A 57,671-nucleotide genomic window follows, 5' to 3' on the forward strand; every position below is an offset into this window, starting at 1 on the left:
TCCGTCATCCGTCATCCGTCATCCGTCATCCGTTTTTCGTCCCCATTTAAGCAATGCGTCAAATGACGTAGTTCGCGGGCTATTTGTCGTATTGCCGATTTTGCTCCCGAATTCGATACTGAGCCCACATTCGCAGTCAGCCGCAATCGCGTCCTTACTGCATTATTGCTGAGCTATTCAGGAGCCTAAGTCATGACAGAAACGATCGTCAAAATCGATTTATCCAAGTCGGCCTATGAGAACGACATGATTCACAACCGTTGGCATCCGGACATTCCGATGGTGGCAACGGTTAAGCCCGGCGACGATTTTATTATGGAGTGCTACGACTGGACCGGTGGCCAGATCGAGAACAACGATAACGCCGACGACGTGCGCGATGTCGACCTTACTCAGGTGCACTTCCTGTCCGGGCCGGTCGGTGTTGAAGGTGCGGAGCCGGGCGACTTGCTGGTGGTTGATATTCTTGATATTGGTGCATTTCAAGAGAGCCAGTGGGGGTTTAACGGTTTCTTCTCTAAGCAAAACGGCGGTGGCTTTTTAACCGAGCACTTCCCCGATGCGCAGAAGTCGATCTGGGATTTTAACGGTATGTTTACCAAGTCTCGCCACATTCCGGGCGTTGAGTTTGCGGGCCTGATTCACCCGGGGTTAATTGGCTGCTTGCCATCCAAAGACCTTTTGGACACCTGGAATGAGCGTGAGAAAGAGCTCTATGATACCAACCCGGATCGGGTGCCCACGTTGGCAAACTTGCCGTACGCCGATACCGCCCATATGGGGCGTATGAAGCCTGATGAAGCAAAAGTAGCGGCGGCTGAAGGGGCCCGTACCGTACCGCCACGTGAGCACGGCGGTAACTGCGATATTAAAGATCTGTCGCGCGGCTCTAAGGTGTACTTCCCTGTTTACGTAAAAGGCGGTGGCTTGAGCGTGGGTGATTTGCACTTTAGCCAGGGCGACGGTGAGATCACCTTCTGTGGTGCGATCGAAATGGCCGGCTGGATTCATATGCGGGTTAACCTGGTTAAAAACGGTATGGAGATGTACGGTGTTAAAAACCCAATCTTCAAGCCGAGCCCGATCAAGCCGGTATACGATGATTACGTGATTTTTGAAGGTATCTCGGTCGATGAAGATGGCGGTCAGCACTTCTTGGATGTGAATGTCGCCTACCGTCAGGCTTGTTTAAACGCCATCGAGTTTTTGACTAAGTTTGGGTATAGCAAGGCGCAGGGCTACGCGCTCTTGGGTTGTGCGCCGGTACAAGGCCATATCAGTGGGGTGGTGGATGTGCCAAATGCCTGCGCTACTTTGTGGCTGCCAACCGAGATCTTTGATTTTGATATTAATCCGACGGCAGAAGGGCCAAAGAAAATGGTCGATGGCACCATCGATATTCCACTGTCGAAAGATAAGGAGTAATTCATGCCTGTCTACGATTACCGTTGCACTGAACACGGTGTGTTTAACCAGCTAGCCACTATCGCTCAAAGTGCTGAGCCGGCTCCGTGCCCCCAGTGCGGCACAATGGCCGGTCGGGTGATTATGGTGTCGCCAACGATGTTGGATATGGCGCCCGGTAATCGTGACGCCCACGCGCGCAATGAAAAAGCGCGCGAGGCGCCACGCTTCTCTAACCCTGAGTCCCGTCTTGAGGACAAAGCGCGGCGCGAGCACAAACATGGTAAAGGGTGTGGTTGCAGCGATCGATCGGTGCGTAAGTCGCAAGTGCTTTACACGCCTGATGGCAGTAAGATCTTTCCGTCGGCTCGGCCGTGGATGATCAGCCATTGATTCCGAAAGGGTAAGATTTCTTGTTTGAGGTTTGGGGAGCTTTGCTCCCCTTTTTTTTTGCGTGTTAGGTGCACGACGCCCGTGCAGGCGAAAACTCCGCCGCTCTGGTAGCCCTCGGGTTTAAAGTGTAAAGCTAATCCATGAACTCTGTTATGCTGTGAGTTGTCGGCTTCGTCGAGCGCACGCGCACGGCGCTGTCGTTATTAACCAAGCCGTGGAGACCTACATGGGACAATTCGTATTGTCGCACGAGGCAATCGTTAGAGGCGTTATATTTGCGTCGGTGCTGATGACAATGGCTGTGTGGGAGGCGATCCGGGGGTTGCGGCCGCAACGCGTAGGTCGTGCTCAACGCTGGCCTCATAACCTGTTGCTTGTTGTTGTCAGCACGGCACTGTTGCGAGTGCTATTCCCGCTGGCGGCCGTTGGTGCGGCTTATCTGGCGGTGGAGCGTAGTTGGGGGGTGTTTAACAACCTTGCAGTGCCTCTCTGGATGGCCATCGTCGGTTCTTTTATTCTTCTCGATTTACTCATCTATTGGCAGCACCGTCTGTTTCATAAAGTCCCTTGGCTATGGCGTTTGCATAGAGTACATCACACTGACCTGGAGTTTGATGTGACCACAGGGTTGCGCTTTCACCCGGTGGAAATCCTCCTGTCGATGGCTCTTAAGGTGGTTGTGGTTATCGCCTCAGGTGCGCCGCCGCTTGCGGTTTTGTGGTTTGAGGTGGTGTTAAGTTCCACTGCGATTTTTAATCATGCCAACGTGGCTCTGCCGGCAACAGTGGAGCGATGGGCCAGGTGGCTGGTGGTAACGCCCAGTATGCACCGCGTGCATCACTCGGTTATTAGCAAGGAGACGGACAGCAACTTTGGCTTTAACCTCCCTTGGTGGGATCGTTTGTTTTCCTCTTACCGTGCACAGCCGAAAGCAGGTCAGCTGGGCATGACTATTGGCCTTGAGGTGTTCCGCCAACCCCAAGACTCACGCTTGGATAGGCTGTTGCTTCAGCCCTTTGTTCGATCTTCTTCCCCCCAAGGTTACGCCCCCAATGAGCAACCCTGAGCGCTGATTTGTCACTACTAATCGGGTGGCAGAGGAACTTTTTCCAGGGTTTGCTGTTTCTTAGAAAGAATTTTTCTGCACGCTAAGGGCATGTACAACACACGCTAATACCGCCACTTTTAAATCATTTGCTTGTATTTGAGTGATTGCTCAGTTATTTTAGTCTCGACGTTGAATACGTATTTTCCAGGTGCTTTAGCTTACTTGGGCGGTGCGTTTAAAGCATTATTACATCCCATTGAAAGGAGTTTACCTGTGCCATCACACGCGCGTCTTACCTGGTCCCTGCTGTTGCTGCGTCTGGGCGTTTTTATCGTTATGTTCATGTGGACCTTAGACAAGTTCGTTAACCCTGATCACGCTCTACGTATCTTCGAAAAATTCTACGGTCTGGAAGGATTTGCTACGGCGGCCGTGTACATCATTGCACTCGTTGAAATGGTGTTGATACTCGCATTTGTTGCTGGCATGTGGAAGCGCTTTACCTATGGTTTTATTTTGATCTTGCATGGGCTTTCCACGTTCTCCTCGTATAGCCAGTATTTAGATCCTTTTAATCACCTGCTGTTTTTTGCCGCATGGCCCATGTTAGCGGCCTGTGTCGCGCTGTATCTTTTGCGTGATTCTGATACCCGCTGGACGGTTCGGCGCAAGTACGCGAGCGCGAGCGAACGGTGACACCAGCATGGGCGTGATCTACTCATGCGCCATATCTACCGAGACAGCCTTAAAGCCCTAGCCCTAGCTCTGACGATTAGCCCTGGGCTTTAAGGCGCATAAATATAACGCGCTGGCACGGCGGTGACGGTTACGCCTACCTCTAACCCCCATTTCCTGTTGCATTTTCCCGCCCTGAGCACACTTGGACGATTGTTCGATGGGATTAGGGTAATAATAATTTGTAACAAAATGCCATCTCGTGCGACTACTCTATAACGATCACAGAATAACGTGAGCCTCTAAATGATAAATTGGAATCTTGTATGAAACGCCTGCTTATCGTCGTAGTCATCGCTGCATTGGTGGCGGCTTTTTTTGCTTTGGGCTTTAATGACTACTTGACGCTAGACCGCCTCAAAGGCAGTCAGGCACAGTTTGAGCAATGGCTAACGCAATACCCCCTGTTGGTACCTTTGGCGTTTTTTGCTTTGTATGTGCTGGTGACGGCCCTGTCGCTGCCTGGAGCGGCGATCATGACCCTGGCCGGAGGTGCCTTGTTTGGTCTCGGACAAGGGTTGCTGCTGGTCTCCTTTGCCTCCAGCGTCGGTGCAACACTGGCGTTTCTAGCCGCACGTTTTGTATTGCGCGGCTCGGTAGAGAAGCGCTTTTCTGATCGGTTACAAGCCATCAACCGTGGCGTTGATCGAGAGGGGGCCTTTTATCTGTTTACCTTGCGCTTAGTGCCGGTGTTTCCCTTTTTTATTATTAATCTGGTGATGGGGTTAACCCGATTAAAAACCTGGACATTTTACTGGGTGAGTCAGCTAGGGATGCTGGCCGGTACCGTCGTTTATGTCAATGCCGGTACGCAACTGGCTGAAATTGACAGTTTGGGTGGGATTTTTTCACCTGGGTTGATTCTATCGTTCGTGCTGCTGGGTATCTTTCCGTGGGTGGCTAAGGCCATTGTGCGCTGGGTACAGCGCAAGCGTGTCTATAAACGCTGGCAAAAACCGCAACATTTTGATCGCAATCTAGTGGTCATTGGTGGTGGTGCTGGCGGTTTGGTCTCGGCCTACATTGGCGCTACTGTGCGAGCCAAAGTGAGCTTGGTAGAAGCGCATAAAATGGGTGGCGATTGTCTCAATTATGGTTGCGTGCCCAGTAAAGCGCTGATTAAAAGCGCCAAAGTTGCGCACCAGATGCGTCACGCTGACGAGTATGGCCTCGCGGCTGCACAGCCGGCGTTTAGTTTTCGGGCGGTAATGGCACGGGTACATCGGGTTATTAAAGACATAGAGCCACACGATAGCGCCGAACGCTACACGGGGTTAGGGGTTGATGTGGTGCAGGGCTATGCCACTATTATCGACCCGTGGACGGTGGAAATTGCCCGAGCTGATGGCGAAACACAACGCTTGACGACCCGCAGTATTATCATCGCCGCCGGAGCACAGCCACTGGTACCCGATCTGCCCGGGCTAGAAGACAGTGATTATGTGACCAGCGACACGTTATGGGAGCGCTTCGCTGAGTTGGATAGCCCCCCGCCGCGGCTTATTGTTCTTGGCGGAGGGCCAATTGGCTCGGAGTTATCGCACGCGTTTGCACGGTTGGGCTCACACGTCAGTCAGGTTGAGAAAGGCCCGCGTATTTTGGCAAAAGAAGATGAGGAGGTCTCAGAGCTAGCGCGTCAATGCATGGCAGCCGATGGTGTTGCGGTATTGACGGAGCACGAGGCGCTTCGCTGTGAGCGCAATGGCGATAAGAAAGTGTTAGTGGTTAAACACCAGGGGGCGGAAAAACGCCTGGAGTATGACCAGCTGTTGGTGGCGGTAGGGCGTACAGCCCGCCTGACAGGGTATGGGCTGGAGGAGCTTGGTATTTCGGCCGAGCGAACCATTGATACAAACGAGTACCTGGAAACACTGTACCCCAACATTTACGCAGCGGGAGATGTCGCAGGCCCGTATCAGTTTACCCATACAGCGTCGCACATGGCATGGTACGCTGCTGTGAATGCGCTGTTTGGTCAGTTTAAGCGCTTTAAAGTGGATTACCGGGTTATCCCTTGGTCGACGTTTATTGACCCTGAGGTTGCCCGTGTTGGTATCAGCGAAGCCGAAGCTATCGAACAGGGCATCGAATTTGAAGTTGCTCGCTTTGAGTTGCATGAGCTGGACCGGGCCATTGCCGACAGTGCCACGACCGGGTTTATCAAGGTATTGACCCCGAAGGGCAAAGATAAAATATTGGGTGTCGTGATTGTCGGTAGCGAAGCCAGTAACTTAATGACTGAGTTTGTACTCGCTATGCGTCACGGTCTGGGTCTCAATAAAATTCTGGGGACCATTCACACCTATCCAACCTTGTCGGAGGCAAATAAATACACAGCCGGCGAATGGAAAAAGGCACACAAGCCTGAAACAATATTAAACTGGCTTGAGAAGTATCACACCTGGAGGCGGGGCGCTTAATGCTATGAAAGTTGTTTTTCTGAGCCTCGCACTGTGGTTGTGTGCTATGCCGTTGTCAGCGACGGAGTTTGATCACCAGCATTCGATATACGCTAAGGTGCTTGCTAACCATGTTCATTGGGAGCAAGACGGTGTTGCTAGCCGTGTTGCTTACGCCGATTTAAAAGCTAACCCCTCCCGGTTAACGCAGTATATTGGCTTGCTTGAAGAGGTGACCCAAAAAGACTTCGAACGCTGGAGTAAGCCGCAGCAACTGGCTTTTTTAATTAATGCGTATAACGCACACACGTTACAGCTGGTAATCACTCATTATCCCGTAGAGTCTATAAAAGATATTGGTCGCTTCTGGCAAAGCCCCTGGAAAAATCGCTTCTTTACCCTGTTGGGTGAGAGCATGAGCTTAGACGATTTAGAGCACGATATTATCCGTAAGCCTGGCCGCTACAATGAGCCGAGAATTCACTTTGCGGTTAACTGCGCGTCAGTGGGTTGCCCGGCACTGCGAACCGAGCCATTTATCGCCCAGCGACTAGACGCGCAGCTGGAGGATAGTAGTGTCCGTTTTTTGCGCGACGCTAGCCGCAACCGTTATCGCGACGGAGAGTTGCAAGTCTCTGCTATCTTTAAGTGGTATCGACAGGATTTTGAGCGAGGCTGGCTGGGTGTTAATACCTTAGCGTCCTTCTTTTTACGCTATGCGGATGCGTTATCGCTGACGCAAGAACAACGGCTTCAGCTCGAAACTGGCACAGTCCACTACGAGTTTTTGCCCTACGATTGGAGTTTGAATCGTTCACGCGCAACCACAAAATAATAGTTGCAGCCGAGCGTGCCCTGGTAAGGAGTGTCACATTGCGTCAACCCCATTGCTTATACCGTTGCCTCGCCAGAGTGAAGGCTCAGGCCGCGTGTAGTGCCGCGCTATTGGCCCTGAGTCTTCCCGGTTTTGCACAAGTGGATCGTATCGAAAGCGTCTTGGTCGTGGGAGAGGCGCTAAGCGGTATGGGCAACCTTCGCCAAGAGGATATCGATGGCGCTTTTGGTGGTGAACAAAATATTGTGGATATTGGCCGTTCTATTACGCCGATTACCGAGGCTTTGCTGCACGAGGCGGCGATCGACGATTTACAACAATTGCAGCGTGTTGCGCCCAATACATTTCAGGCGAAAGGTTTTGGTGCCCCCAGTCTTCCTACGTTGCGCGGCCAGCTGGGGGAGCTGTTCTCGTCCGGTATGCGCCGGCAGGCCGGCAATAATGGCCTTGGTATCCCGCTATCGTTTAATTCGGTTGGGCAAATTGATATCGTCAGAGGAACGCCCTCTGTGATTCTAGGCACAACACAGCGCACCGGCGGTTTTGTGAACATTACGCCCAAGCGAGCGAATTTAACGCAAGCGGAGGGGCGCCTTAACCTTAGCGCCGGCGAATGGGAGCAATACGGTGGCCAACTAGATTATGCATGGGTGATTGATCCCCAGCGCCAGGGCGCGCGCATTAGCGTGGAGCACAAAGACGAAGGCAGCTTTTATGATTACGCAGGGCTGAACAGTACCAATGTGTTTGCCTCTTACCGTTTGATGCCGAATGAGCAGCTCGAATGGAATGTTTCATTGGAGTATTACGATGTCGAGTGGACCGATAACGCCGGTATCAACCGCCCCACTCAAGCGTTAATTGATCAAGGCTGGTATATACAAGGGCAGGGGGTACAGCCCAATGGCTCGACGGTACCAGGTGCGCTCGCGGTGGTAAGCCCGACCGGCCAGGTAAAAATCCCCCGCAGCCGTGTGCTTACCCACCCCGACGATATTAACGGCGCTGAGACAGTTTTGTTGCATTCGGTACTGACCGTCGATTTAGGTAGCTCTGTGCGATTGGTTAATCGAACCTACGTTGAGCACCTGGAGCGCGAGGAGATCGCCCAGAACAGTTTTGTAGAGATTATCGACGGTGCCGACACCTTTGAAAACCGTATCGAGCTGCAGTTTCCGCGCACCATTGTTGGGGCTGCTATCCGCTATAACGATGTTTTAGGCTACAGTCAGTTTTCCACCGAGGCCGATTTGCCTATCGACTTGACCGGATCGCTCAGCCAGCGAGAGATTCCTCTCAGTGCAGAGCAACAAGCGCGATTGGTGCCGTTGCGCCCGGGCCTGTATGTCTCCCCTGGTGCTCAGTACGACCGTGATGGCGACGGCAGCGGCGATTACAATTTATCCGACACCACCGATTCTACGAGCCTTCAGACCGGCTTGTTTTTACAGCATAAGCAACCGCTGGGTTCCAATCTACAATTAACGCTAGGCGTTCGCGGTGACTGGTATGACGTAACAGCACGCGACCCAATCGCGCCCGTTGGGGTGACGCCCGCCCGGGATTCGCACCATGATTTTTTAAAGGCCGGCGAGGCAACCTTGCACTATCGTCCTGGCGAGTCGGTGACGTTGTACGCCACCGGTAGCTATAGCGAGTCTACCTCGAACAGTATGGCCGGTGGCACGGTGTTGGGCTCTAACAATCAAATCGATCCGCTCAACTTTGCGACAGAAAATACGCTGTACGAACTGGGCGTAAAATACGCGCCGGTAGGCTCTGGATGGTACGCCGATATGGCCGTCTTCGATCAGACGCGCAGCTTGCGCAATCGCGATGGCAGCAATAGCGGTATCGTCACCCAGGGCGTCGAGGCGCAGGCGTTTTATCGCAGCGACAACGCTTGGGTGAGTGTCGGCGGTAGTTGGTTGAAGGCTAAGTTTGATCATTCGGCCGCGTTTCAGGTGGCCGAACAAGTGGCGGATGCGTTTGATAACTCCCGGCCTGACCTGATTGCGGGTACCGGGGCCGGCGCCCCCAATTTTGCGGCGTTTGCACCCTCGACTCAGCGCTTACAAGGGTTGCCCGAGTGGACCGCCTCGGCTGCAGGCGGTTATCAATTGAGTGAATACTGGTCTGTGGGTGGCTCGGCCGTGGTTACCGGTGCTTATCCGCTGGATTATTTGCAAACAGTGGTGATCTCAGAACAGTTTACGCTAAACGCCAATGTGGCTTACGAGTTTAATCAAGGCAGCAGTCGTTTACGTTTGGACGTGTTTAACCTGACCGATGAGAAAAATTGGACACCGGTGTTTGAGGGTGGCTATTTTGGTTCATCATTAGTTTTTCCGGAGTTGTCTCGGCATGCGCAAGTTCAATTTACGCAGTATTTTTAATCGTCTCATACTGGGCGTGATGTTGTTGTCGGGGCCTTCGTTTGCGAACACAGATTGGTCTGATGTGTTGGCCGAGGCCCGCGGCGATACCGTGTATTTTTACGCCTGGGGCGGGTCCGATGAGGTGAATCGTTATTTGCGCTGGGCGGATAGTGAGTTGCATCGCCGCTATGATATTCGACTTAAGCATGTAAAAGTTGCCGACATTGCTGAGGCGGTTAAACGATTGCAAGTGGAGGCGCAGGCAGGACGCAAAAAAGGCGGCGCTATCGACTTGCTATGGATAAATGGCGAGAATTTCCACACCTTAAAGCGCGAACAACTGTTGCTGCCAGAGGTCCTAACGGCTGTGCCGAACAGCGCCTTGCTACTGAATAATACGTTGCCGTTAATGCGCGACTTTGGCGTGGACGTCGACAACCTGGAAGTACCCTGGGGTATTGGCCAATTTAACCTAATTGCCCGTGACAAGAGTTTTCCGACGGAACAACTGAGCGCCGAGCAACTGCTCGCCTTTGCCCAGAAAAACCCCGGGCAGTTAAGTTACCCGAAACCACCGGATTTTATTGGCACGACGTTTTTAAAATCTTTGCTGGTGGATTTAACCGAAAAAGACCCACGGTTGTACCAGGCCGTGTCGGATCAATCGGCCGCGCAATTGTTACCTCGGCTCTGGCAGTACTTAGATCGGTTGCATCCGCTCATGCTGGGCCAGGCGCAGAGCTTTGCGCAAAGCTCTGCGCAACAGTTACAGTGGCTGGCCGACGGCCGCGTGTCGGTCGCGTTTAGTTTTAACCCGCAGGAATTAACGGCCAAAATTAAAGCGCGGCGGTTACCACAAAACTTGCAGCAACATGTCTTCGCCGATGGCGCTATTACCAATAGTCACTATTTGGCGGTGCCGCGCAACGCGTCGCACCCAGCCGCCGCGCAAGTCGCCATTAACTTTTTCATCTCGCCTGAGGCACAAGAGCGCAAAGCAGACCCGGCGCACTGGGGCGACCCGGCTGTGGTTGCGCTGGAAGATGCCGGTGCATTGCTACCGTCGGCAGAGGAGCTGCATGCCAGCTGGCAAAGCGCAATTGAGCAGGGTTGGTTGGAGCGCTATCAGCTGTGACGAGTACGGCGCGCCTGTATACCCCAGCGGCGGTTATCAGCGTGCTGGGCCTTATTGCGCTACCGGTGGGGTTGGTGCTTGTCGCCTTCGCCCAAGAGCTGAGCCAACTGACGGCCACGCAGCTGCGTAATTTTGCCGCGGCGCCAGGGTTGTCGCAGGCAACTCTTTATTCACTGTTACTGGCGGCGCTAGCACCGTTGTTCGCCTGTTATCTGGCGCTCGCGGTTAGCGCCGGAGCCGTACAACGAACGCCCGTGTGGTTGTCACCGCTGCTGTCGATGCCTCACCTGGCTTTTGCGGTAGGTCTGGTTTTTTTATTCAGCCCCGGTGGTTGGCTGGTGCGCGCAATGCACGGTGTGAGTGGCGCATTCGCGATACCGCCTGACTGGGCGTTTTTGCCCGAGCGTTCACTCCCCACCTTGTTTACCGTTTTGCTGTTAAAAGAAGTACCTTTTTTGGTGTTGATGATACACAGCGCGTGTTCTCAGTTGCCTGTTGAGCGCTATCGCCAAGTGGGGCAGTCACTGGGATATTCCCGCACAACAGTTTGGTGGCAAGTGGTGGTGCCAGAGCTGTTGCGCAGGCTCACTCTACCAATGGCGGCGGTGATTGTTTATAGCGTTTCAGTGGTTGATATACCGTTATTGGTGGGCCCCAATGTGCCGGGGATTTTGGCTCAAGAGGTGTTTTCTTGGCAGCAGGATTTTGCTCCCGACGCGGCCACCCATGCCTTGCTGGGTTCTGTATTACTACTATCGTTGACGCTTTGCCTGCTGGGTTTAAACCGCTTGCATCATCCTTTCTACCGCTGGGCACTTGTGCGGGTTTGGCGCCGCGGGTTAACGGCTCCCGGTATCTTGCGCCAGCTAGGGCGCGGCGGTATGGGCGTCGCTAGGCTTTGGCTGCCGTTGATGGTTGCTATGACACTGGCAATGTTAACCGCGTTGGTGCTTTGGTCGATGGCGTCGGGTTGGTTCTACCCGCAATGGTTGCCCGATTCTTTGAGTGTGGCATTGTGGCGCCGGGAATGGGGCTACATCTGGCCGATCGTCTGGACCACATTATTGATTGCTATACCCTGCGCCTGTGTCGCTTTGGTGGCGGCGCTGGTGTGTTTGGAAGTGCAGAACAAGCAGCGCTGGCCCCAGTGGCTTGTTTTGCTGGCGCTATTGGTGCCGCAGCTACCTTTGGTGGTGGGCTGGCAGTACAGCGCGAGCGCTTATCATCTGACACCCCATGTTGGATGGGTGTTTTGGGCCCATTGCGTGTTTGCGTTTCCCTACGCTTATTTGGTTGTGGCGGGGGATTATCAGCGCTATGACCGGCATTGGCTGTTGGTCGGGCAGTCGTTGGGTTACTCGCCGCTTAAGTGCTGGTTTACCTTAATGTTGCCCATGTTACGTCGGCCCGTTCTTTACGGCTGGGTGATTGCTTTTTCGGTTAGCGTTGCCCAATACTTGCCCACGCAGATGTTGGGCGCGGGGCGAGTCGTCACCGTAACCACCGAGGCGGTCAGTGTCAGCAGCGGCGGCGACCGGCAGTTGTTAAGCTTTTATGCGTTATGGCAGTTTATTTTGCCGCTGATCGCCCTGTTACTGGTGGCGGCTTATTTGGCGCTGGTATCCAGGAGGCGAAATGCTTGAGTTACAGCACGTTGCGATAGTCCGCGCGGGGCAAACTTTGCTTGAGGTGCCAGAGCTGAGTGTGGCCGCGGGTAAAGTGGGAATGATTATGGGGCCGAGCGGCAGTGGTAAGTCGACCTTGCTGCTGTGGCTACTCGGCCAAGCCCCCGAGGCTTTTGATATTACCGGAAGCCTCAGACTGAACGGTGAGCCAATGACGCACCAGTCGGTTAGCGAGCGCCGTATCGGCATGATGTTTCAGTCGGCATTGCTGTTCCCGCATATGACGGTGGAGCAAAATTTGTTCTTTGCACTGCCAAAGCAATCCGCTTACCGAACCAAAGCCGCGCGCACCGAGCGCGTCGGGAGCCTATTGGCGGCGGTCGAGCTAAGCGATAAAGCCAAAACGATGCCGGGAACCTTGAGTGGTGGTGAGCGTGCTCGTATCGCCCTGTTGCGAGCGTTGATCAACGAGCCCAAAGCGTTGCTACTGGATGAGCCGTTTGCGGCGCTCGATTTGCACCGACGAGAGGAGGTGCGCCAATGGACATTCGCGCAAATCGCGCAGTGGCAAATACCGGCGCTGTTAGTGAGCCATGACTTGGATGATCGCCCCGCTCATACGCAACAGTGTGGGCCTTTACTGACCATTGCCAACGGAGTCGCACAATGTTCGACACACGCTTAGTCCCGCTGACCCGTGCCCCCTTGCACTGGGTGGCGGGTTATCTAAACCGCTGGGGTGTGCACCCCGATACCGTCACGCTCGTCGGTTTTGCGATTGGTTTACTGGCCGTTCCCGCTCTGGCCTTTGGTTGGTACAGCATTGCCTTAGTGGCGATTATTGGCAACCGCGTGGCCGATGGTGTGGATGGCGCTCTCGCGCGAATACGCGGTATTAGCGATGCCGGTGGCTTTTTGGATATTGTGCTGGACTTTATTTTTTACAGCGCCGTGTGTTTTGGTTTTTTATTGGCCGATGTGGAGCGCAATGCGGTGTGGGCAGGTTTGCTGTTGGTCTCCTTTATGGGGACGGGGGCGACTTTTTTGGCGTTCTCCTCAGTGGCGGCACGGCATAATCTAGACAACCCACAATACCCGCAGAAGTCTCTTTATTATTTGGGGGGCGCCGCCGAGGGTTCAGAGACCATCGCATTCTTTATTTTATTTTGTCTGTTTCCGCATTACTTTCCCGCGCTGGCGGGTGCGTTTGCCGTGCTTTGTTGGGTGACGACTGTCTCGAGAACGTTTTCGGGGTACATCACCTTAAAGCATCTACCCCCAAGCCATAATCCTGCCAAGCGCTAGCGCCTGCTAACGCATCCGCGTTTTGGTGGTAGTGCGGAGTTTATTGGCCCTGTTTACATAAATTTACGTTGAGCGGTGATCTTTTATTCACTTTGGCGCGTAAAATTGCCAATCCTTCCCTCTGATCACCTTCTCGGTAGCATAATATGACAGGTAGTTACAATCTCGCTCTGGTGTTTGCCTCGTACTGTGTGGCTGTAATCGCCGCTTATACCGCCATCTACTTTGGCACTCGAATATTTACCATGCACGACGGTGCCGGCCGCAAGTTTTGGTTGGCTATGGGCGCTGTTTGCCTCGGCTCGGGCATCTGGTCCATGCATTTTGTGGGCATGAGCGCCTATACCATGCCTGCGGGCATGACCATGAGCTTTAGCGCACCCTTGACGGTTTTATCATGGATCCCGGCCGTACTCGCCTCGGCGCTGGCACTGTATGTGATTACACGCCCTCAGATAAGGGCGTTGAGCATTGCCGCCAGCGCGGTAATTATGGGGGCGGGCATTTGTGCTATGCACTACGGCGGCATGTACGCCATGCGCATGGATCCGCAAATTCAGTACGATACGCTAATCGTTGCTATCTCGGCGTTGATTGCGGTGGTGGCCTCGGGGGCGGCATTGGTTATCTGCCGCCAGGTACGTGTGGTGCCGGCTAAATATGTGGTGGTTGTAAAGATTGTGGCAGCGTTGGTGATGGGCGCCGCTATTTGCGGTATGCACTACACCGGGATGGCGGCCGCGACTTACCCAATGGGCTCTATGGCTGCACACGACAATACGCTGCAGGGGCAGTGGATGGGCATCCCCACGGCGATTGTCGCCAGCGTGGTGCTGCTGCTGGCCTTGATAGTTGCCTACCGCGACTTTAAACAAGCTGAGAGCGAGCGCCGCAGCGCGGCTCAGGCACACGACAAAGTGATCGAAAATGCCTTTGTGGATCAGGTGACCGGATTGGCAAATCGCACCCGCTTTGAACAGCTGTTGATTCAAAAAATGTCACAAACTGGCAGCCGTTTCAGCGTGCTGTATATCGACATGAGCGGTTACCGCGAATTGAGCGGCGCCGTCGGTGACGCGGCAGGGCAACAAATGGCCCAAGGGTTTGCCGCGGCCATTACCGATGTGGTGGGCCGCGAGGCTCAAGTGGCGCGCTACAGTAGTGCAGGCTTTATTGCGATTATGCCGCTGCTTAACAAGAGCGACTTGGCGAGTATCTGTACCCGTCTGGAGCGAGCTCTGGCGACAGTGAGCCACGCCGAAACCTACGGTCAGTGGCTGCTGGGTATAAGCCATTACCCCGACACGGCCAGTAATAGTCGGCTGCTGGTGCGCGAGGCACAAAAACTGCGCTATCGCTCGAAGGCCGCCAGCGCCGCCTAGTGTGGTTTGTGGCAGCCACGTGCGTTCTTTTTAGTGCGCGCGTTGTGAGTTACTTGCTATCGGCGGCGGCCATTATGTCAATTGCGCGCCGCATTAAGCGGTGGATGGTTGCAAATTGAGCCTCGGTGCCGGCGAGCTGCTCGGGTGTTTGTACGTATCGGCTGCCGTCGAGTTCGTCGGCGCAATGTGTTAGTAGCGCCCGGGCCGAATCGGCCGTCGTCTCCAGGTGAAACTGCAGCGCCAGTACCCGCCGGCCAATGGCAAACCCTTGTTGCTCGCAGGCTTCGCTGCGGGCTAACTGAACCGCCTCCTGGGGCAAGGTAAAGGTGTCTCCGTGCCAGTGAAAAACGGTGGGGTTATCATTAAACAGTGCTGCATACACCGAGTTACTGCTAATCCCCTGTAGTGGATGCCAGCCAATCTCTCTGTGTTCTCCCGGCACTACGCGGGCACCTAGCGCGCTGGCAATCAGTTGCGCTCCCAAACAAATCCCCAGTACTCGTTTGTTGCCAGCTATGGCAGCGGCAATGAGCTGTTGCTCGGGGGCAAGCCAGGGGAATTCAGTGATGTCACCGACATTCATGGGACCGCCCATCACCACGAGCCAGTCAAAGTCATCTGTTGTTGGCAGCGAGTCGCCACGAAACAGGTGGTGAGTGGTGACCTGATAGCGGCGCGCGCTAAACTCTTTGGCCATGCTGCCGGTGTCTTCAAACGGGACATGTTGTAGAACGCTGATACGCATAAACGAGCTCCTTGCCATAGGAGGCCAATCATAATCGCCCAGGCGCGAGATGAACACTCATATAAAGGCGTTTGAGGTGAGAGCCCCGGGTGCGTTAGCGGCACGAAAAGGGCTAATAGCCGCATAATCGTGTATACTCCGCCCACATTTTAATCAACAGGTGTTTTATTTTGATCGCAAAGCTGTTTAAGAAAATCGTCGGTGGCGACAGCACACCGAAACAGGCCGATAACACCCGCGAAGCAACGGCTGCGCCCCAGCAGGCCCGAAGCCAAAAGCCCAAACACGGCGCCCAGAGTGGCTCAAAAAACGGCTCCGGCAGTCGCCCTAAGCGCGACCCTAAATCGGCCCCTAAAAACCCTGATAAAACACCCACATCCTCCAAAGACCCGGCCTCTGCATCGGCTGGGGATAAACCCCGCAAAAGCGGCGCAGGCGGGAGCTCTTCACGTTCTAAAAATAAACGCCCCCCCAAGCAGCCTTGGGATATCTCACAGTTTGCTGTGCCTGAAGTAGAGGGCAAGGTCCGCTTTCACGATTTTAATCTCGACAATGATTTGATGCATGCCATTGCCGACTTAGGGTTTGAGTACTGCTCGCCTATTCAGGGGCAATCGCTGCCGTTTGCCCTTAAAGGTCGCGATGTGGTGGGCAAAGCCCAAACCGGTACCGGTAAAACCGCCGCCTTTTTAACCGCGATTATTGAAGATCTTATTAAGCACCCCCTCGAGGAGCAGCGCTACGCCGGAGAGGCGCGGGCGCTGGTGATTGCGCCAACCCGTGAGTTGGTGATGCAGATCGCCGACGATGCCGAGCAACTGTGCAAATACACCGACTTGCAGGTTCACACGTTAGTAGGCGGTATGGATTACGGCAAACAACAGCGCCGCTTAAACGATAGTTTGGTGGATATTTTGGTGGCTACGCCGGGGCGCTTGCTGGATTTTTGTCGCAACCAAGATGTGCATTTGGATCAGCTGGAAATCATGGTCATCGATGAAGCCGACCGTATGCTGGATATGGGGTTTATCCCGCAAGTTCGGCAAATTGTGCGGCAAACGCCACGCCGCGAAGAGCGCCAGACACTGTTCTTCTCGGCCACCTTTACCGATGAGGTGCACCGCTTGGTCGAGCAGTGGACGCACAACCCGGAAACGGTGGTGATCGAGCCCAAAAGTGTCGCCACCGACACCGTGACACAGCATGTATACCTGGCCAGTACCGATGAAAAATACACCTTACTGTACAACCTGATTCAAGAGGATTTGGTAGAGAGCATGATCGTGTTTGCCAATCGCCGGGACGAATGCCGCCGACTGGAAGACAAGCTCAAGCGTCACGGTATCAAGGTGGGGCTGTTGTCCGGTGAGATTGCGCAAAATAAGAGAGTGTCAACGTTAAACGCCTTTAAAGACGGCAACATTAAAGTGTTGGTGGCGACGGATGTCGCCGGACGCGGTATCCACATCGACGGCATCAGTCATGTGGTTAACTTTACGCTGCCGGAAGAGCCGGAAGACTACGTGCACCGTATCGGTCGCACCGGTCGCGCCGGCAACAGCGGCACCTCGATCAGCTTTGCCTGTGAAGACGATGCCTTTTTATTGGAGCCGATCCAACAATTGTTGGGCCGGGACCTTCGCTGTGAGCAACCGCCTGAAGCGTTGCTGGCCGAAACCCCGCCCATGGCGCCAGCGCCTCGGCGGAGCACTGGTGAGCGCTCGTCGCGCGAGGGTGGGCGAGGCAATAACCGCGGCTCGGGTCGCGGCGGAAATCGTGGTCCCCGAGGGGGTCACCGCTCATCGCGCTGATCTTGTAACCCTTATTTGATGGCGGGCTGCGCTCGCCCCCAGCCTTATGCATAGCGCTCGCTCGGCAATGTGGGTTTTACATCTAACGGTTGTGCTCATGGGCGCAACCGGCATTTTTGCGCGCGTCATTGATCTGCCTGCCTGGGAGATCACAGGATACCGAACGGCCATTGCCGCTCTGGTGTTGTTTGTGTGGGTGCAGTGGCGCGAGGGCAGCATTGCACTTGATGGCCTGCGTAATTACGCGCGAATGCTGCTGTTAGGCTTGCTGCTAGGGCTGCACTGGATTACCTACTTTCAGGCCATGCAGGTTTCCAGTGTGGCCATCGGTATGATTGCGCTGTTTGCCTACCCCGTTATGACGGTTTTTCTCGAGCCTTTCTTTACCCGCATCCGGCTTAATTGGCGCGACTTGGTGAGCGCGGTGTTGGTGCTGCTGGGTATTTACCTATTGGTGCCTGATTTTGATTTGGCCAACCGTGTTACCCAGGGGGTGATGTGGGGGCTGTTGTCGGCGCTGTTGTTTGCCTTGCGCAACATTTTGTTGGGGCATTGGTTTAGTGAAGTCAGTGCGGCTCGCTCGCTGGCTTATCAAACCGCTGTTACGGCCTTGATGATAGCGCCGGCATTATGGCTGGTTGGCGCGTTACCCCAGACGAGCGATGTTGGCTTGGTGCTGTTGCTGGGGGTAGTGTTTACCGCTATTGCCCATGCGCTGCTGGGCTACTCTCTGCGCTTTTTACGGCCCAAGACGGTTGGGCTGGTGTCGTGTATGCAGCCGGTCTATGGTGTGCTGTATGCACTGTTGCTGTTAGGCAGTGTGCCGAGTTTGGCCACCCTTGCGGGCGGCTTACTGGTATCTCTGGCGGCCTTTTACGAAACTTTGCAGGTGCGTCGATAGTTCTCTATAGGCGGTGCTGCGCTGGCGTCTAATTTCTGTTAACGTTGCGCATTTGAGCAACCGGCCCGGGCTATGCAAAAGACAGGTACCGCTGCAGCCCACCCCTGGCTCGCGGCACTGCAACAATATCGCGACATTCGCTTACTGTACGTCTTTTTACTGGGCTGCTCGTCTGGCTTTCCCTTCGTTTTAATTGGCTCTAACTTAACTGGCTGGCTCACCGATGCGGGCATCTCGCGTGCCGAGGTGGGACTGGTGGGAGCGGTTTTTGTCGTCTATGCCGTTAATTTCTTGTGGGCGCCTTTGCTCGACCGGGTAAAGCTGCCGTTTTTAACCCGCCGTTTGGGCTTGCGTCGCAGCTGGATCATCACCCTGCAGGGGCTTATGTTACTGCTCATTTTAGGGGTGGTGGGCACTCAGCCAGAGGTGAGCTTACTGTGGACCGGGGTATTGGCGCTGGGGATTGCGGTGTGCTCTTCGACACATGATATTGCCATCGACGCCTACCGGATTGAAATCATCGGTGAGGATGCTCCGCGCGTGCCCGCGGCGTCAGCCGTTAGTATCATCGGCTGGTGGACGGGCTATTCACTGCCGGGGTATCTGGCGTTTGCCAATGCCGATGCGGTGGGCTGGTCTGGGGTGTACCTCTGGATGGCCTTGGTAATGGCTTTGCTGATGGGCTTTACCCTGCTGGTGCGCGAGCCCGTCACTGATCGCGAACAACTACAGGCCGCGGCGCAATTGCGCTATGCCGGAGCGCTCCGTGCGGGCAGCAGCCAGCTCGATCGTTTGCTGGTGTGGCTAAGCGTTACCGTGGTCGAGCCCTTTGCCGACTTTTTTCGTCGCAACGGCTGGCGGCTGGCGTTGTCGATACTGCTGTTTGTATTTTTATTTAAGATTGGTGAGGCTTTTTTGGGGCGCATGTCCATCGTGTTTTATCGCGAAATTGGCTTCTCCAACGAGGATATTGCCCATTACTCCAAGCTTATCGGCTGGGGACTTACGGTGGCCTTTACCCTGCTTGGCAGTACCATCAATATTCGTTACGGCATTGTGCGCGGTTTGTTTATTGGTGGCGTGGCGATGGCGGCCAGCAATTTAATGTTTGCCTGGATTGCGGTTGTCGGGCCCAATGAACCCCTGTTTATGGCCGCCATTGTCGTCGATAACTTTTGTGCCGCTTTCTCGACCGTGGCGTTTGTGTCGTTGCTGACCTGGCTTACGGGGCGCGCGTTCTCGGGGGCGCAATACGCGTTATTGGCCTCTTTGGGTAACTTGGGGCGCACTACGCTGGCCTCGGGCAGCGGTGCGCTCGTCGATTGGCTGGGCGGTAACTGGGCGCTGTTCTTTGTATTAACAGCGCTGATGGTGATTCCGGGCCTTGTTTTACTGTTAGTGATAGGGCGGCAATTACAGCCGGCCGGAGAGACTCACTCGGCCAGCCAGCGGTAATGGGCAAGCCGGATGCGCTCTTGCTGAAACTCGACGCCTTCGGTTTCGAGCCGGGCGCGCTGGTGCTTGGCACTGTCGCCGCGCAATGACAGCTTGCCGGTGGCGGCGACAACCCGGTGCCAGGGCAGCTGGGTATCCTCGGGCAGGGCGCGCAGTCGGTTGCCGACCCAGCGAGCGGCCCCGGGTCGGCCGGCGAGCGTGGCAAGTTGCCCGTAGGTAACAACGCGCCCGGCCGGGATGCGCGCCAAAACTGTGTAAAGCGGGTCGGGCGGCGGGCAGTGGGGCTGAGGTGTTTGCACGGATCGCATATAAATCCTTTAAATAAAGCGAATAGCCGGTGCTCCGGCCTGTTTGTTTAGTGTAATGCGAGAGTGATTACGATTGTGAAAAAATTGGGACTCATTGTACTTTTATTATTTAAGGTCAGCGTGGCCCAGGCAGGGTTCGTCGAACTGTTCAATGGCGATCGGCTTGAGGGGGACTTTGTTAAGCTCGATGGCGAGTCGTTGGTGTGGGGCAGCAGTAATTTTGGCGAGGTGAAAATCGCCCGCTCCAAAATCAAAAACATCAGCACCACCATGCCAATGAAGTTAAGTGGCAGCGCTACCCCTTGCTTGATTGACGGCATGAAACAGGAGTACTTATTTTACTCCTGCGGAGGCGACCCGGATCAGCGCAGTGTTCCGTTGGCTTCGCTGGACATAATGCTGCCATTTGAAAGCCATATTGAGGGCGAATATATTTACCGGGGTAAATTTGGCCTGTCAGGTTTTTTTGCCGAAGGTAACGATGTCCGGCGCGATATTAAAATGAAAACTCAAATTGAATATCGCCGCAGCGAGTTTCGTCATCACGCTAATTTTGAGTACGCCAGTTATTCTTCCGACCGAGAGGCCCCCGATGAGCTCTGGCTGGGGCGCTATACGCTGGACTGGTTTTTTCGCGAACGTTGGTTCTGGACCAACGATGTATCCGTGGGGGCCGATGAGTCCCGCGGTGTGGAAGAGTACTACACGTTTGGTAGCGGTACTGGTTATCAGTTTTGGGAGAACTCCGATACCGCTTTGGCGCTGACGGCTGGGTTGACGTATTTGAATGAGCGGTACGAGATTCCCGAAGAGCCTGAGCCTGACTTTAGTGAGATAAACGAGCGTTTTGCCCTGCGGCTGGGAACTAACTTCCGCTATTTGTTGCCTTTTGGGGTGTCGTTTTTTCACGAGAATGAGATAACCCGGTCGCTGGAGGATAGCAGCGACTGGCGCCTGACCACCGGCACCGGAATCAGTACCCTGTTAGCCGGCGACCTGTACTCCGAAGTTAAAATCGATTACAACGTCGATAACGAACCACAGCAGGATAAACAGCGCGAAGATACCCGATTAATGCTTGGGGTAAGTTATGATTGGTAACCCCCCTAACCCTCGCGATACGGTTAAAACCGGAGAGCTTTAATGCCTATATTCTTTCTTCTATTTATTATTGTGCCATTGCTGGAGATCGCTCTGTTTATCCAGGTGGGTGATCTTATTGGCGTTATGCCCACCGTGGCATTGGTGATACTTACCGCGGTGTTTGGGGTGTTGCTGCTGCGCTGGCAGGGGCTTGCTACCCTTATGCGTGCCCGCAACAGGATGCAGCAGGGGCAAATGCCAGCGCAAGAAATGGTCGAGGGCATTATGCTGGCCTTTGCCGGCGCTATGTTGCTTACCCCTGGATTTTTTACCGATACCGTGGGCTTTTTGCTGTTGCTGCCGCCGTGTCGTAAAGCCCTGTTTGGTGCACTGGGGCGTCGCATAGTGGTGCAGGGCGCCCACATGAACTCGCAATCTGGGCCGCGCTCGCCGGGCCCCGGTGACGTCTATGACGGTGAGTTTAGGCGCACCGATGATTCCCAAAACGACCACTCTCTGCCTAAAAAGTGATCACCCTGGCGGGTTCCGAGCCGAATTCGCCTAAAACTTCCGCTTTTTTTGATTTTTTTCCTCCCCAGGCTATTGAAAACGCCAGTACGCATCCCCACCTTTTGAGCAAGTTCGCAAGCGTATGGCAACTGACCTACGCGGCAACCGAATTTTTGCCGGTTTCGGCAAAAATCCGGGGTAACCCGGGTTAGACATTGTCGTTTTGACCTTTTTGTTACTACGCATTTAAACCTGCTAGTTGGAGATAGAAGTCCATGAATATTCGTCCGTTACACGATCGCGTTGTGGTTCGCCGCAAGGAAGAAGAGCAAACGACCGCTGGTGGTATTGTTTTGCCAGGCTCCGCCAAAGAAAAGCCCAATCAGGGTGAAGTAGTGGCGGTGGGTAATGGCCGCGTGCTGGATAACGGTGACGTTCGTCCGGTTGACGTGAAAGTAGGTGACACTGTTGTATTCGGCAAATACGCCGGCAGCGACACCATCGAGATTGAAGGTGAAGAGTTGGTGATTTTGAGCGAAGGCGATATCAAAGCCGTTCTCGCGTAATCCCCGTCCCTTTTATTAGTGTTGTTGAACGATTTATTGCAAGGAATTGAATTATGTCTGCTAAAGAAGTGAAGTTTGGTGATAGCGCCCGTCAGCGTATGGCAAAAGGCGTTAACATTTTGGCCGATGCGGTAAAAGCGACTTTGGGGCCTAAGGGTCGCAACGTTGTGCTGGAAAAGTCTTTTGGTGCGCCTACCGTGACCAAAGACGGTGTTTCTGTGGCAAAAGAAATTAGCCTGGAAGACAAGTTTGAAAACATGGGCGCGCAAATGGTGAAAGAGGTTGCCTCTAAAGCCTCTGACGACGCCGGTGACGGCACCACCACCGCGACTGTATTGGCGCAATCGATTGTTAACGAAGGCCTGAAGTCAGTAGCGGCCGGCATGAACCCAATGGACCTGAAGCGCGGTATCGACAAAGCGGTAACCGCTGCGGTAGCTCACATTCAGTCGATTGCTCAGCCCTGTGACACCCCAAAAGCAATTGCTCAAGTGGGCACTATTTCGGCCAACAGTGATTCGCACATCGGTGACATCATTGCCGAAGCGATGGCTAAAGTCGGCAAAGAAGGTGTTATCACCGTTGAAGAGGGCACCAGCCTCGAGAACGAGCTGGACGTGGTTGAAGGTATGCAGTTTGACCGCGGTTACCTGTCGCCTTACTTCATTACCAATCAAGACAACATGATGGTTGAGCAGGACGCCCCTTACGTTCTGTTGGTCGACAAAAAAATCTCCAACATCCGTGAGTTGCTGCCAACTCTGGAAGCGGTAGCTAAATCCGGCAAGCCGTTAGTGATTATCGCCGAAGACGTAGAAGGCGAAGCGCTGGCCACCCTGGTGGTAAACAACATGCGCGGTATTGTGAAAGTGTCTGCGTGTAAGGCACCTGGCTTTGGCGATCGTCGCAAAGCTATGCTGCAAGACATCGCGGTACTGACCGGTGGTACCGTGATCAGTGAAGAAGTGGGCCTGGATCTGGAGAACGTTACTCTCGAGCACCTGGGTACCGCTAAGCGCGTCACCATGAGCAAAGAAAACACCACCATCGTTGATGGTGCGGGTAATGCTCAAGAGATCGAATCTCGCGTAGCGCAAATTCGCACTCAGATCGAAGAGACTTCATCTGACTACGACCGCGAAAAACTGCAAGAGCGCGTGGCCAAGTTGGCTGGCGGTGTTGCCGTGATCAAAGTTGGCGCTGCTACCGAAATGGAAATGAAAGAGAAGAAAGCCCGCGTAGAAGATGCGTTGCACGCAACCCGCGCGGCGGTAGAAGAGGGCGTTGTGCCTGGCGGTGGTACTGCTCTGTTGCGCGCCGTGGCTGCAATTTTGGATCTTAAAGGTGACAACGAAGAGCAAGACGCGGGTATCGCTATTGCCCGTCGCGCCATGGAAGCACCGCTGCGTCAGATCGTGACCAACGCCGGTGAAGAAGCCTCGGTTGTGGCCGACGTGGTACGCAAAGGCGAAGGTAACTTCGGCTTTAACGCCGCTACCGGTGTCTACGGCGATATGCTGGAGATGGGTATTTTGGACCCTGCTAAAGTAACCCGTACCGCACTGCAAGCGGCGGGCTCGGTTGCTGGCCTGATGATCACCACCGAAGCTATGGTAGCTGATAAGCCTGACGAAGGCGGCTCAGCTGGCGCCCCAGATATGGGCGGCATGGGTGGTATGGGTGGCATGGGCGGCATGATGTAAGCCCACTCCCGATAAAGGCACCTACCACGTAGGTGCCTTTATTTTATTAAGGGCCTATACTAATGGCCTTACAATTGCTTCACATCTAATAACATCGGCAGTCAGCCTCGTCGATGACAAATCTTACAAATTCCGGCTCGAGCCGGTGTAGTATTTTCACCGTGTAGCTTTTTTACCGTGTACTAAGGAGAACGTTATGGCTTTTGAATTACCAGAACTGCCCTACGCAAAAGATGCTCTGGCTCCGCATATCTCAGAAGAGACTTTAGACTTTCACTATGGTAAGCACCACAAAACCTACGTAGACAAGCTCAACGCTGCGGTACCTGGTACCGAGTTTGAAGGTAAAAGCTTGGAAGAAGTTGTTAAAACCTCTTCAGGTGGTGTATTTAACAACGCCGCACAAATTTGGAACCACACCTTTTACTGGCACTGCCTGAGCCCCAACGGTGGCGGCGCCGCTACCGGTGATGTAGCCGGCGCGATCGATGCCGCATTTGGCTCGTTCGACAAATTTAAAGAAGAGTTTACCGCGCAAGCCGTGGGTAACTTTGGTTCTGGCTGGACCTGGTTGGTGAAAAAAGCCGACGGTTCTGTGGCCATTGTTAACACCTCTAATGCCGAGACCCCACTGACTGACGACTCAGTAACCCCGTTGCTGACCGTTGATGTGTGGGAGCACGCTTACTACATCGATTACCGCAACGCGCGTCCTAAGTATATGGATGCGTTCTGGGCACTGGTTAACTGGGAGTTTGTTAACGCCAACTTTGCCTAAGTTGTTGTAAGATAGCGAATCTGCACGGTTGGGAATACATTATGTGATCTTACCGGGCAACAAAAAACGCCGGCAATGCCGGCGTTTTTTGTGCGCCGCCGGTTACTTCTTTTTTTTGGCCATAACTGTTATAACCGTTACCCAGTAACCGGCATGTTTGCTGTATACGCTGCCACGACCCATTGATTTGCTGTATAGGACTAATATGGAACGCAAAGAGCCCACTCTGGGGGGCGTTGTCCCCGACCGTGACGAACAGTTGCCCGATGATCAGCCGGCGCCACGAGCCTCTGCCAGCCGCCCTAAAACCTCCTCAAAGCCAACTCCGCCACCGCCGCCAGAGCCAAGCAGTGGCCCGGGCATGGTCGCTGTATTAGCTTTGATCGTGGCCGTTGCCGGTGTGGCCGGTAGTGGCTATTTAATGTGGCAATTAACGGAGTCGCAAAAGTCGCTTGCTGATGCCGAGCACCGCATTGCCGGGCTTGAAACCCGCCTTAATTTAAACTCCGATCAGTCCAGCCAAACGGTTGACGAAATTCAGGATAAGCTCGAGTGGGCTGACTCAGAAATTCGCAAGCTGTGGGGCGTATCACACGATACTAACCGTAAAAAAATTACCGCCAACGAAGACGCGTTAGCGACCTTAAAAAAGCAGGTTAGCAGCGCCGAAAAAAGTGCAACCAATGCCAGTGCCAGTGCCGCCAGCGTGAAAAAAGAGCTGCAGGCGCAGCTCGACAAGCTAACCGCGCAGCTGACTCAGGCAAATAAGACCTTGGCGAAACTTGAATCGACCCCCGACCGGGTCGAAAGCTTAAGCCTCGATGTGCAGCGAGTCTCGCAGCAGTTGCCAGGCATGCGCGATTTGGCGGGCCGGGTTAAAACCAACGAAGAGGCCATTGCCGCTATTGATGCCTACCGCCGCAATATCAACAACGATATTCTGCAGCTTAAGCGGCAAATCAGTAGTGCCAACGCGGGAGCGACACCTTAAAAGCAAGAGCCGGTCGGTTGATCTAGTGTCTACCGACCGCATATGACGGGCAAACCCGTCTGTATTGGTGTAAAATTGCGCGCAAAATCCAGCAGCTGTCGAGATTTTGCTATGACTACCGTGATTAAAGAAGCCGATTTTATCGAGAGCGTCGCCGATGCTCTGCAGTTTATCTCCTATTACCATCCCGTCGATTTTATTCAGGCCGTGCATCAGGCTTACGAGCGCGAGGCAAACCCCGCTGCGAAAGACGCCATGGCGCAAATTCTAATTAACTCGCGCATGTGTGCCATGGGTCACCGTCCCATCTGCCAAGACACCGGTATTGTAACCGTGTTTGTGGAAGTGGGTATGGATGTGCAGTGGGAGGCCAGCCAGGGCTTGACCGATATGGTTAACGAAGGTGTGCGCCGCGCGTACAACAACCCTGACAATGTATTGCGCGCCTCGATTCTTGAGGACCCTGATGGTGCACGCAAAAACACCGGCGACAATACCCCTGCGGTGATTCACTACAACATTGTGCCGGGCAACACCGTTGATGTGCACGTGGCGGCCAAAGGCGGTGGCAGTGAGGCGAAAACCAAGTTTGCCATGCTTAACCCCTCGGACTCAGTGGTCGACTGGGTACTGGATATGGTGCCAAAAATGGGGGCTGGTTGGTGTCCGCCCGGCATGTTGGGTATAGGTATTGGCGGTACGGCCGAAAAAGCCATGCTGCTGGCCAAAGAGGCGCTGCTGGACCCGGTGGATATCCAGGATTTGCAAGCGCGCGGCGCCGACAATCGCAGCGAAGAGCTACGCCTTGAGCTGTACGATAAAGTAAACCGGTTAGGGATTGGTGCGCAGGGCCTGGGCGGTCTGACCACTGTACTGGACGTTAAGGTTAAAGATTACCCCACCCACGCAGCCAACAAAGCGGTCGCGATTATCCCCAATTGCGCCGCCACCCGGCACGCTCATTTTACCCTTAAGGGGGATGGGCCGGCACTGCAAACGCCGCCGTCGCTGGACGATTGGCCCGAAATCAGCTGGGAGGTGTCCGACACCGTGCGCCGCGTCAACCTGGATACCGTAACCGCGGAAGACGTCAAGCAGTGGCAGCCGGGCGATACCATTTTGCTGTCGGGAAAAATGCTTACCGGGCGCGATGCGGCCCATAAAAAAATGACCGACATGCTCGCTAAAGGCGAGCAGCTGCCGGTGGGTATGACGGGCCGCTTTATTTACTACGTGGGCCCTGTCGACCCGGTGCGCGATGAGGTGGTTGGCCCCGCCGGCCCGACCACCGCGACGCGTATGGATAAATTTACCCGCACGATGCTGGAAGAAACCGGCTTGTTGGGCATGATTGGTAAAGCCGAGCGCGGCCCCATTGCCATTGACGCGATTCGTGATAACGAGTCGGTGTACCTGATGGCGGTTGGTGGCGCGGCCTACCTGGTGGCGCAAGCTATTAAGTCGGCTAAGGTGCTGGGCTTCCCGGAGCTGGGTATGGAAGCTATTTACGAGTTCGACGTAAAAGATATGCCGGTTACGGTTGCCGTGGACAGCAAGGGTGAGTCAGTGCACAAAATGGGCCCGCAAATGTGGCGTGTCAAAATCGAAGAGGGCGTGGTTAGCGTCAGCTAAAACGCTGCATTACGTACCTTGCACCCGCTGGCTGTGCCTGCTAGCGGTGTTAAGGTGCGTGAATGTGCGGCTGTGGTCGTGGACTAGCAGCGATAATCCGCAGGAACGTCTTGCCCTTTAGTGTGTCGCAGTGACTGTGAAGAGACGATAACGAATCACCACACGATCGATAGGAGATTGACGATGTCTGCACTACACCAACAAACCTGCGAAGCCTGTAGCGCCGAGGCGCCAAAGCTTAGCCAAGCCGAAATAGACCAGCACTTAGCGGATGTACCTAACTGGACGGTAAAAACGGTTGAGGGGATTCCGGTATTAACCCGGGTGTTTGAGTTTAAAAACTTTGCCGAGGCGTTACGCTTTACCAATCAGGTGGGCGAGTTGGCCGAAGCCGCTCAGCATCACCCCAAGCTGATTACCGAGTATGGCAAAGTCACGGTAGATTGGTGGACCCACAAGATCAAAGGGCTACACAAAAACGATTTTATAATGGCCGCTAAAACCAGTCAGCTCTAGCGCTGTTGCTTCTCGGGCGTTTGTTCCTTAATCGTTTAACGTATGTAGGCCGGTGTGAGCAATGTACACGCTGTTGCTTGCCTCAACTTGCGCAAGCGGGTTGTAAAAGCTCACCAACTCGCTTGTCACCTTAGCAAATACACTTTCTAACAGTGCTATAAACGCTGCGTCCGGCGGGTTTTGACTCCACATGGCAAACACGCCACCAGGCTTTATCTGCTGTGCCATGGCGCTCAGGTTGTCGTGTGTGTAAAAGCCGGCATTGGCGCTGTTAAGAAACTCGCTGGGCGAGTGATCGATGTCGAGCAAAATCGCATCAAATAAGGCGCCAGGCGAGTTCGGGTCAAAGCCCGAGTCGGGGTTGGCCAAATCAAAAAAACTGCCTAACACGTAGCGGCAGCGGTCGTCACTGTTAAGTGTCTTGCCCACTGGCACCAATTCGTTCTTGTGCCAGCTAATCACGGCCTCTAAAAACTCTACTACGAGTAACTCATCGATACGGGAGTCTTTCAGGGCCGCTTGGGCGGTATAGCCAAGCCCCAAGCCGCCCACCACAACCTTGAGCTGCTCGCCAGGGGTGGCGGCAAGCCCTAGCTCCGCCAGCGCCACTTCGGCGTCGACGAATAAGCTCGACATTAAAAATTCGTCCCCCAGCTTTACTTCATAAATGTAGTCGTCTCCCAGCGCCGGTATCATTCTGCGGCGCAGAGAGATTTCACCTATGTCGGTAGGCTGGCTGTCGAGCTCGGCAAAAAGGCGGGCCACGTCAAATCCTTGAGTAGCCCGTGGGCTACATGGGTGAGTTGGGCTGTCGGCGAATTAAACGATGCGGTAGCGCTCGCTAATATCGTCGGGGCCGACAATTGGGTCCATTAAGTCGCGAATGATGCCGTCTTGAATGCTGTAGCACCAGCCGTGTACGGTCAACTCCTGACCGCGCTTCCAGGCATTTTGTATGATGTTGGTGTGGGCTACATTGGCAACTTGTTGCATGACATTGAGCTCGCACAAACGGTCGATACGGGCGTCTTCGTCGGCAATGGCCTCAAGCTCTTGTTGGTGAGCGAAGTACACGTCACGAATGTTGCGAATCCAGTAGTCGACAATGCCGAACTGCTGGTTTTGCATCGACGATTTAACGCCGCCACAACCGTAATGGCCGGTTACCATAATATGCTTTACCTTAAGCACATCAACCGCGAACTGCATTACTGACATGCAGTTAAGGTCAGTATGCACCACCAGATTGGCTACATTGCGGTGGACAAACAGCTCGCCTGGCATTAAGTCGACGATCTGATTGGCGGGAACGCGGCTATCGGAGCAGCCGATCCAGAGATATTCGGGTGTTTGTTGTTGCGACAGTTTTGAGAAAAACTCTGGGTCTTCGGCTTTAATTTTTTCTGCCCAGCGGGCGTTGTTGGCAAAAAGTTCATCCAGCTTGTTCATTGGGCCCCCTTCGGTTTTTAAGCGGGCTTATTATATTTCAATGCGCCGGCAAAGTGTTACAGTTAGGCCACATTTGTTGCAAATTCCAGCATAAGGAGGCGCCGTGGCGGCCACTGCACCCGGGCAAAACACCTTTTATTGGCACGATTACGAAACCTGGGGGGAGGTGCCGGCGGTCGATCGCCCCTCGCAATTTGCCGGTGTGCGTACCGATGCCAACCTAAACGTTATCGGTGAGTCGTTAATGATTTACTGCCGCCCGCCCGAGGATTTGTTGCCCAAGCCTGATGCCTGTCTGGTTACGGGGATCGCCCCTCAGGATGCACTGCAAAACGGCCTGAACGAGGCCGAATTTATGGCGAAAATCGCCGCCGAGTTTGCGGTGGCGGGCACTTGTGGGGTCGGTTACAACTCTATTCGCTTTGACGACGAAGTTACCCGCTACGGGTTGTTTCGCAACTTTTACGACCCTTATGAGCGCGAGTGGAAGGGCGGTAATTCGCGCTGGGATATTATCGATATGGTGCGTATGACCCGCGCCCTGCGCCCCAAGGGGATCGAGTGGCCCAATTACGACGATGGCACGCCTTGCTTTAAGCTTGAAGCGCTGACCGCGGCTAACAATTTAGAGCATGGTTCGGCGCACGATGCTCTGAGCGATGTGTACGCCACTATCGCCTTGGCCCAGCTTATAAAACGTCGGMAACCTAAGCTGTTTGATTACGCTTACCGGTTGCGCAATAAGCGCTTTGCCGGGGGGATGATTGATATCGACAGTTTTAAGCCTCTGTTGCACATTTCCTCGATGTTTCCGTCCAGCCAGGGCAATTGCGCATTGGTGTTGCCCTTAGCGTTTCACCCGCAAAACAAGAACAGCGTGATTGTCTATAACTTAAGCGCCGCGCCGGATGACTTGTTTCAGCTTGAAGCCGAGGCGTTGGCCGAACGTCTCTTTGTGCGCCGCGATGAGCTGCCCGATGGGGTAGAGCGGTTGGCCTTAAAAGAGGTGCATCTTAATAAATCGCCCATGCTGCTCTCGCCGGCCATGCTGGATGACGCGACTGCGGAGCGTCTTGGTATCGATAAGGCTCAGGCTGAGGCGCACTGGCGCCGCTTTGCTGACATGACGTTGGTGGAGTCCACCGCGCTGCGGGCCAAATTGGCAAAACTGTATCAGATGAGCCAGTTTGCCGAGCGCACGGATCCAGAGCAACAACTCTACGACGGTTTTTTAGATGATCACGATAAGCGCCTGCTGACACAGGTGCGGCGCAGTAGCGGCGCTGAGTTGGCAGCATCGGTGCTGGATTTTCATGATGACCGCCTGCCTGAAATCTTGTGGCGTTACCGTGCGCGCAATTTCCCCGAATCCCTCTCGCCCGAAGAGGTCCAGCACTGGCGAGCGTTTTGTCTGCAGCGCCTGACGGACCCTATGGCGGGGGCTGGCCTGGTAAAGTCTGGTTTTGATCAAAGAATGGCTGAGTTGTTGGCCGATGAGCAGCTAGTGCCTACCAAGCGCGAGTTACTGGCCCGGCTCCAGGACTATGCCGAGACGTTGCTGAAAAACGCTACTGCAAGCTAAAGAAATTACGGCGATGGACGCTAATATTACCAGAGAGTAATTTTGGCGTCGGCCTAGCCCGGCTCGCCACTCATAACAGTAATTGGTTGGGGCTTTATGCGTCTGTCTCTAAGAAAAAAGATAAGTGGCTTGGCTGCGGTAGCGTTAATTGTGGTGGGTTCTGTGGTGGCTTGGTTGGCGTATTCAGCGGCTATGAGCCAAATGGAGCGCAGCATTCACAGTCAGATTAATGGCATCTCGGGGACTTTCTCGCAGTACGTGAGTAGCTGGTTTGCCAGTAAGGGGCGAGCATTGGAGAGCTTTCCCGGTGACTCGTTCCCCGAGGATTATGTAACCCACCTCAATCAGGTCAAGCGTGCGGCCGATGTCGATAACGTATTTCTCGGGTTTGAGGATGGTGGCTTGGTCAATGCCAGACAGTTGGTGTTGCCGGAGGGGAACAACGACCCGCGCGTCTGGAGCTGGTACATTAATGCCAAGAAATCTCCCAACCAAACTGTCGTCGAGGATCCGTCGGTCGCCTCGGCAACGGGAAAAAATGTGGTCTCATTGGGCCGTGTGGTGCGCGATGACGGCGGCCAGGTTATTGGTGTGATCGGCGCCGATGTGGTGCTCGACAGCATCATCGAGCAATTGCGAAGCATCGACTTACCCGGCGATGGCTCTATGTTTATTGCCAAGCGCAAAGGCACTGTGTTTGCCCATAGCGACCAGGCGCTGCTCAACGCTGAACTCACCTCCATATCCCCCGAGTTAACCGCCAATCACCTCGAGCAGTTGATCCGCCGTGATGAGCTGATTGATTTGCTGGAAATTGACGGCGACACCTACCAATTATTTGCCGCCGAGGTGCCAGAGTCCGAACTGGTGCTGGTGATGATGCTTAATCGTGATGCACTCGTGGCGCCTGTGCTGGCAAGCCTAACGCAGCAGCTTTTGGTTATCTTGTTGTTGGTCGTTATCAGTATTGTGGCGCTGAGCTGGTTGATTGGCCGCTTATTTGTGCCGCTGCACCGGGTGTCAGATGCCCTGAGTGAGATTGCCTCGGGGGGTGGGGATTTGACCCGTCGTTTACCGGTTAGCTCCAACGACGAGGTCGCCTCGCTCGCGGCCAGTTTTAATCAGTTTGTCGGGCATATGCACGATTTGGTAGAGCATATCAGGCTGCAGGCGACCGAGCTGGACGAAAACGCCACAGCCACGGCCGGGCGGGCCAGCGGTTCGGTGAAGGAGATGCTGCACCAACGAGAGCAAATCGACAGTGTTACCCGGGCAATGAGCGAGATGACCAACGCCACCGGGGAGATCGCGCGCCACGCTGAGAATACCGCCAACTCGGTGCACGAGGTGGTCTCCAGTGCTGGTGACGGTAAAAAGCAGGTTGATACCACCACCGATTCCATTCACTCGTTGGCGCAAAAGCTAGAGCAGGCTGGAGGAGTTGTTGGCTCCCTGAACGAGCGTGTGCAAGAGATCAACGGAATCTTGACGACGATTCAGGGCATTGCCGAGCAGACTAACCTGTTGGCGCTTAACGCGGCCATTGAGGCTGCGAGGGCGGGAGATCAGGGCCGGGGATTTGCCGTGGTGGCGGACGAGGTGAGGGTGCTGTCGCAGCGCACTCATGCCAGCACCGAAGAGATTCAGGGGATGATAAGTGCGTTGCACGACACATCCAAAAGTGCAGTGGCTATTATGGACGACAGCCGCGACCTCGCGGCTGGCAGTGTAGAAAACGCCCAAGGTGCCTCTCGATCACTGGTTACCATCAACGATGCGGTGGCCGCGATCAGTGCGATGGCCACCCAAATTGCTACCGCGGCGGAGCAGCAAAGCCATGTGGTGCAAGATGTGATGCAAAACATGCAAACGATCTCGGATGTGGCTGAGCGCTCGCTGGAAGAGGCCGAGCAAGGCCAGTCCCGGGCCAAAGTGTTAAAGGAGCATTCCGAGGCGCTGACTGACAAAGTGTCGACCTTCCGTCTATAGTTTTACTTGGCGACGTGCCGGTGGCTTTGAAGTTATCCACTGCAGTGTTACCCATGTGTTTATCTGTGTAATTGGGTGACATTGGAGTGGGAATTTCTCTAATTTGCGGGTACAATTTCGCCGCGCTAACTAAGGCGTTTGTAAAAACTGGACTGCCTAGCCGATGCGGCTAGCCAACTGCGGGAGTTTTCTATGTCATCCATCAAAAAAGTTGTACTGGCCTATTCTGGGGGGTTGGATACCTCAGTAATTGTTAAATGGCTGCAAGAAACCTACAACTGTGAGGTGGTGACCTTCACGGCTGACATCGGTCAGGGTGAAGAAGTGGCTCCGGCCCGCGCCAAAGCCGAAGCATTAGGTGTTAAAGAAATTTACATCGACGATTTGCGTGAAGAGTTTGTACGCGATTTCGTCTTCCCTATGTTTCGCGCCAACACGATTTACGAAGGCGAGTACCTGTTGGGTACCTCCATTGCCCGTCCATTAATCGCTAAACGTTTGATCGAGATCGCCAACGAAACTGGTGCTGACGCCATTTCTCACGGTGCTACCGGTAAAGGTAACGATCAGGTGCGCTTTGAGCTGGGGGCATACGCCCTTAAGCCAGGTATTCAGGTGATTGCGCCCTGGCGCGAGTGGGATCTAACCTCTCGCGAAACCCTGATGGCGTACTGTGAAGAGCACAATATTCCGGTAGATTTTTCTAGCAAAAAGAAAAAATCACCTTACTCCATGGATGCCAACTTGCTGCACATCTCCTACGAGGGCGGTGTACTGGAAGACCCATGGACCGAAGCTGAAGAAGACATGTGGCGCTGGAGTGTGTCTCCTGAGAATGCGCCGGACGAGCCTACCTACATTGATTTGACCTTTGAAAAAGGCGACATTGTGGCTATTGACGGCGAGCGTTTGTCGCCGGCTACTGTGCTGGAAAAGCTCAACAAGGTTGGCGGCGATAACGGTATTGGCCGCTTAGATATCGTCGAAAACCGCTATGTTGGTATGAAATCGCGCGGTTGCTATGAGACGCCCGGTGGCAGCATTATCTTAAAAGCCCACCGCGCCATCGAATCGATCACGCTCGATCGCGAAGTAGCCCACCTAAAAGACAGCTTGATGCCCAAATACGCCGAGATTATTTACAACGGCTACTGGTGGAGCCCTGAGCGCAAGATGCTGCAAACCGCCATCGACGAGTCTCAGGAACCGGTTAATGGCGAGGTTCGCGTCAAGCTTTATAAAGGTGCGGTGCACGTGGTGGGCCGCCGCTCGGCTGACAGCTTGTTTGATGAAAAAGTTGCCACGTTTGAAGACGATGCCGGCGCTTACGACCAAAAAGATGCCGAAGGCTTTATTAAACTAAACGCCTTACGCATGCGCATTGCTGCCAGTAAAGGCCGTAACCTGCTGTAAAACGAAAGTTTTGGCCCGCCTGTGGCGGGCCAAAACATAACTGCAACACCTTATTTACCCGCGTTGTCATATACAGTTTTAATGTTTGTACTATAGTTGATGCAAATCAATGTATAAGCACCGCTGGGCGCGTAGCCTTGCCCAGCACTACAGGCGCTAGTGGGTGAATACATCACTTCTAATAATACTTATTTAATTAACTGTGTTTTGCCAAATATAGGGAAGATCCTATGAGTAGTAACCTAACAGCGGTGGGTGATCACCCGACTTACGACTATAAGGTCGTGCGTCAGTTCGCCGTCATGACCATTGTCTGGGGCATTGTCGGTATGGGCGTTGGGGTGTTAATCGCCGCTCAGCTTTGCTGGCCGGCGCTGAATGACCTGGTACAGCCCTATACGCACTTTGGCCGCTTGCGGCCCCTGCATACCAACGCGGTGATTTTTGCGTTTGGTGGTTGCGCCCTGATGGGTACCAGCTTCTATGTGGTGCAGCGCACCTGTCAAGCCAAGCTGTGGGGCGGTTGGTTAGTGCCCTTTACCTTTTGGGGGTGGCAGTTGGTGATTGTGCTGGCCGCTATTACTCTGCCTTTGGGGTTAACCTCGGCCAAAGAGTACGCCGAGCTCGAGTGGCCCATCGATATCCTGATCACACTGGTCTGGGTGTCGTATGCGTTGGTGTTTTTTGGCACGATCGTTAAGCGCAAAACCTCTCACATTTATGTAGCTAACTGGTTTTATGGTGGTTTTATTTTAACCATCGCGGTGTTGCACGTGGTTAACAGTGCCGCCATACCGGTGAGTTTGTTCAAATCTTACTCGGCCTACGCAGGCGCCGCCGATGCCATGGTGCAGTGGTGGTACGGCCACAACGCGGTGGGTTTCTTTTTGACCGCGGGCTTCTTGGGCATGATGTATTATTTTGTGCCTAAACAAGCCGGTCGTCCGGTTTACTCTTATCAGCTTTCTATCGTTCACTTTTGGGCGCTGATCTCGATTTACATCTGGGCCGGTGCGCATCACCTGCACTACTCAGCACTGCCAGATTGGGCTCAGAGCCTGGGTATGGTGATGTCGCTGATTCTGCTGGCGCCATCCTGGGGCGGTATGATCAACGGTATTATGACGCTGTCGGGTGCCTGGCATAAGCTGCGCACCGATCCGACCCTGCGCTTTTTGGTGGTTTCGCTGTCGTTTTACGGGATGTCGACCTTTGAAGGCCCCATGATGTCGATCAAAACCGTAAACGCCCTGAGCCACAACACTGACTGGACTATTGGTCACGTACACTCCGGCGCTTTGGGTTGGGTGGCGATGATCTCGATTGGCGCGGTTTATCACTTGTTGCCTATTTTGTTTGGCCGGAAAGAGATGTACAGCGTGAAATGGGTCAATGTGCACTTTTGGTTGGCCACCATCGGTACCGTGCTTTATATCGCAGCCATGTGGGTTAACGGCATTATGCAGGGCTTGATGTGGCGCGCCTTTAACAGTGACGGCACTTTGACCTATAGCTTTATTGAGGCGGTACAGGCCAGCCACAACGGCTATGTGGTGCGCTTTATTGGTGGCGTCTTCTTCCTGTCTGGGATGCTTTTAATGGCCTATAACACCTACCGCACCGCGCAAGCACCGCGCGAGGTGGCGTCAGATAACAGCCCACAAGCGCAAGCGGTTTAAGGAGGCCAATAGATGAAAAACCACGATATCGTCGAGAAAAATATTGGTCTGATGACCGTATTGGTTATTGTAGCCATCAGTTTTGGTGGCTTGGTAGAGATTGTTCCGCAGTTCTTTTTGAAGGAAACCACAGAGCCGGTCGCCGGGCTGAAACCGCTTGGCCCGCTCGAGCTGGAAGGGCGCGATATTTATATCCGTGAGGGTTGTCACGTCTGTCATACGCAAATGGTACGTCCGCTGCGCGCTGAAGTAGAGCGTTATGGGCACTACTCCGTTGCCGGTGAAAGTGTCTATGAGCACCCGTTTTTGTGGGGCTCTAAGCGCACCGGGCCAGACCTTGCCCGCGTCGGCGGCCGCTACTCGGACGACTGGCACAAGGTGCACCTGTTTAACCCGCGCATTGTCGTGCCAGAGTCAAACATGCCGGAATTCCCGTGGCTGTATGACAACAAATTGGACGGCAAGCACACCGAAAGCAAAATGCGCGCACTGCGTAAAGTTGGGGTTCCCTATACCGACGAAGACATCGAGGGCGCTGGCGATAAGGTTCGCGGCGTAACCGAAATGGACGCGATTGTGGCCTATTTGCAGCAATTGGGTACGCTGCTTAAGGAAAAACGCTAATTATGGATAAGGGTACCTGGGGCGCCATCAGCACGGTTTTAGTCGCGATTGCATTTGCCGGCGTGTGCTGGTGGGCTTTTGCCCCCAGCCGTCGCAAACGCTTTGATGACGATGCTAACTTGCCTTTTGCCGACGAGCAGGACGACGGCGCCACACAAAAAAAAGCAAAAGATAACACCCCATCGACCGATGATGTAGCAAGGCGGAATTGATTATGAGCACTTTTTGGAGCCTTTGGATTATCGGCCTAACCCTGACAAACCTGATACTGGTTTTTTGGGTGCTAATGGCCAATCGTAAGGTCGCGGTAAAGGACGATGAAGCGCCTGAGAACCGCACAACAGGACACGTGTACGACGGTATTGAAGAGTACGACAATCCGTTGCCGCGCTGGTGGTTTAAGATGTTTATTGCCACCTTTATTTTCGCTGCGGCTTACTTAGTTATTTATCCGGGCTTGGGTTCTTTTAAGGGTATCGCCGGTTGGACCTCACACAATCAATTAGAGGCCAAACAGCAAAAAGCCGAGGAGCTCTACGCCGAGCAGTTTGGCAAGTACAACGCCATGCCGATCGAAGAGTTAGCCCGTAACTCAGATGCCATGAAAATGGGCTTGCGTCTGTTCGCCAATAACTGCGCGGTATGTCACGGCGCTGACGGTGGTGGAAATTACGGTTTTCCGAATCTAACCGACCACGATTGGTTGTATGGCGGTGAGCCTGCAACGATCAAGCAAACGATTACCGGAGGTCGCAAGGGCGTTATGCCCGCGTGGGCCGCTATTCTGGGCGAAGAGGGCATCCACTCCACGACGGAATACGTCCTTAGCCTAAGCGGTCGTGAGCACGATGCCGAGCTGGCTCAGGCGGGCAAAAAGCATTTTGAGCAAAACTGTGTGGCTTGTCATAGTGCCGATGGTAAGGGTATTCAGGCCATGGGCGCGCCCAACCTGACTGACGACATTTGGTTGTACGGTGGCGAACCGCAAGATATTCGCCAAACCCTGCGCGACGGTCGCAACGGCGTGATGCCGGCCCAGCAGGAGCTGTTAAAAGAAAGCCGTATTCACTTGCTGGCGGCTTATGTTTACAGCCTGTCGCTGCCTTTGGACGAGCAGTAATCGGTTGTACCGGGGCGCTATCGCCCCGGACTCTCCCGGCTTGACGAATTCCGCCAGGCTTTGGGTAAAAGTCTCTCGCAATGAGGTGCTGCAGTGAGTAAAAAGTCATCGTCGTCTGAGCAGTCAGCGGACGAGCCCACCATCCGTTACGTCAATCTGTACGAAGCCGAAGACAAAGTTTACACCCGCCGTATCACCGGTTTTTACCAAAAGCTGCGTCGCTACACCGGGCTGCCGTTGATCGCGGGCTTTGTGCTCATGCCCTGGCTTACCATCGATGGCCGACCGGCCATGTTGTTTGATTTGGCCGATCGCAAGTTTCATATTCTTTGGACAACCTTTTGGCCGCAAGACGGTATTTATCTCGCCTGGCTTTTGATTATCGCCGCCTTTGCGTTGTTTACCGTGACGGTGTTGGTGGGGCGAGTCTGGTGTGGTTTTACCTGTCCGCAAACGGTGTGGACTCAGATGTTTATCTGGGCCGAATTTATCTGTCAGGGCGATCGCAACAAACGTATTAAGCTAGATGCCGCGCCCTGGAGCGCAAACAAAGTGCTGCGTATCGGCGCGACGCATGCCATTTGGCTGCTGATAGCGCTAGTGACGGCGCTTACGTTTGTTGGCTATTTTGTGCCGGTGCGCGAGTTGATTGGCGGCTTGCTAACGTTTGATAGCACCATACCCGTGGTTTTTTGGGTGGGCTTTTTTACCGTGGCCACTTACACCAATGCCGGCTTTATGCGGCAGCAGGTATGTAAGTATATGTGTCCCTACGCTCGGTTTCAGTCGGTAATGTACGACTCCGACACCCTAACGGTATTTTACAATCACATTCGCGGCGAGAAGCGCGGCCCCCGCAAAGCCGGAGAAGATTATAAAGCACAGGGCAAAGGTGACTGCATCGATTGCTCCTGGTGTGTTCAGGTTTGCCCTGTGGATATTGATATTCGCGACGGTATTCAGGCCGAGTGTATCGACTGTGGTTTGTGTGTGGATGCCTGCAATACCGTCATGGATAAAATGGAGTATCCCCGCGGCCTGATTAGCTTTACCACTGAAGATGCGATCAAGGAGGGTAAAACCCGCGTACTACGGCCGCGTTTTGTCGGCTATCTGGTCGTATTGACCGTTATGATAAGCGTGTTTGTCGGAAACTTGGTGCAGCGTACGCCTTTGGGGCTGGAGATTCTGCGCGATCGGGGGGTGCGTATGTATCGCATCAGTGGTAAGGATGTGCAAAATGTCTACACCCTAAAGATTAACAACATGGATAATAAGCCCCATCGCTATGATATTACCTTGAGCGGTGACTTTAATTATCGCTTACAGGCGTACCGGCCCTTAGAGATCGAGCCGGGGGAGCTCCTGACGATACCCGTGCGTGTTGCCGTACCGCGCAGCGAGTTAACCGAGGTGAAATCTGAAATCGAGTTCACCCTTACTGCACAAGATAATCCAACGCTCACAACCACCAACGACACGTCGTTTATTGGGCCACAGCAGCGGGATTACTAACTTTTAGGTGTCAGGCAGGCCTTGTGGTCAGCCTGCAAGCAACACAAGAGATCTTATGACTATTGATACAAATGTACCGCGCCCCTGGCAAAAAGAGCCCTGGTTTTGGTTTGTAATGACGCCTTTGATTGTCGTAGTACTGGTGTCGAGCGTTACCGTAACGTTAGCAGTTAAATACGCGGACGATACGGTGATCGACAACTATTACAAAGAGGGCCGGATGATCAATCAGAGCCTCGAGCAAGATAAACGCGCCTTGCAGTGGGGCTTGACCGCCGATATGAACTGGCAGGCCGAAAGCGGCCAACTGGTTGTTGCACTGCATTCGGAGCTCATTCCCATGCCGGCCAGTTTATCCCTGTGGCTCGATCACCCGTTTGATGAGCGGCAGGATAAATTCCTGATCTTAGAGCGCAGTGGCGACTCGCACTTTACGGCGCCTTTGGCCGCGCACGATACCCTGTGGTATGCCACACTCGCACCAGAGCAGGCCGAGTCGGAGCGCAGGGCGGCGCCCTGGCGTTTGCGCACCGAAGTCAATTTTACCGAGCGCGCCGCGATATCACTCGCGCCACCCGCGCTTTAGCACTTGTCTCCGGTTGCTGATACTTCGGTGGACCCGGTGCTGTGTTTTCACTGCTCGGAGCCTGTTCCCGCAGGTGTCGATTATTGTGTAAATATTAACGGCGAACCCCGGGCTATGTGTTGCCCCGGATGTCAGGCGGTTGCCAGCGCCATTGTCGACGGCGGCCTGACGCGCTTTTATCAATACCGCACCGAGGCCAGTGAGCGACCCGACAGCACCAGTAAGCTGAGTTGGGATATTTACGATCTTCCCGATATCCAGCAAGATTTTGTCGTGCCGCTCCCGGACGGCGCGATGCAGGCTAACTTATTGCTCGAGGGTATTAGCTGTGCGGCCTGCAGTTGGCTTATCGAGACCCATCTGTCGCAGTTTGCCGGTGTCTTACAGGTGCGGGTTAATGTCACCAGCTTTCGCACTCAACTAACCTACCACCCCGAGCAAGTGGCACTTAGTAAGCTGCTGGCCGAGCTGCACGCTATTGGCTATCGGCCGCGACCCGCCACCGATGATCAGCAGCGGGCACTCGAGGTGCGGGATAACCGCATGGCTCTGGCGCGCCTCGGTGTCGCTGGTTTTGGCATGATGCAAGCGGGTATGGTCGCTGTAGGCTTGTACACCGGCGCCAGCGATGAATGGCAAAGTGTATTGCGCGGCTTAAGCATGTTACTCACCACCCCGGTGGTTTTATTTAGTGCCTGGCCTTTTTTTCGTGCGGCCTGGCGCAGCTTAAAAGCCGGCCAGTTGGTGATGGACGTACCGGTGGCGCTCGCCGTTGGGCTTGGCTACGGGGCCAGTTGCTGGGCAACCTTTAGCGGTACCGGCGATGTGTATTTTGAATCCATCGCCATGTTTGTGTTTTTTTTACTGGTGGGGCGCTATTTAGAAATGCGCGCCCGCTATCGACATCGGATTGGTGGGGCTAACATCGCCCAACTGTTGCCGTCGGTTGCCTGCCGCTGGGAGAGCGGTGAGTGGCAGCAGGTGGCGGCAAAGTTACTGCAGCCGGGCGATCGTATTCTGGTTGCCGCCGGCGATACCTTTCCCGCCGACGGCGAGGTGCTGGCCGGGACCTCGGGCGTCAATGAAGCGTTACTAACGGGCGAGTCGGTGCCGGTTACCAAAAGTGCAGGCAGTTTTGTGATTGCTGGCAGCCAAAATAACGAAAGCCCACTTGAGGTGCGCGTTAGCGCCACGGGGGGACAAACTCAGCTGTCAGCCATCGAGCAGATGGTAGCCCGGGCACAGGCCGAAAAACCACCCCAAGTGGCGCTGGCTGACCGGGTTGCCCGTTATTTTATCGCGGCGGTTTTACTCATCTGTACAGCGGTGACTATTGGCTGGAGCATGGTGGCGCCGGAGCGCGCCCTGTGGGTTGCCCTTTCTGTGTTGGTGGTGACTTGCCCCTGCGCACTCGCCTTAGCAATGCCCACCGCCATTACCGCGGCGACTGAGTATTTGCGCCGTGCCGGGGTGTTAATCACACGCGGTCATGTATTAGAAACCTTGACCAAGGTTAACCGCGTGGTTTTTGATAAAACCGGCACACTGACCTACGGGCAGCTACGTGTCGCCGAAGTGAAGCCGTTAACCGATGATGTCAGTCGCGAGCAACTGCTAGCGCTGTGCGCGGCGCTAGAGCAGGGCAGTAACCACCCAATTGCGCGGGCCTTTAGCGAATATGCGCCTAATCAAGCCGTCACAGGAGTGCAGCAGGAGACGGGCGGAGGCGTTAGCGGCCGCATAGACGCTGTTGATTACCGCTTGGGCAATATCGCTTTCGCCGCCGCTGGGCCGGTGCCCGAGTTGCCACCAGAACCTTATTTATGGTTGTTGCTTGCCCGAGGTGAACAGCCGTTGGGGTACATTGGTTTAGCCGATCAGGTGCGGGAAGAGGCGGCCGGTGTGGTTGCAGCTCTTATCGACGAGGGCGTTGCAGTGGAGTTGCTCAGCGGCGACACTCCAGCTAATACGGCGCGCTTAGCGGCTCAGGTGGGAATCGCTCAATATGAAGGTGGCGCCTCACCGGCCGCTAAACTGGCGCGCTTACAGCAGCGGCAGGCTCTGGGCGATGTGACCTTGATGGTCGGGGACGGGATAAACGATGTACCAACTTTGTCTGGTGCGGATGTCTCAATTGCTATGGCGGGTGCCTCTGATTTGGCCCGGACACACGCCGATTGTTTACTGCTGCAAGACCACTTACAGCCGTTGCTGCTGTGCTTGAGTCGGGCACGGGCAACCCGGCGCGTGATACGGCAAAACCTGACACTGTCGCTTATGTACAATAGCCTGGCACTTCCTCTTGCGGCACTTGGTTTGGTTCCGCCCTGGGCTGCCGCGATAGGCATGACCGCCAGCTCGCTATTGGTGGTGCTAAACGCCCTGCGGTTAACGCGCTAACCCCAATCGGGAGATTCAATCGTGGACAGCTTGTACTTTCTGATCCCCATCGCGTTGATATTTGTCGTCATCGCTATCCGCATTTTGCTGTGGGCGATTAATTCGGGACAGTATGACAACCTAGACACCGAGGCTCACCGCATCCTGTTTGATGACGATGGGAAAGCGGAGGATGACAAGGCATCGAGCGCAACGCAAGCATCGGAGCCTGATCAGCCAGCCTCATCCGAGCCTCCCACGACCAACAAGGCTTCTCGTGATTGACGTCCCGGCGCTGATAACCGGCTTGTTGCTGGGCTTTTTTAGCAGCACTCACTGTCTGGGCATGTGTGGTGGGATTATGGGCGCGCTAACCATGGCGGTGGAGGCCACGTCCCGATTGCGCTCCGGAGCCATCGTGGTCTGTTATAACCTGGGCCGACTGCTGAGCTATGCCCTACTGGGGGCGGTGGCGGGTGCCGTGGGAGAAACCGTTTATGCACTGGGGGCTGCCACAGTGCTACGCGTTGTTGCGGGTTTCTTGCTGTTGGCGATGGCGCTGTATTTGGCCGGCTGGTGGCGCGGGCTGCTAAAATTAGAGGCTCTGGGGCAGTATTTGTGGCGTTATTTACAACCCATAGGCCGCACGCTGATGCCCGTACGTGGGCCCGCGCCAGCACTGGGGCTAGGTTTTATTTGGGGCTGGCTCCCTTGTGGCCTGGTGTATAGCGCGCTGGGCTATGCGATGACGCAGCCCAGCGCGTCCGGCGGCGCACTGTTTATGCTCGCCTTTGGTGCGGGCACCTTACCGGCGGTGTTACTAGCCGCCTTTGCCACGGGGCGTATTCGCCAATGGGCGCAGCGGCGCAGTTTACGTGTGGCGGGAGCATTGTTGTTGCTGGTGTTCGCCGGTTGGACACTGTATGGGGCGCTGGCGCCGGGCCACGCGCATCACAGTGAGCATGAGCATCAATCCGGCGCTCATCAAGGGCACGATATGAGCGAGCAAGAGCCAGCGCAAGACACCGATGAGTCAGGTGCCGCCACTGACCACTCTGAACATCATCACCATTAAATCCTTTTGGTTGATATTTGGCCAGTTTGTGAGCGTGATTACACTTTTATATGGTGCGTAATCGAGTTCGTGGTAACCTTGGGTTGCGGTAGGCAATGATTCAGTGGAGTACCCGTGATAACACTACAAACACGGGGTGTGCAGGGCGTTCGCGTAGGTATAGATCGAATTTTGTATGGTAAAACCTAAAGGTTGCAAGAGCTTGAGATTAACACACGGGCGACGTCAGGGGGGGCAGTTAGGCTTTTATAAAGCCGCAGCCGGACAGCGGTGGTTTTTGGCGCTGCTATTGATGCTTCTATTTCCGGTGTCTGTACAGGCAAAAGACAGTGAGCTTGAGCGACAGCTGCACGAGCTTGAGCAGAGTGTTCCTGAGGGCTGCCAGCTACTCGATATCCGCGAGACCATTCGCAAGCGTTTTACCGGCAGCCGTTTAAGCACCGAGGATATCGAGTCGCTCGAAGGCATGACGATTCGCTCTATTGGCTTTTTGCAGGTCGGGGTCTTTGATGAAGATAACCCCGACGAAAACAATAGCCTCTATCGATTTCTCAATAAAATCCACTTTAACACTAAAGAATATGTGGTTGCGCCGCAGTTGCTGTTTGAGGCTGGTCAGCCTCTCGAGCCGGACGTTATTTTAGAGACCGAGCGTATCTTGCGTACCCGGGATTATTTCTCGGCGGCCTTTATTGTTCCCCATGTCGTGTGTGAAGGTCAGGTCGACTTGGTGGTGGTTACCCGTGACAGCTGGTCGCTCGAGATTGACGCGTCTTTCAGCCACAGCGGGGGCGATTCCTCCAGCGGATTTGGCATCAGCGACGATAACATTTTTGGTACAGGTAACAGCTTCTCGGTCGGCTATGAGCAAGACTCTGAGCGCCGGGGTATGAGCTACACCTTTCGCACAGATCACGTATTAAATTCACGTGTGTCGACCCGGCTGTCTTACGCCGATAAGTCCGACGGCGAAAATGTCATCGCCGAGCTTGCTCTACCGTTCTATTCGCGCTCTTCGCGTTGGGCCGGTGGCGTGGCTTACCGCGATATCGGTGAAGATGAAATCATTCGCGACAAGGGCGATGAGGTCAATCGGTTCCGGCACGAGAAGTTATATCAAGAAGCCTTTGTCGGGCACTTGCTGCACAACACTAAGTTTTCGACCCAGCGCCTGCTAGTGGGGGCGACTAACGAAGAAGATACCTTTTACGCGACAGAAGATACCTTTTTGGGTATTCCCGAGAACCGCGGTGCCAAGTACCCTTGGGTTGAGTATCAATACCTGGAAGATCGCTACGCGGTGTATCGTAACCTTAACCAAATCCAGCGCACGGAAGACGTGGCCATGGGTATTACCTTTGGTTTTCGTCTAGGTTATGGCAAAGCCGAGCCCAGTGAACATGGCGATGTGATTCGCTACATTGGTAATTATCAGCACATCATCGGGGTCGGTGACGATCACCTGCTAAGCCTTGAATTGGGAGTAGATGGCCGTGACCATGTAGATTCCGACGGCCACGATAGCGCGATCTGGCGCAGTAAAGTGGCCTACAACATTATGCAGAATGTTGAAAACCGCTGGTACGCCAGCCTCAGTTACGATGCCGGCCAGGATCTGGAGCAGTACGAAGAGCTAACCGTGGGGGGGATTGTCGGTATGCGCGGTTATCCCACCGATTTTCAGCGCGGTAAAAAGCGTATGATCGCCACGATTGAGCGGCGCTACTATTCCGATTGGCATTGGTTTAACCTTGTGCGAGTAGGCGCGGTGGGTTTTATCGAGGCGGGTAAAGCCTGGGACGGCCCTATTTCGGACGATAACAAAATACTCGCCGACGTAGGCTTTGGGCTGCGTTTTAGCTCCAGTAAAGTGCGTGTTGGTAATGTGGTGCATGTTGATATTGCCACACCGCTGGTCGATAAAGACGGTATCGACGAGTATCAGCTACTAATCAAAGCCAAAAAACAATTTTAACGACTGGTTTGGACTGCTTTCGCCCGAGGAGTGAGTCCCGGCGAGCGACCCGTTATCTTTTATCTCAGAGGGCTCTATGCGACTGCTTCATACCATGCTCCGGGTGGGCGATCTAGAGGCGTCTTTAGCGTTTTACACGCAAGTACTGGATATGCAATTGCTGCGTCGGGAGGAGTTCCCCGCAGGGCGCTTTACGTTGGCATTTGTCGGCTACGGCAATGAGCAAGACTCCACTGTGTTGGAGCTTACTCACAATTGGGATACACCTAGCTATGATTTAGGTGACGGTTATGGCCATATCGCCATTGGTGTTGACGACGTATACCAAACTTGCGAGCGTATTCGTGCGGCGGGCGGCAAAGTGGTTCGTGAGCCGGGCCCCATGATGCACGGTTCGACGGTAATAGCGTTTGTCGAAGACCCGGATGGCTACAAAATCGAGCTGCTTGAGTGCTGATCGATAGACGGCAAGCGATCTCTAGACTTAATTGTCTACCCAACGCTGAGGCACTGCTGTACAAAAAACGACTGTTAACAACGAGTAAATAGGGAAGGAAAATGAAAAAGTTTTTAGGATTAGTACTGTTGGTTGCGGCTTACGTGGGGCTGAGTTATTACTCGGGTATGGTCGGTGAACAGTATATTAATGATCAAATAGAGTTGAGTCGCGCCCAGGCCGACAACGCCAATATAGCGCTTGATGTGGCCAACTACGAGCGCGGGGTTTTTCAAAGTAACTTCGACTTTAGCGCCCGGGCAAACACCGAACAGTTTGCGGTTGACTCTGTCACCATTGATGCCAAAGCGCAGGTGTTTCACGGCCCCATTATTTTTGCCGACGGCATTAAGTTTGGTTGGTTTTACGCCCGCACCGATAATGCGCTATCCACCAGTGAAGCCGAGATAAACACTCTATTAGCACAAGTGTTACCCCAGGGTTTGGGCCGCTTGAACCTGTTAGGGGAGTACGGGGGTAGTTACGACGCCAACTGGCGTACCGATATTATCGAGTTTAACGATGACGAGGGGCACATTCACGTCAACGGTGTGGACGTTCACAGTGAGGGGCGGTTTGATTCGCTCGATAGCCAATCGACTATTACTGTTGGCGAGATTGCCGCGAGCCATAGTGATGGTACAGAGATTGGTATTACCCCTATACACGCCAATGTCGATATGGAGTTTATTGCACCGCAAGTGCCGCTTTCGTCTGGCAAGCTGCAGTTTGATGCGTTAACAATTAAGTCTCCGGAGGGAATGACAACCGCCATCCGTAATATAGAGCTTATGCAGCGCCAGCGCCTGGAAAACGATAAGATCGACACCAAGGTGCGCTTGAGCGCCGGTCAAGTCGAAGGTATGCTCCCGATGTCCAACTTGTACTATGAGCTGGAACTGAATCAGGTGACCCAAGAGGCGATGGCCAGCTGGGCTGAACTATCCCCCAAACTGCAAACCGAAGAAGATTACGCCACTTACGAGCAGGAGATTCGCACGGCATTAACGCAGCTGCTGCATAAAGACCTGGTGATTTTGATGAGCAGTGGCGGCGAAGCCATGAACGGCTATGTAAACACCAAAATGGATTTACACTATGTGCCTCCGGCCAATGGCCGCAGCCTTGCCAGTTTGACCGAGGTAGCAGAGTACGTGCGCTTGGTTAAAGGCAGTGGGCAGGTGGTGATCTCTAAAGAAATTATGACGGGCACTCCGTTGATCATGCTGTTGGCGCCTTACATGGACACTTACATTGTTCAGCAGGGCGATGAATACGTGCTCAATGCGCGTATAAACGACGGCAAACTGTGGGTCGGAGATACGCCTATCGAGTTGGCGCCTATTATTAATGGTTATTTTATGGCGTTGGCGCCCGCCACAGCGCCAGCTCCTGCCCCCACTGCAGCACCCTAACGGAGGGTGGCCGGGGTTTTCAGTAGTTTACATTGGCGCAACAAGGGTTTTCATTAAAGGTCGTATTCTGTAAGCGTAGTAATCAACATTCATTGATTAAGCTTTTGGAGATACACCATGAAAAAGACATTGACCACCATGCTACTGAGCTCTGCCCTGGCGCTTTCTACGGCCGCTTACGCCGGTAATGGTCCGCGAGATATGATGGGCCCCGGCACTCTGTTGAATGATCGTGTCGTTGAAAAACTGGCGCTCAGTGATGAGCAGCAAACGCAAATCAGCGAGCGCCTTGAGCTGTTCCACAGCCAGTACCCCAAAGAAGACAAGCGTGAAGCTCGAGACGAGCAACGTCAGGCGATGAAAGCGTTGATGGAGCAAGAGACGTTTGATGAAGCGGCAGCGCGAGCGTTGTTGAGTGAAGGCACGGAACAGCGCCTGGCTCAGATGAAACTGCGTCACGACTTGGCGCAAATCCTGACGGATGAACAGCGCGATTCATTGGAACAAATGCAGGAGCGCCGCGACGGTAAATCTCGTAAAGGTCGCGATTCAGAGCGCTCTCGCTACTAATTACATCAAATTGCGTTTAACAAAAACGGTGTCTTAGGGCGCCGTTTTTTTGTTATGAAAAAGCTTTTTTAAAACGTTTGCTCAATGAGGTGTTAGCGAGCCAAAAGGCGTATTTAACCTGGGTAGCGTAGCGTAAAGCATAACCCACCGGCTTCCGCCCGGGCTACGCTCAGTTTGGCTTTCTGCGCTTCGGCGGCCGCTTGCGCAATTGCCAGGCCCAAACCAATATTGCCCTGATGCCCTCGGGCGGGGTCACCGCGGTAGAAGGGCTCAAATAAGTGCTCCAGGCGTTCATCGCTTACGCCTGGCCCGTTATCCGACACGGACAGCTGCCATTGGCCTGCTTGGCCTTCAAGCTGCACGCTAATCGTATCGGCGTAGCGGCACGCGTTAGACAACAGGTTGTCCAGCACTCGTTGCAATAACTGAGGTTTCGCATTGATCGTAAGCTGTGCAGGCCCTTGATACGTAAGTGTCTTACCTTCGGTTTGGAAGCGCCAGTCATCGATGGCTTGCTGTACTTGTCCGGCTATATCGACAGACTCGTCTTGCTCACGATAGATTGAGCCCTCCAGGCGCGACAGTGTTAGCACTTGATCAACCAGATGCTCTAAGGTTACGCACTCTTTTTCGATACGCTCAATGTAGGTGTTGTTACCTTGATCGGCGAGCAGCCCTGCGGCGAGCTTAAGTCGCGTTAAGGGGGAGCGTAATTCGTGTGAGACGTCCGCCAGTAGGCGTTGCTGTGTGGCGATCGAAGCCTGGAGCTTTTCGGCCATCAGGTTAAAGTCATTGCCCAGTTGGCCTAGCTCACCTCTGCCGGCGTCGACACGAGTCGCTAAATGGCCATCGCCAAACAGCCGCGCGGCGTTGGATAGCTGCCGAATAGGTCGGCTGAGCCAGCGTGCCAGAATGGCCGATAGCAACAGTACCAAAGTCATTGAAGCAATTAAGCGCCAGTGGGGTGAATCCCGCAGTACCTGGCGCCAAATTGGTACTGGCTGTGGTGGCATAACCCACACGGCCAATAGCGAGCGGTCCTGGGTTGGAACGATGAATGGGCCGATGGCAACGAGGCCGCGCTCAAGTGCCAGCGTGTGCAGAGAGTCTTTGTCGGCAAGCTCGGCTAAACGCCAGTGCAACCGGTCACGCTCCAGGGGCGCGCGGGTAGCCGGGTCGTAGAACGCCATTCCGTGACGTTTACGCCCTTTGAGTAATCGCTCCGAAGGGCGGTCGGCGTAGCGCTGTAAGGAGCGTTGATGTTTTTTTAACTCGATGAGCTGTTGTTCGCTTGGCTCGTGCAGCTCATCGTGTTGCTCAAGGTAACGGCCGAGAAAAAAATTGGCCATTAACAGTAACGTGAGCGACAGCCAAAACCATAAAAACAGGCGCCCGGTAAATCCGCTTAGAACAGTGGGCTTCACGGCGATTCAGCCAGTAGCTGATAACCTGAGCCCCGAACCGTTTTAATGCAGGGGGCCGGGGCAATCGCCGTCATCTTTTTGCGAATATGAGAGATGTGGATGTCGACATGTCGGTCAAATTGTTGCAATCGCCTGCCAAACGCCTCCCGTGAAATTACGTCTTTATCGACCAGCTCCCCGACACGCTCAAACAATACATTAAGCACCCGAAACTCGGCCGCGGTTAAATCCAGACGCTGTTCGTGGTAGTGAGCCTCAAAGGACTCGGGCCGCATGGTCAGTGCGCCGACCCGATTATTGGGTTGCGGTTGCAGACGGCGCAATATGGCCTGAATACGGGCTACCAGTTCGCGGTGGGAAAAAGGTTTGCCCACATAATCGTCGGCGCCGAGCTCGAGCCCCAGTACCCGGTCGATCTCATCCCCACGGGCGGTGAGCATTAACACCGGCACGTGGGACTCTTTGCGCAGAGCCCGCAGTACATCAAAACCATTTTGGCCGGGCAGCATGACATCGAGCAGCACCAGATCTGGCTGCTCCCTTAACGTGGTGTCGAGCCCGCTGGTGCCGTCGTGGCTGGTGATAACGTTAAAGCCATTATCGCGTAAATACTCACCCAGCAATTCGCACAGGGCTTCGTCGTCATCAATAATATGGATACTGGTCATGGCTCTATTGTAGGCTAAGCGCCGGTTTGCTCACGGTAATTTACGTTAGTTTACGCCAAAAAAAACAGGGCCGAAGCCCTGTTCTTACACAGTACTAAATCCGGCAAGTTACGCGGCTTCAGACTCTTGTGTGACCGGCACGTCGGCGTGCACATCCATTTGTGGGAATGGAATAGTAATGCCGTTTTCGTCAAACGCTAATTTGATATTCTCGATCAAATCAAACTTAACGGGCCAGAAATCGGCGGATTTAACCCAGGGACGCACGACAAAGTTAACACTGCTGTCGGCAAGCTCCGATACGGCAATCTGAGGTGCCGGATCCGCAAGCACACGCTCGTCTGCTTTCACCACACGCTCCATAATCTCTTTGGCTTTTTTGATGTCATCGTCGTAACTGATACCAAATACCAAGTCGACACGACGAGTTGGTAGCTTAGAGTAGTTGGTAATGTTGCCGTTATAGATTTGGCCGTTGGGCACAATAATTTCACGGTTGTCCGGCGTGTGCAGAGTGGTGGTAAAAATACTGATGGTTTTGACAACCCCGGCGGTGCCGCCTGCCTCTACGTAATCACCCGCCGTGAACGGGCGAAACACCAGTAACAAAAAGCCCGAGGCAAAGTTTTGCAGTGAGCCTTGCAGAGCCAAGCCGATGGCCAAACCCGCCGCACCAATTAGCGCAATCATTGATGTGGTGTCGACACCGAGCTGATCGAGTGAGGCGATAATAACGATCAGCAGTAGCAGGGCATTGGCAATGGCTTTTAAGAAGTCGACAAGAATGTCGTCGAGCTTAGTTCGGCCCAGCACTTTACCCAGCAGGTTGACCAAAATCTTAACGACGATTTTACCAATGATGAATATCAGCAGCGCGGTAACGATGTTGATACTCCATGGGATTGCATGATCGTGGACAAACGTCATGACATCGTCTTGGTTAAACTCAAACATAATGCTTCCCTCAATGTTGATTGTTGCGGCTGGCGCCTTGTCGAACGTGGTTGGTATTAACTTTGGCGCAGAACTGTGTCAACGCTGTGACGAATGGCTTAGCGGGTTAGGGCCTGTCGTGATAATTGGCCTTAAAGCCTTAGATGATTATTGCCATTAAATAGGGGGAGTGCAACTCTTAAAGGTCTAAGAGTTGCACAGTAGGCGTTAAAAGGGGTTAGGCAATGGTGCCAGTGGTGCGGACGCGTTTGTTGCCTTTTACGGGTTTTTCTTTGCGGGCGGCGGCGCGTTGAGCCTGATGGTGATCGATAATATTTTTCAGTGCGATCAAAAAGCCCGTCACAATAAAGGCGCCCGGAGGCAAAATTGCCACTAAGAAGCCTGGGTAGTTGGCAAATAAGGTTAAAGTCCAGTCGCGTGCGGCCTCGCCAAACAATAAGTGCATATTGGCAAACAGCGTGCCACTGCCTAAAATTTCGCGAACCGCACCGACCGTGAGTAGCACCAACGTAAAGCCAAGGCCCATCATTAAGCCGTCGATGGCCGAGGGCAACACCGGGTTTTTACTGGCAAAGGCATCGGCCCGGCCCAAAATCGCGCAGTTGGTCACGATCAGCGGAATAAATATCCCTAAAATGGTGTATAGCTCATAGGTGTAGGCCTGCATCAGCAGCTCGATGCAGGTGGTCAGCGAGGCGATAATCATCACAAACGCCGGCAGGCGCACGGCATCGCTGACGGTTTTACGAATCAGCGATACGGCGATATTGGAGCTGGTTAACACCATCATAGTGGCAAGGCCCAGCCCCAGTGCATTGACCACCGAGCCGGATACCGCCAGCAGCGGGCACAGCCCCAGTAGTTGGACCAGTGCGGGGTTGTTGGTCCACAAGCCTTTCTTGCTTATGGTTTGCCATTCGGCTGTGTTACTCATTGGGTTTGTCCACCTGTCGGTGTATTCACATCGTTACTATCAGAAATCTCAAACAACAGCGTGCGCTTTGCCTGCACTTGTTGCAAGACCCGCTTAATTTGCCCGGTAACAGCGCGGGGAGTAATGGTCGCCCCGGTAAACTGATCGAAGGCGCCGCCGTCTTTTTTAACCGCCCAACGTTCGGGTGCAGGGTCGGTTAACGACTTACCGTCAAAGTCTAAAATCCAGTCGCTTTTGTTGGTGTCGACTTTATCGCCCAGCCCCGGTGTCTCTTTGTGTACCAATGCGCGAGCACCGGCAATGGAGCCATCGCGGTTTACCCCAACCAAAAGGCGGATTGCACCGCTGTAACCGTCGGGGGCGACCGCCGGTACAATCACTGCAACGACTTTGCCCTCTTTACGGGCGCGATAAATAGGCTCGGATACCTTCAGGCCCAACGCCGGCAGCATATCTGCTGGGGCGGGTAGGGTGTCGTTGAGCATGTCGTTATCAACGCGATCGGCGCTAACCAACTCGTACAGAGCGCTCTCGGCGGCGCGGCGCTCGGCATCGGCAATACGGTCGCGGGTGCTGACGTTGGTAACGGCCAGAACACCGGCGGTAACCAGGGCAAATACCCCAAGTAGAACACTGTTTTTACTGATGGACGCACCCAGCATTAGAGGTCAGCCTTCTTAGTTGCGCGTTGACTTTTTTTATGGCCGTAAGTGCGTGGCACCGTGTAGTAATCGATAAAGGGCGCGGCAAAGTTCATCAGTAGCACGGCAAAAGCTATCGCATCGGGGTAATTGCCCCAAATGCGAATCACATAAATTAATACCCCGATGCTGGCACCATATATCAAGCGGCCACGATTACTGACCGCCGAGCTGACCGGGTCGGTGACAATAAAAAACGCCCCGAGCATAGTGGCCCCGGAGAACAAGTGGAACAACACCGAGCCACCGCTGTTAGAGCTGCCGCCGTCGTAAAAAATGATGGCCATCAGCGCCAGCGCTGCCAGCATACTTACCGGTGCGTGCCAGGTAAAAATACGGCGATACAGCAGGTAAGCGCCGCCGGCTAAAAAGGCCAGGTTGACCCACTCCCAGCCCGCGCCGGCAAAACTGCCTGCGGCCAGAACCGGATCTTGCAGGTAGACGCTGTCGAGCATCAGCGAGCTATTTTGCTTTACGGTATCCAGTGGCGTGGCCGCGGTGTAGCCATCGATTGAGCTGCCAGCCCAAATTTGTTTCAGGGCTTCTAACACGCCGGGCGTGTGACCGCCGATATCCGACGGCGCCGCCCACTGGCTCATTTGCAGCGGAAACGAGATCAGCAAAATAACGTACGCCACCATGGCGGGGTTAAAGGGGTTAAAACCCATGCCGCCATAGAGCTGTTTGGCCAGCACAATGGCGCAAAAGCTACCCACCACGACTAACCACCAGGGGCAGTAAGGCGGCAGTGCTAAGCCGAGCAATACACCGGTAACCAGAGCGCTGCAATCGCGCAGGTAAAACAACACCGGCCGGCCGCGCACAGCCATAACCGCCGCCTCAAAGCCCATGCAGACGGCACTTGCCAGCAATACGTTGTGCAGCGTGCCAACGCCAAAAAAGTAGGTGAGCACAGCCAGCCCAGGCAGTGTCGCCATAACCACGGTGCGCATAACCTGACCGGTGCCGAGCGCCCGGTGTGTATGCGGTGATGTGATACGTGTCAGTGCCATGGTGTGTTCCGTCGGTTAAGGGCTATGCTTGCTCGTTCTGCTGGGCGAGTTGTTCGCGGGTAGCGGCCAGTTTCACCTCGAGCTTTTCAACACCAGCTTTAAAAGCGTCGATATTTTCATCGTTTTCCGCCTCGGCCTTGCTCAGGCGGGCGCGGGATTTTTCCAGCCGCGCCTCGAGCGAGTCCACTTGGTTGCGCAACTTGTCGGCCGCGCTCATGGTGCTCATGGCCGCAGCGCGCGCCTTGGCTTTTTCGATGGCATTGCTCGCAGCATCGGCGGTGGCGCCGCCCGAAGTATCGGAGGTGGACGGGTCTCTCGGGGTGGGTTCGGCCACGTTCGAAGGGGTTAACTCGTCCAGCTCTTTTTGTGTGCTGGCGATTTTCTCTTTCAGCTTACTTACGCCTTGCTCCAGAGCGTCGGCTTTATCCGAGTCTTGCTCACGCGCCTCGCGGGCTTTATCTTCGGCTTTGGCTAAACGCTTGTAGAGTGATTCAAGCGACGAGCGTAATTTGTCTTCGGGTGACATGGCAACTTTAGCTTTGGCCCGCTCAATGGCGGCGCTCACCGGGTCGTCCGCCGCCGCTTTAGCGGGGGCGGCTTTGTCGGTTGGTGCCGGCTCGGCGCTTGTGGCCGCGCCCAAGGCGGCCAGCTTATCTTGTGCGGCTTTCAGCTTAACGTCAGCCTGCTTAATGCGCGCCTGTTGTTTCTCCCGCTGTTCGTCGGTGGCATCTTCCAACGGCTTTTGCGCTTGTTTTAAGCTGTCTTCGGCCGCTGCTACTATGCGCTCGAGCTTGGCGCGCTGTTTTTCGTCATCGGCGGGCGCAGGTGCCGGAGCTGTTTTGGCATCGCCGGTAGCGGCTTTTTGCTCGGCGAGCTTCTTTTTCGCCTCTTCAGCCGCTTTTTTACGAGCCAGGCGCTTGGCTTCTTTTTCCGCCTCTTCTTTGGCGATGCGCTCTTTGCGAAACTCAAAGCGGCGCCGTGAGCGATCGGACTTTTCTTTGTCGATCCGATGCTGACGAATCTCGCCTTTAGCTGCGCGATAATATTGCACCAGCGGAATATGGCTGGGGCAGACAAACGAGCAGGCGCCGCACTCGATACAATCGAATAGGTTGTGCGCCTCTAGCTTTTCCAGATCTTCGCTTTGGGCGTACCAAAATAGCTGCTGCGGCAGCAAGTCGGCCGGGCACGCCTCGGCGCACATGCCGCAGCGAATGCAGGCCTGGGCGGGCGAGGGTGGCGGCAGCTCTTTGCGTGTCGGCGCCAAAATACAGTTGGTGGTTTTTACCAGCGGAACCGAAGTGTCCGGCAGCGAGAAGCCCATCATGGGGCCGCCCATGACTAACCGCGAGGCTTTCTTCTCGTTAAAGCCGTGTTGCTCCAGCACAAACCGGATTGGTGTGCCGAGTAATACCTCGACGTTGCGCTGGGTGTCGAGCGCCTCGCCCACTACCGTGGTAATACGCTTAACCAAAGGCTCGCCAAACCGCACGGCGCGATACACCGCTGCGGTGGTACCGACATTTTGGCAGACAATACCAATGCTGGCAGGGATCTGGCCGGCCGGTACTTCTCGCCCCGTAAGAATTTGAATCAGCTGTTTCTCACCGCCCGACGGGTATTTGGTGGGAAAGCTCACCACTTCAATTCGGGTGTCTTTCGCGGCTTCACGCAAAGTGGCTATGGCGTCCGGCTTGTTGTCCTCAATGCCGATGACAACGCGCCCGGGCTCGCCCAGCAACTTGCTTAAAATCTGTGTGCCGGCAATAATCTCATCGGCCCGGTTTTGCATCAGGATATCGTCGGCGGTGATGTATGGCTCGCACTCTGTACCGTTGATTATCAGGGTGTCGATCGGCTGGTTGGCACGCGGGTTTAACTTTACCGCAGTGGGAAACCCAGCCCCACCGAGCCCGGCGATACCCGCGGCCCGCACCCGTGCTAACAAGGCCGCTTTATCCAGGTTTTGGTAGTCGGGCGCTTCATCGAGTGGCTGCCAGCTGTCTTGGCCATCGGTGTCCAAAATAATGCAGGTATCGGTCATGCCCGAGGGGTGTGGCACCACGTGCTCGACGATAGCGGCAACCGTGCCTGAGGTGGGTGCGTGTACATGGGCACTAAAAACGCCGTCGGCCTCGGCCAGTAGTTCGCCGCCTAACACCTGTTGCCCCACCTCTACCAAGACTTTGGCAGGTGCACCAATATGCTGATTGAGCGGCAAAATTAACTGTGGCGCTATCGCCAGCGGCGTTAATGGCTCAATCAAAGACTGTGCTTTGTTTTCGGGCGGGTGAACGCCACCGGGAATATCCCAGACTTTAATTAACTGCGTCATTAGGCGGCTTCACCTGTCTTGCGTTGCGTGTGGCCGCGACCGGTATCGGTGGCAATTAAATCGGCTTGCTCGTGGCTTGCCGCTGGCAGTTCCCAGCTCCAGTCGCGAATACCGGATGCAACCGGGATCATGTCGATGCAATCTACCGGGCAGGGTTCGACGCACAGGTCGCAACCGGTGCACTCGTCGACGATTACGGTGTGCATTTGTTTCGCCGCCCCTAAAATCGCGTCCATCGGGCAGGCCTGAATGCACTTGGTGCAGCCAATGCACTCGTCTTCTCGAATAAAAGCTACCGTGGGCACCTCGGACTCTTCGCCGTGCTCTTCGTCTAGCGTGGGCGCCTCGACGTCGAGTAGGTCGGCCAACTCGTTAATGGTGGTTTGGCCGCCGGGCGGGCACTTGTTGATGGCATCGCCATTGGCAATCGCTTGTGCGTAGGGCTTGCAGCCAGGGTAACCGCATTGGCCGCACTGCGTTTGTGGCAGCAGTGTGTCGATTTGCTCGACCAGCGGGTCGCCCTCCACTTTAAAGCGGACGGCGGCGTAGCCCAGCAGCGCGCCAAAAACGAGCGCGAGCCCGATCAGGGCGATCAGCGCCGAGGCAATTGGGTGTTGTGCAATAGTCTCAAACATAGATAGCAACGCGGTGGATTAAACCAAACCGCCGAACCCCATAAAGGCGAGCGACATTAAGCCTGCGGTAATCATGCCGATAGCGGCACCTTTAAAAGGCAAGGGCACATCGGCGACCGCCAGGCGCTCGCGCATAGCGGAAAATAAAATCAGCACCAGTGAAAAACCCAGTGCAGCACCAAACCCAAACAGGGTGGACTCCATAAAGTTGTGAGCCTTTTGGGTGTTTTGTAGGGCAACACCTAACACGGCGCAGTTAGTGGTAATCAGCGGTAAAAATACCCCCAATACGCGATACAGCAGCGGGCTGGTTTTTTCGATAAACATTTTGGCCAGCTGCACCACCACCGCGATCACCAGAATAAAGCTGATGGTACGCATGTACTCCAGCCCCAAAGGCTGCAATACCCAGGTGGCAATTAAGTAGCTGCATATCGAGGCCAGCGTCAGCACGAAGGTGGTGGCACTTGCCATGCCGATGGCCGTTTCCAGTTTGTTGGAAACCCCCATAAACGGGCACAACCCCAGAAACTGAACCAACACGAAGTTGTTCACCAGGATTGCGCTGAGCAAGATAACCGCAAGTTCGGTCACACTGTTCACCTCATGTTGTTCGCAGGCCAGTGTCCACTGGCGCTAAGGGCGCATTATCCGTGATGCGCCCCGTGCGATTCAATATAAAACCCATTCTCAATTAGGTTGATTGGGCATATGCTTATAAAAAGTTTGCGGAGTACGGGTTACGGAAAACGGATCAGAGCTTTGGGCCTCTTGAATGCCTTGAGTCGCTCCCCGTCAACCGTTCTCCGTCCCGCTACATCACCCGTTGGCCAGGCTCGGAGCCGCTGTCGGGCTCCAGCAGGTATATCTCACGCCCACCGGGGCCGGCGGCCAACACCATACCTTCAGACAAGCCAAACTTCATTTTGCGTGGCTTGAGGTTGGCGACCATGACGGTCAGCCGGCCCTCAAGGTCCTCGGGCTTATACGCCGCTTTAATGCCGGAAAACACATTGCGGGTTTCGCCGCCCAAATCCAGCGTTAACTGCAGCAATTTATCGGCGCCCTCGACGTGCTGCGCTTTAACGATGCGCGCTACCCGTAAATCCACTTTGGCAAAATCGCCAAACTCGATTTCGTCGGCGATGGGCTCGTCCGCCAGTGGGCCGGTGGCGGCGGGCTTGGCTTGCGCGGCGGCCTCTTCTTTACTGGCTTCAACCATGGCGTCTACCTTGTCTTTGTCGATGCGTTGCAACAGTGGTTTAAATGCATTAATGGTGCCGGTGCGATACGCAGGTGCGCTGTTCCATTCCAGGGTTTCGCCTAAAAACGCTTCGGCGCGCCCGGCAAGCTCGGGTAATACCGGTTTGAGGTAGATCATCAGGGCGCGGAACATGTTGATGCCCAAGCTGCAAACGCTTTGCACTTCTTGCTCGCGGCCAGGCTCTTTGGCCATGGCCCAGGGCGCGGCGGCAGCAATGTACTCATTGGCGGCATCGGCC

General features: G+C 54.4%; 53 protein-coding genes (1 of these 53 only partly in view). 39 read left to right on the forward strand and 14 right to left on the reverse strand.

Annotated features, from left to right (window positions below):
* Positions 1-192: 192 nt before the first annotated feature.
* From fmdA to SD69_RS08315, 12 genes are all read left to right on the forward strand, one after another.
* Positions 193-1,425, forward strand: coding sequence for a formamidase (fmdA, locus tag SD69_RS08260; RefSeq protein ID WP_041522837.1), 1,233 nt, complete (start codon positions 193-195; stop codon positions 1,423-1,425).
* Positions 1,426-1,428: 3 nt separating this feature from the next.
* Positions 1,429-1,797, forward strand: coding sequence for an FmdB family zinc ribbon protein (locus SD69_RS08265; RefSeq protein ID WP_041522838.1), 369 nt, complete (start codon positions 1,429-1,431; stop codon positions 1,795-1,797).
* Between the two features lie 226 nt (positions 1,798-2,023).
* Complete coding sequence (locus SD69_RS08270; protein WP_041522839.1) at positions 2,024-2,863, forward strand: sterol desaturase family protein; 840 nt, start codon at positions 2,024-2,026, stop codon at positions 2,861-2,863.
* 171 nt (positions 2,864-3,034) lie between these two features.
* Positions 3,035-3,541, forward strand: coding sequence for a hypothetical protein (locus tag SD69_RS08275; RefSeq protein ID WP_232301168.1), 507 nt, complete (start codon positions 3,035-3,037; stop codon positions 3,539-3,541).
* Positions 3,542-3,846: 305 nt separating this feature from the next.
* A complete protein-coding gene (locus SD69_RS08280) occupies positions 3,847-6,000 on the forward strand; it encodes an FAD-dependent oxidoreductase (RefSeq protein WP_041522840.1) in 2,154 nt (717 codons plus the stop codon).
* Positions 6,001-6,004: 4 nt separating this feature from the next.
* Positions 6,005-6,814 carry a DUF547 domain-containing protein gene (locus tag SD69_RS08285; protein ID WP_052480994.1) on the forward strand — a complete coding sequence of 270 codons (810 nt, stop codon included), beginning with the start codon at positions 6,005-6,007 and terminating at the stop codon, positions 6,812-6,814.
* Positions 6,815-6,852: 38 nt separating this feature from the next.
* Positions 6,853-9,210, forward strand: coding sequence for a TonB-dependent receptor (locus SD69_RS08290; RefSeq protein ID WP_198144075.1), 2,358 nt, complete (start codon positions 6,853-6,855; stop codon positions 9,208-9,210).
* Positions 9,179-10,327, forward strand: a complete 1,149-nt coding sequence (locus tag SD69_RS08295) for an ABC transporter substrate-binding protein (protein ID WP_052480995.1) — start codon at positions 9,179-9,181, stop codon at positions 10,325-10,327. The genes SD69_RS08290 and SD69_RS08295 overlap by 32 nt, the downstream gene beginning before the upstream one ends.
* Entirely contained in the window at positions 10,324-11,970 is a 1,647-nt protein-coding gene (locus SD69_RS08300; protein ID WP_052480996.1) for an ABC transporter permease, read from the forward strand. Before SD69_RS08295 ends, SD69_RS08300 begins: the two co-directional genes overlap by 4 nt.
* Positions 11,963-12,637 (forward strand): ATP-binding cassette domain-containing protein, encoded by a 675-nt coding sequence (locus tag SD69_RS08305; RefSeq protein ID WP_041522842.1) that lies wholly within the window; start codon positions 11,963-11,965, stop codon positions 12,635-12,637. Before SD69_RS08300 ends, SD69_RS08305 begins: the two co-directional genes overlap by 8 nt.
* Positions 12,619-13,257 carry a CDP-alcohol phosphatidyltransferase family protein gene (locus tag SD69_RS08310; protein ID WP_041522843.1) on the forward strand — a complete coding sequence of 213 codons (639 nt, stop codon included), beginning with the start codon at positions 12,619-12,621 and terminating at the stop codon, positions 13,255-13,257. Before SD69_RS08305 ends, SD69_RS08310 begins: the two co-directional genes overlap by 19 nt.
* Before the next feature lie 146 nt (positions 13,258-13,403).
* Positions 13,404-14,639: an MHYT domain-containing protein gene (locus SD69_RS08315; RefSeq protein ID WP_041522844.1), complete on the forward strand. Its 1,236-nt coding sequence runs from the start codon at positions 13,404-13,406 to the stop codon at positions 14,637-14,639.
* A 49-nt stretch (positions 14,640-14,688) separates the two neighbouring features.
* On the opposite strand, the gene SD69_RS08320 is transcribed toward SD69_RS08315, so the two are convergent.
* A complete protein-coding gene (locus SD69_RS08320) occupies positions 14,689-15,384 on the reverse strand; it encodes a type 1 glutamine amidotransferase (RefSeq protein ID WP_041522845.1) in 696 nt (231 codons plus the stop codon).
* Positions 15,385-15,554: 170 nt separating this feature from the next.
* On the opposite strand from SD69_RS08320, the gene rhlB reads away from it, so the two are divergent.
* From rhlB to SD69_RS08335, 3 genes are all read left to right on the forward strand, one after another.
* Positions 15,555-17,195, forward strand: a complete 1,641-nt coding sequence (gene rhlB / locus SD69_RS08325; protein ID WP_232301169.1) for an ATP-dependent RNA helicase RhlB — start codon at positions 15,555-15,557, stop codon at positions 17,193-17,195.
* A gap of 67 nt (positions 17,196-17,262) precedes the next feature.
* Complete coding sequence (locus tag SD69_RS08330) at positions 17,263-18,096, forward strand: DMT family transporter (RefSeq protein WP_269745018.1); 834 nt, start codon at positions 17,263-17,265, stop codon at positions 18,094-18,096.
* A 72-nt stretch (positions 18,097-18,168) separates the two neighbouring features.
* Positions 18,169-19,551, forward strand: a complete 1,383-nt coding sequence (locus SD69_RS08335; RefSeq protein WP_041522847.1) for an AmpG family muropeptide MFS transporter — start codon at positions 18,169-18,171, stop codon at positions 19,549-19,551.
* Here SD69_RS08335 and SD69_RS08340 read toward each other — a convergent pair.
* On the reverse strand, positions 19,530-19,859 hold the full coding sequence (locus SD69_RS08340; RefSeq protein WP_052480998.1) for an MGMT family protein: 330 nt from the start codon (positions 19,857-19,859) through the stop codon (positions 19,530-19,532). The genes SD69_RS08335 and SD69_RS08340 overlap by 22 nt on opposite strands.
* Positions 19,860-19,934: 75 nt before the next feature.
* Between SD69_RS08340 and SD69_RS08345 the strand changes: the two genes are divergently transcribed.
* From SD69_RS08345 to SD69_RS08380, 8 genes are all read left to right on the forward strand, one after another.
* On the forward strand, positions 19,935-20,960 hold the full coding sequence (locus SD69_RS08345) for a DUF481 domain-containing protein (protein WP_157471638.1): 1,026 nt from the start codon (positions 19,935-19,937) through the stop codon (positions 20,958-20,960).
* A gap of 42 nt (positions 20,961-21,002) precedes the next feature.
* Positions 21,003-21,473, forward strand: a complete 471-nt coding sequence (locus SD69_RS08350) for an FxsA family protein (protein ID WP_041522848.1) — start codon at positions 21,003-21,005, stop codon at positions 21,471-21,473.
* A 254-nt stretch (positions 21,474-21,727) separates the two neighbouring features.
* Complete coding sequence (gene groES / locus SD69_RS08355) at positions 21,728-22,018, forward strand: co-chaperone GroES (RefSeq protein ID WP_041522849.1); 291 nt, start codon at positions 21,728-21,730, stop codon at positions 22,016-22,018.
* Positions 22,019-22,071: 53 nt separating this feature from the next.
* Complete coding sequence (groL, locus tag SD69_RS08360) at positions 22,072-23,721, forward strand: chaperonin GroEL (protein ID WP_041522850.1); 1,650 nt, start codon at positions 22,072-22,074, stop codon at positions 23,719-23,721.
* Between the two features lie 196 nt (positions 23,722-23,917).
* Positions 23,918-24,499: a superoxide dismutase [Fe] gene (sodB, locus tag SD69_RS08365; RefSeq protein WP_041522851.1), complete on the forward strand. Its 582-nt coding sequence runs from the start codon at positions 23,918-23,920 to the stop codon at positions 24,497-24,499.
* 205 nt (positions 24,500-24,704) lie between these two features.
* Positions 24,705-25,490 (forward strand): hypothetical protein, encoded by a 786-nt coding sequence (locus tag SD69_RS08370; RefSeq protein ID WP_052481000.1) that lies wholly within the window; start codon positions 24,705-24,707, stop codon positions 25,488-25,490.
* 111 nt (positions 25,491-25,601) lie between these two features.
* Positions 25,602-27,122, forward strand: coding sequence for a fumarate hydratase (locus tag SD69_RS08375; RefSeq protein ID WP_041524599.1), 1,521 nt, complete (start codon positions 25,602-25,604; stop codon positions 27,120-27,122).
* 183 nt (positions 27,123-27,305) lie between these two features.
* Complete coding sequence (locus SD69_RS08380) at positions 27,306-27,638, forward strand: 4a-hydroxytetrahydrobiopterin dehydratase (RefSeq protein ID WP_041522852.1); 333 nt, start codon at positions 27,306-27,308, stop codon at positions 27,636-27,638.
* A gap of 27 nt (positions 27,639-27,665) precedes the next feature.
* On the opposite strand, the gene SD69_RS08385 is transcribed toward SD69_RS08380, so the two are convergent.
* The gene (locus SD69_RS08385; protein WP_041522853.1) at positions 27,666-28,403 is read right to left on the reverse strand and encodes a polyamine aminopropyltransferase; all 738 of its coding nucleotides are present in this window, start codon (positions 28,401-28,403) and stop codon (positions 27,666-27,668) included.
* A 54-nt stretch (positions 28,404-28,457) separates the two neighbouring features.
* Positions 28,458-29,087 (reverse strand): carbonate dehydratase, encoded by a 630-nt coding sequence (gene can, locus SD69_RS08390; protein WP_041522854.1) that lies wholly within the window; start codon positions 29,085-29,087, stop codon positions 28,458-28,460.
* Positions 29,088-29,190: 103 nt separating this feature from the next.
* Here can and sbcB point away from each other — a divergent pair, with 103 nt between their 5' ends.
* From sbcB to SD69_RS08470, 16 genes are all read left to right on the forward strand, one after another.
* On the forward strand, positions 29,191-30,669 hold the full coding sequence (sbcB, locus tag SD69_RS08395; protein WP_041522855.1) for an exodeoxyribonuclease I: 1,479 nt from the start codon (positions 29,191-29,193) through the stop codon (positions 30,667-30,669).
* A 96-nt stretch (positions 30,670-30,765) separates the two neighbouring features.
* Positions 30,766-32,658, forward strand: a complete 1,893-nt coding sequence (locus SD69_RS08400; RefSeq protein ID WP_041522856.1) for a methyl-accepting chemotaxis protein — start codon at positions 30,766-30,768, stop codon at positions 32,656-32,658.
* Between the two features lie 192 nt (positions 32,659-32,850).
* Entirely contained in the window at positions 32,851-34,071 is a 1,221-nt protein-coding gene (locus SD69_RS08405; RefSeq protein WP_041522857.1) for an argininosuccinate synthase, read from the forward strand.
* Positions 34,072-34,301: 230 nt separating this feature from the next.
* Entirely contained in the window at positions 34,302-35,750 is a 1,449-nt protein-coding gene (gene ccoN, locus SD69_RS08410) for a cytochrome-c oxidase, cbb3-type subunit I (RefSeq protein WP_041522858.1), read from the forward strand.
* 12 nt (positions 35,751-35,762) lie between these two features.
* Positions 35,763-36,374: a cytochrome-c oxidase, cbb3-type subunit II gene (ccoO, locus tag SD69_RS08415; RefSeq protein ID WP_041522859.1), complete on the forward strand. Its 612-nt coding sequence runs from the start codon at positions 35,763-35,765 to the stop codon at positions 36,372-36,374.
* Positions 36,375-36,376: 2 nt separating this feature from the next.
* Positions 36,377-36,586 (forward strand): CcoQ/FixQ family Cbb3-type cytochrome c oxidase assembly chaperone, encoded by a 210-nt coding sequence (locus SD69_RS08420; RefSeq protein ID WP_041522860.1) that lies wholly within the window; start codon positions 36,377-36,379, stop codon positions 36,584-36,586.
* A 2-nt stretch (positions 36,587-36,588) separates the two neighbouring features.
* Entirely contained in the window at positions 36,589-37,494 is a 906-nt protein-coding gene (gene ccoP, locus SD69_RS08425; RefSeq protein WP_157471639.1) for a cytochrome-c oxidase, cbb3-type subunit III, read from the forward strand.
* 93 nt (positions 37,495-37,587) lie between these two features.
* Positions 37,588-39,009 carry a cytochrome c oxidase accessory protein CcoG gene (gene ccoG, locus SD69_RS08430; protein WP_041522861.1) on the forward strand — a complete coding sequence of 474 codons (1,422 nt, stop codon included), beginning with the start codon at positions 37,588-37,590 and terminating at the stop codon, positions 39,007-39,009.
* Positions 39,010-39,064: 55 nt separating this feature from the next.
* Positions 39,065-39,595 (forward strand): FixH family protein, encoded by a 531-nt coding sequence (locus tag SD69_RS18060; RefSeq protein ID WP_052481002.1) that lies wholly within the window; start codon positions 39,065-39,067, stop codon positions 39,593-39,595.
* 36 nt (positions 39,596-39,631) lie between these two features.
* Positions 39,632-41,995 (forward strand): heavy metal translocating P-type ATPase, encoded by a 2,364-nt coding sequence (locus SD69_RS08440; protein WP_232301171.1) that lies wholly within the window; start codon positions 39,632-39,634, stop codon positions 41,993-41,995.
* Between the two features lie 21 nt (positions 41,996-42,016).
* On the forward strand, positions 42,017-42,259 hold the full coding sequence (gene ccoS, locus SD69_RS08445; RefSeq protein ID WP_041522863.1) for a cbb3-type cytochrome oxidase assembly protein CcoS: 243 nt from the start codon (positions 42,017-42,019) through the stop codon (positions 42,257-42,259).
* Positions 42,252-43,049 (forward strand): sulfite exporter TauE/SafE family protein, encoded by a 798-nt coding sequence (locus tag SD69_RS08450; RefSeq protein WP_041522864.1) that lies wholly within the window; start codon positions 42,252-42,254, stop codon positions 43,047-43,049. The genes ccoS and SD69_RS08450 overlap by 8 nt, the downstream gene beginning before the upstream one ends.
* Before the next feature lie 202 nt (positions 43,050-43,251).
* Positions 43,252-45,024 carry a BamA/TamA family outer membrane protein gene (locus tag SD69_RS08455; RefSeq protein ID WP_157471640.1) on the forward strand — a complete coding sequence of 591 codons (1,773 nt, stop codon included), beginning with the start codon at positions 43,252-43,254 and terminating at the stop codon, positions 45,022-45,024.
* A 76-nt stretch (positions 45,025-45,100) separates the two neighbouring features.
* A complete protein-coding gene (gloA, locus tag SD69_RS08460; protein ID WP_041522865.1) occupies positions 45,101-45,481 on the forward strand; it encodes a lactoylglutathione lyase in 381 nt (126 codons plus the stop codon).
* A gap of 101 nt (positions 45,482-45,582) precedes the next feature.
* The gene (locus SD69_RS08465; RefSeq protein ID WP_041522866.1) at positions 45,583-46,935 is read left to right on the forward strand and encodes a DUF945 family protein; all 1,353 of its coding nucleotides are present in this window, start codon (positions 45,583-45,585) and stop codon (positions 46,933-46,935) included.
* A gap of 117 nt (positions 46,936-47,052) precedes the next feature.
* A complete protein-coding gene (locus tag SD69_RS08470; protein WP_041522867.1) occupies positions 47,053-47,505 on the forward strand; it encodes a Spy/CpxP family protein refolding chaperone in 453 nt (150 codons plus the stop codon).
* Positions 47,506-47,618: 113 nt separating this feature from the next.
* Here the strand turns inward: SD69_RS08470 and SD69_RS08475 are convergent, their stop codons facing one another.
* The 10 genes from SD69_RS08475 to metG form a co-directional block, all read right to left on the reverse strand.
* The gene (locus SD69_RS08475; RefSeq protein WP_232301172.1) at positions 47,619-48,929 is read right to left on the reverse strand and encodes an ATP-binding protein; all 1,311 of its coding nucleotides are present in this window, start codon (positions 48,927-48,929) and stop codon (positions 47,619-47,621) included.
* Complete coding sequence (locus tag SD69_RS08480; RefSeq protein WP_041522869.1) at positions 48,926-49,597, reverse strand: response regulator transcription factor; 672 nt, start codon at positions 49,595-49,597, stop codon at positions 48,926-48,928. Before SD69_RS08480 ends, SD69_RS08475 begins: the two co-directional genes overlap by 4 nt.
* A 108-nt stretch (positions 49,598-49,705) precedes the next feature.
* Entirely contained in the window at positions 49,706-50,551 is an 846-nt protein-coding gene (locus SD69_RS08485) for a mechanosensitive ion channel family protein (RefSeq protein ID WP_041522870.1), read from the reverse strand.
* A 217-nt stretch (positions 50,552-50,768) separates the two neighbouring features.
* On the reverse strand, positions 50,769-51,485 hold the full coding sequence (locus SD69_RS08490; RefSeq protein WP_041522871.1) for an electron transport complex subunit E: 717 nt from the start codon (positions 51,483-51,485) through the stop codon (positions 50,769-50,771).
* Positions 51,482-52,147, reverse strand: coding sequence for an electron transport complex subunit RsxG (gene rsxG, locus SD69_RS08495; RefSeq protein ID WP_041522872.1), 666 nt, complete (start codon positions 52,145-52,147; stop codon positions 51,482-51,484). The genes SD69_RS08490 and rsxG overlap by 4 nt, the downstream gene beginning before the upstream one ends.
* The gene (gene rsxD, locus SD69_RS08500; protein WP_041522873.1) at positions 52,147-53,199 is read right to left on the reverse strand and encodes an electron transport complex subunit RsxD; all 1,053 of its coding nucleotides are present in this window, start codon (positions 53,197-53,199) and stop codon (positions 52,147-52,149) included. Before rsxD ends, rsxG begins: the two co-directional genes overlap by 1 nt.
* A gap of 22 nt (positions 53,200-53,221) precedes the next feature.
* Positions 53,222-55,534, reverse strand: a complete 2,313-nt coding sequence (gene rsxC, locus SD69_RS08505) for an electron transport complex subunit RsxC (RefSeq protein ID WP_041522874.1) — start codon at positions 55,532-55,534, stop codon at positions 53,222-53,224.
* Positions 55,534-56,169 carry an electron transport complex subunit RsxB gene (gene rsxB / locus SD69_RS08510; protein ID WP_041522875.1) on the reverse strand — a complete coding sequence of 212 codons (636 nt, stop codon included), beginning with the start codon at positions 56,167-56,169 and terminating at the stop codon, positions 55,534-55,536. The genes rsxC and rsxB overlap by 1 nt, the downstream gene beginning before the upstream one ends.
* 18 nt (positions 56,170-56,187) lie before the next feature.
* Complete coding sequence (gene rsxA / locus SD69_RS08515; protein ID WP_041522876.1) at positions 56,188-56,763, reverse strand: electron transport complex subunit RsxA; 576 nt, start codon at positions 56,761-56,763, stop codon at positions 56,188-56,190.
* A 220-nt stretch (positions 56,764-56,983) separates the two neighbouring features.
* Positions 56,984-57,671, reverse strand: the final stretch of a protein-coding gene (metG, locus tag SD69_RS08520) for a methionine--tRNA ligase (RefSeq protein WP_041522877.1). The gene runs 1,331 nt beyond the window's last position; only the last 688 of its 2,019 coding nucleotides appear in the window; the start codon falls outside the window, past its right edge; it ends in the stop codon at positions 56,984-56,986.

It is taken from the genome of Gilvimarinus agarilyticus (assembly GCF_000832015.1).
In the GTDB taxonomy this organism is placed as follows: Bacteria; Pseudomonadota; Gammaproteobacteria; order Pseudomonadales; family Cellvibrionaceae; genus Gilvimarinus; species Gilvimarinus agarilyticus.

Excerpts from the sequence above, each read along its gene's own strand:
- SD69_RS08490 (WP_041522871.1), bottom strand. The coding sequence starts at position 51,485 with ATGAGTAACACAGCCGAATGGCAAACCATAAGCAAGAAAGGCTTGTGG.
- SD69_RS18060 (WP_052481002.1), top strand. The coding sequence starts at position 39,065 with ATGACTATTGATACAAATGTACCGCGCCCCTGGCAAAAAGAGCCCTGG.
- SD69_RS08285 (WP_052480994.1), top strand. The coding sequence starts at position 6,005 with ATGAAAGTTGTTTTTCTGAGCCTCGCACTGTGGTTGTGTGCTATGCCG.
- SD69_RS08420 (WP_041522860.1), top strand. The coding sequence starts at position 36,377 with ATGGATAAGGGTACCTGGGGCGCCATCAGCACGGTTTTAGTCGCGATT.
- SD69_RS08380 (WP_041522852.1), top strand. The coding sequence starts at position 27,306 with ATGTCTGCACTACACCAACAAACCTGCGAAGCCTGTAGCGCCGAGGCG.
- ccoO (WP_041522859.1), top strand. The coding sequence starts at position 35,763 with ATGAAAAACCACGATATCGTCGAGAAAAATATTGGTCTGATGACCGTA.
- rsxG (WP_041522872.1), bottom strand. The coding sequence starts at position 52,147 with ATGCTGGGTGCGTCCATCAGTAAAAACAGTGTTCTACTTGGGGTATTT.
- SD69_RS08340 (WP_052480998.1), bottom strand. The coding sequence starts at position 19,859 with ATGCGATCCGTGCAAACACCTCAGCCCCACTGCCCGCCGCCCGACCCG.
- SD69_RS08295 (WP_052480995.1), top strand. The coding sequence starts at position 9,179 with ATGCGCAAGTTCAATTTACGCAGTATTTTTAATCGTCTCATACTGGGC.
- SD69_RS08310 (WP_041522843.1), top strand. The coding sequence starts at position 12,619 with ATGTTCGACACACGCTTAGTCCCGCTGACCCGTGCCCCCTTGCACTGG.
- SD69_RS08320 (WP_041522845.1), bottom strand. The coding sequence starts at position 15,384 with ATGCGTATCAGCGTTCTACAACATGTCCCGTTTGAAGACACCGGCAGC.
- SD69_RS08335 (WP_041522847.1), top strand. The coding sequence starts at position 18,169 with ATGCAAAAGACAGGTACCGCTGCAGCCCACCCCTGGCTCGCGGCACTG.
- groL (WP_041522850.1), top strand. The coding sequence starts at position 22,072 with ATGTCTGCTAAAGAAGTGAAGTTTGGTGATAGCGCCCGTCAGCGTATG.
- SD69_RS08470 (WP_041522867.1), top strand. The coding sequence starts at position 47,053 with ATGAAAAAGACATTGACCACCATGCTACTGAGCTCTGCCCTGGCGCTT.
- SD69_RS08370 (WP_052481000.1), top strand. The coding sequence starts at position 24,705 with ATGGAACGCAAAGAGCCCACTCTGGGGGGCGTTGTCCCCGACCGTGAC.
- SD69_RS08350 (WP_041522848.1), top strand. The coding sequence starts at position 21,003 with ATGCCTATATTCTTTCTTCTATTTATTATTGTGCCATTGCTGGAGATC.
- SD69_RS08315 (WP_041522844.1), top strand. The coding sequence starts at position 13,404 with ATGACAGGTAGTTACAATCTCGCTCTGGTGTTTGCCTCGTACTGTGTG.
- ccoN (WP_041522858.1), top strand. The coding sequence starts at position 34,302 with ATGAGTAGTAACCTAACAGCGGTGGGTGATCACCCGACTTACGACTAT.
- rsxD (WP_041522873.1), bottom strand. The coding sequence starts at position 53,199 with ATGGCACTGACACGTATCACATCACCGCATACACACCGGGCGCTCGGC.
- SD69_RS08465 (WP_041522866.1), top strand. The coding sequence starts at position 45,583 with ATGAAAAAGTTTTTAGGATTAGTACTGTTGGTTGCGGCTTACGTGGGG.
- gloA (WP_041522865.1), top strand. The coding sequence starts at position 45,101 with ATGCGACTGCTTCATACCATGCTCCGGGTGGGCGATCTAGAGGCGTCT.
- rsxC (WP_041522874.1), bottom strand. The coding sequence starts at position 55,534 with ATGACGCAGTTAATTAAAGTCTGGGATATTCCCGGTGGCGTTCACCCG.
- fmdA (WP_041522837.1), top strand. The coding sequence starts at position 193 with ATGACAGAAACGATCGTCAAAATCGATTTATCCAAGTCGGCCTATGAG.
- can (WP_041522854.1), bottom strand. The coding sequence starts at position 29,087 with ATGAACAAGCTGGATGAACTTTTTGCCAACAACGCCCGCTGGGCAGAA.
- SD69_RS08485 (WP_041522870.1), bottom strand. The coding sequence starts at position 50,551 with ATGTTTGAGTTTAACCAAGACGATGTCATGACGTTTGTCCACGATCAT.
- sodB (WP_041522851.1), top strand. The coding sequence starts at position 23,918 with ATGGCTTTTGAATTACCAGAACTGCCCTACGCAAAAGATGCTCTGGCT.
- SD69_RS08330 (WP_269745018.1), top strand. The coding sequence starts at position 17,263 with ATGTGGGTTTTACATCTAACGGTTGTGCTCATGGGCGCAACCGGCATT.
- SD69_RS08305 (WP_041522842.1), top strand. The coding sequence starts at position 11,963 with ATGCTTGAGTTACAGCACGTTGCGATAGTCCGCGCGGGGCAAACTTTG.
- SD69_RS08265 (WP_041522838.1), top strand. The coding sequence starts at position 1,429 with ATGCCTGTCTACGATTACCGTTGCACTGAACACGGTGTGTTTAACCAG.
- SD69_RS08375 (WP_041524599.1), top strand. The coding sequence starts at position 25,602 with ATGACTACCGTGATTAAAGAAGCCGATTTTATCGAGAGCGTCGCCGAT.
- SD69_RS08480 (WP_041522869.1), bottom strand. The coding sequence starts at position 49,597 with ATGACCAGTATCCATATTATTGATGACGACGAAGCCCTGTGCGAATTG.
- rsxB (WP_041522875.1), bottom strand. The coding sequence starts at position 56,169 with ATGTTTGAGACTATTGCACAACACCCAATTGCCTCGGCGCTGATCGCC.
- SD69_RS08270 (WP_041522839.1), top strand. The coding sequence starts at position 2,024 with ATGGGACAATTCGTATTGTCGCACGAGGCAATCGTTAGAGGCGTTATA.
- SD69_RS08405 (WP_041522857.1), top strand. The coding sequence starts at position 32,851 with ATGTCATCCATCAAAAAAGTTGTACTGGCCTATTCTGGGGGGTTGGAT.
- SD69_RS08280 (WP_041522840.1), top strand. The coding sequence starts at position 3,847 with ATGAAACGCCTGCTTATCGTCGTAGTCATCGCTGCATTGGTGGCGGCT.
- SD69_RS08400 (WP_041522856.1), top strand. The coding sequence starts at position 30,766 with ATGCGTCTGTCTCTAAGAAAAAAGATAAGTGGCTTGGCTGCGGTAGCG.
- groES (WP_041522849.1), top strand. The coding sequence starts at position 21,728 with ATGAATATTCGTCCGTTACACGATCGCGTTGTGGTTCGCCGCAAGGAA.
- ccoP (WP_157471639.1), top strand. The coding sequence starts at position 36,589 with ATGAGCACTTTTTGGAGCCTTTGGATTATCGGCCTAACCCTGACAAAC.